This is a genomic window from Staphylococcus sp. 11007852 (genome assembly GCF_011394325.1).
Classification (GTDB): domain Bacteria; phylum Bacillota; class Bacilli; order Staphylococcales; family Staphylococcaceae; genus Staphylococcus; species Staphylococcus agnetis.
This window is the reverse complement of record NZ_JAANBJ010000012.1, coordinates 1-57,671: the sequence shown is the minus strand read 5'-3', so window position 1 is coordinate 57,671 and position 57,671 is coordinate 1. Positions and strand designations below refer to the sequence as shown.

Here is a 57,671-nt window from a genome sequence, read left to right as displayed (position 1 = left end):
CATTTCATCCATGTTGTGCTTTTCTTTTTTAATGAACTCATTATCGTATGGATCGCTATTACCTAAAATAACAGCTTTCATACCATGACGTTCATAGTTTGGATTTGAGATTTGTGGTTTACGTGCTGGCTTATTAGGTTCGCTTAGAACGCCTTCTTTATCATCATAGAAGTTTGGATCTTTAGGTGTGTAGTTAAAACGTTTGTAAGCATAAAAAATGTATTCAGGATCAGCTGCAGGATCCACGAATGCCATATGCGTTCCACTAAATGTTAATTCTTTGTTTGGTGTGATAGGTAAAAGTTGTTTATCAAAAGTATCTTGATCGATTTCTTTTTTAGATTTAGCTTCTTTTACCCATTTGTCATAATCGCTTTGACTAACTGCACGAACATTAAATGTGTGGCGAGAGAAGCCTTCACCATTAAAGTTCGAGTTACGGCCACGGTAAGTACCTTCTTCATTAGCTTGGTACGTCCATTGCATTGTCATACCAGTCATGGCATATTTTTGGCCCCCAAGTTGAGGTACCCAGAAACTTGTCATAGTATCCATAGCTTGAAGCTTGAATGTGACAGGACGGTTAGTTGGAATTGTAATGTGGTTAACCGTTTCAATTTTTTCTTCTGGATATGCGAAGAACCATTTGTAACCACCACTCACTGCATAAATGACCATTGGTTCATCTTTAGCTTTTGGTGGTTCTTCATATTCATAAAGTGACTTAACTGTTGGAATCATTAATGCAATTAAGATAACTACAGGAATGATAAACCAAATAGACTCAAGTAACACACTATGATGTACCTTGCCAGATTCACTCGTTTTGTTGTAACGATATTTAAATGTGAAAATAGCAAATAAAATAAGTACGACAGCAACAATGGCAACCATAAAGATAATTGAATAGATGATTAAAAATCTTTGGTCACTCGCCATTGGCCCTTTTGCGTTTAAAACTTCTACATCAGAACAGCCCGTAAGCAAAATCAGTGTTCCGAATGCAAGAAGCAAAGACTTTAATTTTGACACTTTTTTGACCTCCTAATACTACAATTGTAGGGCTTACATTAATTTTAAAATAATATGTGATATTTACAAGAGCCTTTTTAGAAATTTGTCTAAATTAATTTGTTGGAGGCCTTGCGACTCTAACACTGACAAGGGTTAGCGCCTTTATGAAAATAATGTGTACATTTTGTGAAATGTGTTATCTTTATAGGAATTCGCTTAAAAACCTACTATAATAGGCTTTTTTTAACGTTTTGAAATTATATTTTCATATTAAAGAAGGGGAAATTGAATGTTGATTGTAGGGAAAATACCGATTTATTTTTAGGAGTGTAAACGCGTACAATAAGAGGTAGATAAGGGCAAATGCTTCTCAATAGGAATGAGGGGTGTAGAAACATTACCCGAAATCGTATCAATATGAAAGAAGCGATGTTATGGATGAAATTATATTTGCATAACATCGCACAAACAAACTTTCATGAAAAAAATACGATTTAATCAGCAGCTGGTGCATCAATAACTTCTATGACACGGTGTGTTGTTTCGATTGCACCATCAGAATCTGCAACTTTATATTCTAATTGATATGTACCTGCTTTTGATGTATCAATATGACCGTTTACTTTAATTTGATCAGTGAGGTCGCCATCCTCGGCGTCATAAGCTTTAACACCTTCGAGGGGATTGTAGTGTGTACCAAGCGTGATTTTAGTATTTGACGTTCCTTTAATAGAAGGAACATGGTTTGTAGTCGCTTCAGCATTAAGATTAGGTGTAACGAGTGTAGCTGATACGCCTAACGCAGATAATGAATGTAGTAATTTTTGGTTCATTGGCTATAGCCTCCATAAGATTCAATACACGTTCATTATACCTGTTTCTTGAAGCCTAAAACATCAAACTTTAGAACTAAAATTTTTAAAATAATGTAAATGTCATAGATACGTCACTTAATGCGTGCTTATGCTACATATGAATAGGAAATATAATGTAAGTGGCGGTATCTTTATGAGTGAAATTTTTTTACAGGAGTGGTTGTAATGTTAACACAAGAAGAAAAAGGTATTATTTTAGAAACTGTACCTGTTTTACAAGAAAAAGGTACAGAAATTACATCAAAGTTTTATGGCAGAATGTTCAATCAACACCCTGAGTTGCGAAATATGTTCAACCAAACGAACCAAAAGAAAGGGTTTCAGTCTACAGCATTAGCGCAATCTGTTTTAGCTGCAGCAGTCAATATTGAAGATTTAACACCTATTTTACCTATTGTAAAAGAGATTGCGTATAAGCACTGTGCGTTAGATGTACGTCCAGAACATTATCCAATTGTAGGTGAAAATTTACTTGCAGCGATTCAAGAAGTAACAGGATTAGATGCAGATCACCCTATTATACAAACATGGGGGAAAGCATACGGTGATATTGCAGATGCATTTATTTCGGTTGAAAAAGATATTTATGCACATATGGCTTGGGAAGGTTTCAAACCTTTTAAAATTGAAAAGATTGAACAAATTACACATAATATTAAAGCATTTACAGTTGTTTCTGATGAAATAGATTTAAGTCAATTTATTCCTGGCCAATACATTACGGTCGATGTAGAAAGTGAAAAGCTTCCTTACCGTGCAAAACGTCATTACTCAATTATTGATGGCAATAAAAACTTCTTAACATTCGGTGTGCGTCGTGAAGTTGGAGATGGCCATGAAGGTGAAGTGTCAACTGTGCTCCATGATGAGTTTAATGAAGGTGATGACATTAACTTATCTGCGCCAGTAGGTGGCTTCCAATTACACAATACAGACAAACCACAATTATTCTTAGGTAGTGGCGTAGGGGTTACACCTCTAGTTTCTATGTATCGTCAAGCGGTTCAACAAGCACCTAAAGCACAATTCATTAACGTTGCAGCTTCTGAAGCGGATGTTGCATTTAAGGATGAGATTGATAACATTACAGCTCAAGGTACTGATGCTCACGTGCATAATCATTTACGTGATCAAGAAGGCTACTTACAAGCTGAAGAATTAAAGCAATATTTAACTGATGATACACAAGTGTACATTTGTGGTGGTACACCATTCTTGCAATCAATGATTAAAGAACTTAAAACGTTAAACTTCAACGAAGATAACATTTACTTTGAAACATTCGTTCCTCGATTAAGTGTAAATGTATAACAGATAAGATTAATTGAGAACCTAACCTAATTATGAACCTATTAAAAGGCCTTCAACATGCAATATGCATAAGTTGAAGGCCTTTATTTATGAGAGGTTGTCCCTAATCATTATTTATGTTAGTTATTCGTAAATACGTTTACTTATAAGTGTTTATTCTAAACCGCGACGCATTTTTTCAGCGATTAAGGTATTGTTGAGTACCATTGTAATCGTCATTGGACCAACACCACCAGGTACAGGTGTGATGGCACCAGCAACTTCTGATACTTCGTCGTATTCAACGTCACCTTTTAATTTGCCATTTTCATCAGGTGTGTTACCAACGTCGATTACGACAGCACCTTCTTTAACGTCTTCTTTTTTCACCATTCCAGGGCGTCCTACAGCGCTGACAATAACATCTGCATTTTTTAAATGTTCATGTATATTTTGGCTACGAGAATGAAGAATTGTCACTGTAGCATTTTGTTGAATTAATAATTTAGATACAGGTTGACCTACGATGTGACTACGTCCAATCACAACTGCATTTTTGCCTTCTAAATCAATATCAGCATGTTTTAATAATTCCATCACACCAAGTGGTGTACAAGGAATCAATTTTGCCTCGTCTAAGTATAAACGACCAATATTGATTGGGTGGAAACCGTCAACATCTTTATCAGGGTCAATCGCATCCAATACCTTTTGTTCATCTACTTGTTTAGGAAGGGGAACTTGCACTAAAATACCACTTACTGTGTCATCATTGTTTAAACGGTCAAGTTCTTTTAAAACGTCAGCTTCAGAAGTAGCTTCATCAAGATGAATCACTTCGGAAATCATGCCGATTTTCTCAGCAGCTTTCTTTTTTGAACGTACATAACTTTGACTCGCACCATCATTACCAACGAGAATCACTGACAACTTTGGTGTGTACCCTTTTTGTTTTAAAACTTCAACCTCATCTTGCAAACCTTGGCGGTAGTCCTTTGCGATTTGCTTACCATCTAAAATTTTTGCACTCATAATTCTAAATCCTCCCTTTGAATAGTTCGAACTTTTTACGTACATTCATTGATTTCATTAAGTTTTAACGGTTAAAAACCGAAATATTTAACGAAAATATGTAATAAAGTTCGATTTTTGCATTGAAAAAAGCATGTCACATTGTTATGCTATACCTGTAATATACAACTAATTGGTTTGGTATTTCAAATGATTGAAAGGGTGTTCATAGTGAAAATTGCGGTCATAATGGGAAGTTCATCAGACTGGCAAATTATGAAAGAAGCATGTGACATGCTGGAATATTTTAATATTCCGTACGATAAGAAAGTTGTTTCTGCACATCGTACGCCACACATGATGGTGGACTTTGCAACACATGCGTATGAAAACGGATATCGTGCGATTATTGCAGGAGCTGGAGGGGCGGCGCATTTACCAGGTATGGTTGCATCTATGACTACATTACCGGTCATCGGTGTACCGATTGAATCTAAAAGTTTGAAGGGTCTGGATTCATTATTATCTATCGTTCAAATGCCCGGAGGTATTCCAGTTGCTTCCACTGCAATTGGTAAAGCAGGTGCTAAAAATGCAGGCATACTTGCTGCGCGTATATTAGGAACAACAGATGAATCGATTCAACGTCAACTTTGCGCCTACGAACAATCACTCGTTGAAAAAGTGGAGGATATGCAAAATGACTTACAATAAACTCAAATTTGGAGCAACGATAGGCATTATTGGTGGAGGACAACTTGGAAAAATGATGGCACAATCTGCGCAAAAGATGGGCTATCGCGTTATTGTTCTGGATCCTGACAATGCATGCCCAACTAAGCACGTTGCACATCAATTTATTCATGCTGCATATGATGACGAAGCTGCATTAAACGAATTAGGTGAACAATCAGATGTAATCACGTACGAGTTTGAGAATATTAATGCTGAACAACTAAAAAAGTTAACGACACGTTTTAATGTTCCTCAAGGATATGAAGCAATTCAATTATTGCAAGATCGTCTTATTGAAAAACAATCTATCTCTAAAGCCGGGGCACATGTTGTACCGTTTTTACAAATTACTTCTGAAGATGATTTAAAAGAGGCTGGTCAACGACTCGGTTATCCATTCATCGTGAAAACACGCTTTGGTGGTTATGACGGTAAGGGTCAAGTATTAGTAAATTCTGATGTAGCCTTTGACGAAGCCAAAACATTAATTGCACAACAAGAATGTGTCGCTGAACAATATTTAAATTTAAAAAGGGAAGTCTCATTAACTGTTACAAGAGGAGTAGATGGTAGTGTCGTATTCTTCCCACTTCAAGAAAACGAACATCGCAATCAAATTTTGTTTAAAACCATCGTACCTGCGAGAGATGACCATGAAGTATTCGCACGTGAAGAAGTCAAAAAGATTATGAAGGCTATCCATTTTGTAGGTACGTTCACCGTAGAATTTTTTGTGGATGATAATCATCAACTATTTGTGAATGAAATAGCACCTAGACCACATAACTCAGGCCACTATTCTATTGAAGCGTGTGACTATTCACAATTTGATACGCATATTATGGCTGTAACGGGTCAAACGCTTCCAGAAAATATTGAACTCTTAAAACCTGCAGTGATGATGAATTTACTAGGCAAAGATTTAGATTTACTCGAAGATGAATTTAACTTACATCCAGAATGGCACGTGCATATTTATGGTAAAACGTCACGAAAACCTTTAAGAAAAATGGGCCATTTAACTCAATTAACAGAGCAAATTGAAGCTACTGAACAAAATCTTGTCGCATATTTTGAAGGGAGAAAATCATGAAACACGCATTATTATATGAAGGCAAAGCCAAACGTGTATATGAAACGGACGAACCACATGTATTACGTATCGAATATAAAGATGAAGTAACAGCTGGAAATGGTGCAAAGAAAGATGAAATGTCTGGTAAAGGTCGTTTAAATAACCGCATTACAGCAGCTATTTTTGAATATATCGCACAGCATGGTGTGAAAAGTCATTTCATTCGTCGCATCTCAGAAACAGAGCAGCTTGTACAAGCTGTTGACATCGTACCTTTAGAAGTTGTTGTAAGAAACATTGCGGCGGGATCTATTACGAAACGTTTAGGTTTTGAAAATGGTCATCGTTTTGATGCGCCGTTAGTTGAATTCTTTTATAAAAAAGATGAATTGAACGATCCATTAATTACAGAGGATCATATTCAACTCCTGCATATTGCCAATGAAGAAGAAATACAAAGTTTAAAAGCACAAGCATTGCAAGTTAACCAAGCATTAATTCAACTTATGGATGAGCTTCAATTGGATTTAGTAGATTTTAAAATCGAATTTGGTAAAGATCGAGAAGGTCACTTACTCTTAGCAGATGAAATTTCACCAGACACATGTCGTATTTGGGATAAAGTGACAGGTGAGAACTTTGATAAGGATGTTTATCGCAACGACACTGGCTCATTGATTGAAACGTATGAATCATTTTTAAATAAACTGGAGGCACTTTAATCATGAAAAATATTGAATTACACATTACGTTACAACCGCAAGTTTTAGATACGCAAGGTCAAGCATTGACACGTGCGGTACACGACTTAGGCTACAAGCAAGTCAATGATATTCGTGTTGGTAAAGTACTGTATTTAACGGTTGATGAAGCGACTGACGAAGCCATTCATAATGTGGTCACTACATTAAGCGAAAAATTATTCGCTAATACAGTCATTGAAGAGTATAACTATACGATTTTAGGTGAAGCTTCAGAAAAGGAGAATGACTAATGAAATTTGCGGTACTTAAATTTCCAGGTTCTAACTGTGACCGCGATATGTTTAATGCAGCGATTAAATCTGGTGTAGAGGCTGAGTATGTAGACTATCGCGAAACATCTTTAGCTGGATTTGACGGGGTGCTCATTCCAGGAGGGTTCTCATTTGGAGATTATTTACGTTCAGGTGCTGTAGCAAGTGTGGCACCTATTATAAATGAAGTGAAACGTTTAGCGGATGAAGGCAAACCTGTACTCGGTGTTTGTAACGGATTCCAAATTTTAACTGAAATTGGCTTACTTCCAGGTGCTTTACTACATAATGATAGCCATTTATTTGTAAGTCGTAATGAACGTTTAATGATTACAAATGCAGCAACACCATTTACACATTTATATGAAGAAGGAGAGGAAGTAGTTTATCCAGTCGCTCACGGTGAAGGTCATTACTATTGTACTGAAGCTATGTATCACGATTTGGTTCAGAATAATCAAATTATTTTGAAGTATACTGATAATCCTAATGGTTCATATGAAGATATTGCAGGCATCGTATCTAAGGAAGGCAATGTGTGTGGAATGATGCCACATCCTGAACGAGCATTGGAAAAAATACTCGGTACGGATAGTGGCGTGAAATTATTTGAATCAATGGTGAAAAGTTGGAGGGAACAACATGCCTAAATTTTTAGAACCTACTGCAGAAGAGGTTAAAGTTGAGAAGTTATATCAAGATATGGGATTAAGCGATGCAGAATATGAGAAAGTTCAACGTATTTTAGGTCGTGATCCTAACTTTACAGAAATAGGCATTTTTTCGGTAATGTGGAGTGAACATTGCTCATATAAGCATTCTAAACCATTCTTAAAACAATTTCCGACAACAGGCGAACACGTGTTAATGGGACCTGGTGAAGGTGCTGGTGTTGTGGATATCGGTGATCAACAAGCTGTCGTTTTTAAAGTGGAATCACATAACCATCCGTCAGCGATTGAACCATACCAAGGTGCTGCGACAGGTGTTGGAGGTATCATTCGTGACATCGTTTCAATAGGTGCGCGTCCAATTAATCTTCTTAATAGTTTACGTTTTGGTGAACTTAGTGAGAAAACAAATCGTCGTTTATGTCGTGGTGTCGTTGCAGGTATTGGTGGTTATGGGAACTGTATCGGTATCCCAACGACAGCTGGTGAAATTGAATTTGATGAACGTTACGACGGTAATCCACTTGTCAATGCAATGTGCGTAGGTGTAATTGATCATGACATGATTCAAAAAGGGACTGCCAAAGGGGAAGGCAACTCCGTTATTTACGTAGGGCTTAAAACAGGTCGTGATGGTATTCATGGAGCGACGTTTGCATCGGAAGAATTGACAGAAGAAAGCGAAAGTAAACGTCCATCTGTTCAAATTGGTGACCCATTCGTTGGTAAGAAATTAATGGAAGCAACATTAGAAGCAATCCAATATAAGGAACTTGTAGGCATCCAAGATATGGGAGCAGCAGGTTTAACATCATCATCTTCTGAAATGGCTGCAAAAGGTGGAAGCGGTATTCATTTAGAACTTGAGAAAGTGCCAGTTCGTGAACATGGTATTTCTCCTTATGAAATGATGCTTTCAGAAACACAAGAGCGTATGTTACTTGTAGTAGAAAAAGGAACAGAACAAAAATTCTTAGATTTATTCGATTACTATGAACTAGACAGCGCGGTTATCGGTAAAGTGACAAATACAAATCGTTTCGTCCTCACTTATGAAGGTGAAGTTTATGCAGATATTCCTGTTGAACCATTAGCAGACGAAGCGCCAGTTTACATTTTAGAGGGAGAAAAACCTGAATACACGCCAGAAACACGTGACTATGCAAACATTGATGCAGACGATGTGTTCACAAAATTATTAACACATCCAACCATCGCGTCTAAACAATACTTGTATTCGCAATATGATCAACAAGTGGGTGCAAATACAATCGTAAAACCAGGTTTACAAGCATCTGTTGTACGTGTTGAAGGGACGAATAAAGCAGTAGCCTCTACTATCGATGGTGAAGCACGCTATGTTTTTAATGATCCATATGAAGGTGGCAAAATGGTGGTTGCTGAGGCATATCGTAATCTTATTGCTGTGGGTGCTAAACCTTTAGCGATGACTGATTGCCTAAATTATGGTTCACCTGAGAAAAAAGAAATTTATCAGCAATTAATTGATTCTACACGCGGAATGGCAGAAGCATGTGATGTATTACAAACACCAGTGGTTTCAGGGAACGTTTCATTATATAACGAAACCCGTACGTCTTCCATTTTCCCAACGCCAGTAGTTGGTATGGTGGGATTAATTGAGGATATTGATTATTTGAATAATTTCCAGCCAGAAGCAGGCGATACGTTGTATTTAGTAGGGGATACGAAGGCGCATTTTGGTGGTAGCCAAATTGAAAAACTATTATATCAACGCGTGAATCATGAATCAGAACATGTGGATTTAACAGAAGAAGCAGCACGTGGTGAAGCCATTCGTGAAGCCGTTCGAAGTGGTCAATTGTCACACGTTCAAACAGTAGGTAAAGGTGGCGTATTAATTACGCTAGCTCGAATGAGTGCATATTTTGATTTAGGAATTGATGCTGTATTACCGTTTTCACGAGAACTGTTCTTTAGTGAAACACCAGGTCGCTATATTGTAAGTGTAAAAGCAGGACAAGAATTTAATATGAAAGATGCAATCAAAATTGGTACATTTACGGATCAAGATGCATTTAAAGTTCAAGGTTCTGATACAACTATTGAACGTCGAACATCTGACATTAAGCGTGAATGGGAAGGAGCAATTGAGGCATGTATGACATCCGCGGATTAAATGAAGAATGCGGTATTTTCGGAATATGGAATCATCCTCATGCAGCACACTTAACTTACCTTGCACTACACAGTTTACAACATCGCGGTCAAGAAGGTGCTGGAATTGTATGTTCTAATGGTGAACAACTCTTTGGTGCAAGAGGAATGGGATTATTAACTGAAGCGATTTCGGATGCACAATTAAAATCTCTTGAAGGCTATAAACACGCGATTGGACACGTACGTTATGCGACGACTGGTGCTAGCGAAGTGTCTAATGTGCAACCGTTTTTATTTAAACATTCCAAAGGTGATCTAGGATTAGCCCATAACGGGAACCTTACGAATGCACTTCAATTACGAAGAGCGATTGAATCTACAGGCGGTATTTTTCAAACGACAAGTGATTCAGAAGTGCTGGCACATCTTTTGATTAAGGGGACTTCAAAATCAATTAAAACAAATCAAAAATCAGCACTAAAACAAATGAAAGGGGCTTTCAGTTGTGTCATTTTAAATGAACAACAATTGACCGCAACACGAGATCACCGTGGTGTGCGCCCATTAATGCTAGGTAAAGTTGATGGTGCCTATTGTGTTGCGAGCGAAACATGCGCATTTACGGCGATTGGTGCGGAATATATACGTGATATTGAGCCAGGGGAACTGATTACTTTTTCAAATGAAGATGATATTGACTACGATCATTACACGTCTGATATCGATCATCGCATGTGTTCAATGGAATATGTTTACTTCGCACGTCCAGATTCAGAATTTCGTAAGCACTCTATCTATCAAGTGAGAAAAGCTTTAGGTAGACAATTAGCGAACGAAATGGATGTTGAAGCAGATATCGTAATTGGCGTTCCTGATTCATCGTTACAAGCAGCTAAAGGCTTTTCGGAAGCTTCTGGTGTGCCAAACGAACAAGGATTACTTAAAAATCGTTATATCGGGCGCACATTTATAACACCTGATCAAGCAGTACGCGAACGTCAAGTTCGAATGAAACATGCGCCAATTCGTGATGTCATTGAAGGTAAACGTGTCGTGGTGATTGATGATTCTATTGTCCGTGGCACGACAAGCAAACATATTGTAAAGACGTTAAAATCCGCTGGAGCAAAAGAGGTGCATATGGGCATTTCATCTCCACCTCTTAAAAATCCATGTTATTACGGTATTGATGTATCAACACATGCTGAATTAATGGCGGCGCAATATGATCTTGATGAAATTAGAGACATGATTGGTGCAGACTCACTGACGTATTTATCTGTAGAGGGTATGCATGATGTCTTTAAACAATATGGTTCTAAAGGCGAATGTAATGCATGCTTTACTGGAGCATATCCAATTGAAATTGTAGATCATGAATTACCGGTAGCAAAAGAATTAAAGCGTAGAGGAGTGTAAAGTCATGGCTGAATCATATAAGCAAGCTGGTGTAGATATTGAAGCGGGATATCAAGCGGTAAAACGCATGTCACGCCATGTTGAACGTACTATGCGTAAAGAGGTACTAGGCGGTCTAGGTGGTTTTGGTGCGACATTTGACTTGTCACAACTGAATATGAAAGCGCCTGTATTAGTCTCTGGAACGGATGGTGTGGGTACGAAATTAAAATTAGCAATTGATTACGATCGACATGACACGATAGGTATAGATGCCGTAGCGATGTGTGCGAATGATATTTTGACAACTGGAGCAGAACCACTTTACTTTTTAGATTACATTGCAACAAATAAAGTGATTCCAGAGGTTATTGAACACATTGTTAAAGGAATTAGTGATGGCTGTGAGGAAACAGGTATGGCCCTTATAGGTGGCGAAACTGCAGAAATGGGTGACATGTATCATGAAGGGGAATACGATGTTGCTGGTTTTGCAGTTGGTGCTGTTGAAAAAGAAGACTATATTGATGGCAGTCAGGTCGCTAAAGGTGACATCATTATAGGTTTGGCCTCACATGGTATCCATTCAAATGGATACAGCTTAGTGCGTAAATTGGTTGCAGAATCAGGTGTCAATGTTCATGATACGTTTTCAAATGAATCCTCATACTTAGACGTTTTGTTAAAACCAACAGCTTTATATGTACGTCCAGTATTAGCTGTAAAAAAAGAAGTGAAAATTAAAGCGATGACACATATTACAGGTGGAGGTTTCTTTGAGAATATTCCACGTGCTTTACCTGAGGGGAAAACAGCGGTCATTGATACAACATCATTCCCGACGCCACGTATTTTCGATTGGTTACAACAACAAGGACAAATTGAAACTGCAGAAATGTATAACATTTTCAACATGGGAATTGGGTATACGATGGTGGTATCAGCTGAAGATGAGCAACGCGTCCATGAATTATTAAAACAAGAAAACTGTGAAGCCTATACGATTGGTTATATAGATGAAACATCTGAACCGATTCGTTTGTCGGGGGTGTAAAAATGGTTAAAATAGCCATTTTCGCGTCAGGATCAGGTACCAATTTTGATAATATTATGCAGCATATTGAGAGAGGGAAACTTGAAAATATCGAGATGACTGGTTTATATACGGATCAACCAGGCGCACCTTGTGTTTCACTTGCCCAAAAGTATCATGTCAATATTTATGCATATGATCCGAAGCAGTTTTCTTCAAAACAGCACTTCGAAGAAACATTATGTGACTCACTTCAAAAAGACGGTGTTGAATGGATTGTGTTAGCAGGCTATATGCGATTAATAGGGGAAACACTGCTCCATGCTTATGAAGGACGGATTTTAAACATACATCCGTCACTTCTTCCTAAATATAAAGGCAAGCATGCGGTAGAACAGGCGTTAAACAACAGGGAAACAACAACAGGAACAACGGTACATTATGTAGATGCTGGCATGGACACTGGGGAAGTCATTGCGCAGCGAGAATGTCCAATATATCCTGATGATGCAGTGACAGATCTTGAGCAACGCATTAAAGCATTGGAATATGAATTGTATCCTGAAGTCATTCAAAAGATTATTCGATAAGGAGATTTCTAAATGAAAAAAGCGATTTTAAGTGTGTCAGATAAAACAGGAATAGAAGATTTTGCTAAAGGACTTGTTGATCAAGGCTTTGCATTATTTTCAACAGGTGGAACATTACGCGCTATTGAATCTGCAGGCATACCTGTTGCTTCCGTTTCAGATTTAACGCATTTTGATGAAATAATGGATGGACGTGTGAAAACATTACACCCTGCTGTTCACGGCGGGATTTTAGCTGATCGTGACAAACAAGAACATTTAGAGCAATTAAAAGCACAAGATATCGACCTTATTGACATGGTTGTCGTCAATTTATATCCTTTCCAAAAGACAGTGGAAAATCCAGATGTATCAGAAGCAGATGCCATTGAAAACATTGATATTGGCGGGCCAACGATGCTCCGTGCAGCGGCAAAAAACTTTAAGCACGTGACAACAGTGGTGCATAGTGAAGATTACGATGAAGTGTTACAGCGTTTAAAATCGAATACTTTAGATGAAGCATTTCGTAAATCATTAATGTTAAAAGTATATCAACATACTGCAGAATATGACCAAGCCATTGTTAATCACTTTAGTCAGAATAAAGAAGCATTACGTTACGGTGAAAACCCACAACAAAACGCATATTTTGTACGTACCTCTGAAGCATCTAATACTTTAGCAGGTGCTGTGCAACATCATGGCAAACCTCTAAGTTACAACAACATTAAAGATGCAGATGCGGCGTTAACACTTGTAAAACGATTTGACGAGCCAGCAGCTGTTGCGGTGAAACATATGAATCCATGTGGAGTAGGGCTTGGTGCAACAATCGAAAAAGCTTTCGAACATGCATTTCAAGCAGATTCGACATCTATTTTCGGGGGTATCGTTGCACTTAATAGAACAGTAACTAAAGCATTGGCTCAACAATTACATGAGATTTTCTTAGAAGTAATCATTGCGCCATCATACGATGAAGAAGCACTAGAGATCTTGTCTCAAAAGAAAAATATTCGTTTACTTCAAATTGATATGGCGCCTATCTTTGGTGAACAAGAGTTTGTTTCTGTATCTGGTGGTTATTTAGTCCAAGATAAAGATGATGTACAAACGGCGCGCAAAGAGATGAAAGTTGTTACGGATGTACAACCTACAGAAGCACAATGGGACGCATTGTTGCTAGGATGGGAAGTGGCAAAAGCGGTTAAAAGTAACGCGATTGTCCTTGCGAATGACCATCAAACTGTAGGTGTGGGTGCGGGTCAGATGAACCGCGTCGGTGCAGCAGACATTGCCATTCGTCAAGCCATTGAAATGAATGACCAAGTTGCTTTAGCTTCAGATGGCTTTTTCCCAATGGACGATACAGTCGAACTTGCCGCCAAAGCAGGCATCAAAGCAATTATTCAACCTGGTGGCTCCATCAAAGATCAAGATTCTATAGATATGGCAAACCGTTATGGCATCACTATGGTGACAACAGGTGTACGTCATTTTAAACATTAATGGAGGAACTAAAAATGAAAATACTCGTTATTGGTAGTGGCGGTCGTGAACATGCGCTTGTGCATAAATTAAATCAATCGAAACTTGTTACACATATTGATGTCATTCCGGGTAATGATGCGATGACTTCTATAGCAAACATTCATTCAGAAATTGCTGAAACAAACCATGATGCCATTCTTGATTTTGCTAAGAATCATGCGATTGAGTGGGTGATTATTGGTCCTGAGCAACCTCTTACAGATGGGTTAGCAGATTTATTAATTGAGGCAGGCATCTCAGTGTTTGGGCCAAATCAAGCAGCAGCCCAAATAGAAGGATCTAAAACGTTTGCCAAAAATTTAATGAAAAAATACGATATTCCAACGGCAGACTATCGTGAAATTAATGACAAAAATGAAGCGTTAAACTATGTTGATACGTGCGCATTACCTGTGGTATTAAAAAAGGATGGTTTAGCAGCGGGGAAAGGCGTTATCATTGCACATACACGTGAAGAGGCCGTCGATGCCGTGCATACGTTATATCCAAATGACAATGATAAAGTGGTATTTGAAGCCTTTTTGGAAGGCGAAGAATTTTCAGTCATGACATTTGTGAATGGGGACTATGCTGTTCCATTTGAAACGATTGCACAAGACCATAAGCGTGCTTATGATGGTGATCAAGGACCTAACACAGGTGGTATGGGTGCGTATTGTCCCGTTCCGCATATTAGTGATGACGTTTTACGTCAAACGAATGATCGTATTGCTCAACCCATTGCTAAAGCGTTAAAAGCAGAAGGTTACCATTATTTTGGTATTCTATATATTGGTGCTATTTTAACGAAAGAAGGACCTAAAGTGATAGAGTTCAATGCACGTTTTGGTGACCCTGAGGCACAAGTGTTATTAACGCGTCTTGAAAGTGATTTGATGGCACATATTTTAGAGTTAAAAGACAAAAAGCCTATTTCACAAAAATGGAAGTCTGAATCGGTTGTGGGTGTGATGTTAGCATCTAAAGGCTATCCTGCTTCTTATGAAAAAGGTCATCACGTGACTGGTTTTGAAGAAGATTTAGAGCATTATTTTGTAAGTGGGTTGAAAAAGGATGAGGCACAAAATTTTGTGACAAGTGGCGGGCGTGTCATTCTTGCTTTAGGTGAAGGTGATACGATCCAAAAAGCCCAAGAATTAGCATATCAACGTGTTTCTAAAATTGAAAACGACGCATTATTTTATCGTAAAGATATTGCCAATAAAGCATTAAAATAAGACTTATTTGTTGCATCATTTGTCACCACATAATTGGAAGTATAAGTTATACCATTTAGCGATATATATCATGAGAGCCCTTCAAACACAATAAGTGTGAGAAGGGCTCTTTAAACGGGTTATTTCCTTTGCAGATGGAAAGGTAGGAAAGGAAATGGTGTGCCTTTTCACATCATCGAGATCGTGAAAACGCAAAGCACCTATCGTACATCCGTAATGCCAGTAATCGGTATATAATGACTCAACATTAAAGCACAGAGTACGATACCAATGATAGAAACGATAAGTAATATATCGCGGTAACTAAAAGGCGCATCATAATAATACGTTCGCGGTCCATCTTTGAATCCTTTCATTTCCATTGCGACAGAAAGACGATGCGCTTTACGCATGTTCTGACTTAATAAAGGTATTAAAATATGATAAAACCGTTTTGTACCACGATAATGAGATTTTTGAATCATTTGATAACGCATTTTAAGGGCATGTCTCAATTGGATAAAAGATTCCATAATTAACGGTAACATCCGAAAAGCAGCCATAAATGCATATGCGATTTTAGGTTTGACGCGTAGATGTTGCATAAAGCTATAAAAAATCATAATAACTTGCGACGTAAACGCGATAGCTAAACCAAAAAAGCTAATGACCAACGTTCTTAGAGATAAGTGCAACCCACGAACGAGACTTTCTTCCGTAATGCGAATAAATCCAATTTTGAAGAGCTCATGATGTCCATTACCGTAAAAAATCATAAAAAGTGATGAACTGATGGCAAACAATGTACTCAGTGTGATGAAAATAAATAAAACTCGGAATTTAGCACCACTGAGTATCAAAGTCAAAAGAAACATGAGTGAGACAAGGTATAGCATCGTATCAAAATTATGTACGAAAATCACAAATACGAATAATGCGATACCTAGAAACAACTTCGTTATTATATTGACTTTATCCATAAATGTTCGATATGACTTCCAAGATTCAATCATGTTGTCACCTTACTTTCAAACATTTTTCCATTTTCTATGATGTAATGATGTGTGGGATAACGTTGAATGATTTCTGGATCGTGCGTATTCATTATAATGGCCTGGCCTTGTTGAATACGTTGTTGAAATAAATCAATAAGTTTAAATGTATTATGACTATCTAACCCAAATGTAGGTTCATCTAACAAGATGATATCTGCGGATGTACTTAACGCAATCGCAACACTTAAACGGCGTTTTTGACCCATTGAAAGTTCAAAGGGATGTTGAGATTTAACATGAATTAAATCCAGTAATGTTAACATTTCTACAGTTGCTTCATGGGCATCTTCGGCATTTTGATGCTTGAAATTAATGAAAATTTCATCATAAACTGAATTTTGTAAACATTGAAGCTCAGGATTTTGATAAACCAAAAACATATGACATGAAGCGGTTTTAAGTTTACGAATGGGAGTGTCATTGAATGTAAGGCTACCTTCATACGGGATGAGTTGCATCAGTGATTCAAAAAAAGTAGTCTTGCCTGCTCCGTTTTTTCCAGTAATTACAATCCAATCACCTGATTGCACTTGAAAAGTGTCTACTGAATATAAGTGCTTTTTGCCTCGTTTGATGATGCCATTTTTAAAAGTAAGACGAAAATTAGAATGTGTATTGTGTTGGACAACCGGTGGAGCGACTTGCCATGCTCTAGGGTGCCACACGCCGTAATCTGTTAAGGTCTCTTCAAAATGGGTGAGGATGTCAGAAGGTGTTCCATCCTGAATTATTTGTCCGTCATGATTCATTAAAATAACACGATCGACAACATCCCATATATGTTCTACTTTATGTTCAACAATTAATACTGTTTGATCTTCCCATAACGTTTTTAACAATGTCCATAAATTTTCAGTTGCTTCAGTATCTAACATGGCTGTAGGCTCATCTAAAAACAACGTATCCGCTTTTTGTAAAAGGGTGCCTGCAACCGCTAGTTTTTGCTTCATTCCTCCACTTAATCGATGTATCGCATGCTTAGGATGAACATCTAATTGTACTTGCTCCAAAACTTTTGAAATTTTTTGATCCATTTCATTTTGGGGGACTTGAAGGTTCTCTAACACAAACGCAAGTTCTTCATTCACCTGTGGCATACAAAATTGAGAATCAGGATCCTGAAAAATAACTCCAGCATTTTTGGCAACCTTTAAGTCATCATATTTCATAGGTAAATCGATTAAGTTGGGTACGATGCCACTTAAGACATTCAACAACGTACTCTTACCAGAACCTGAGGGACCGAGTAAAAGTACTTTTTCTTTTTCTTTAATTTCGATGTTCAGCCCATCAAAAATTTTTTTAGGACCATTAGGGTATTTTAAACGTAAATTTGTAGCTTTTAACACGATGAATGCTCCTTATAATGCATCATAATCTTCTTTAGATGCAGGGCGGAATAGTTTGGTAACACCTGTTTTGTCTAATGCTTTCACAAGATAATAAGGAAATACCCCTGCTAAAACAGCACCACTGAGTAAACGGAATATAATAAGTAAAATTAAATTCCAAGCGGCAACTTCATTTAAATAGCCATAATACCAATCAACTGGAAAACTAATAATGGCTGCTGCCATCCCTGCTAAAACACTTACCATAAATGCACGTGATTGATATTTAAAAATCGCAAAAACAATTTCACATGCTAAACCTTGGAGTAGGGCATAAATAATCGTAGGAATATCAAAGCGGCCCATAATAATTGTTTCTCCTGCACCTGCTGCAAATTCAGCGATTAAAGCAATCCCCATTTTCGGAATGATAAGGTAGGCCACAACAGCAGCTGCAAACCACATGCCATACATCAATTGATCAAGATGTAAGCCGAGAGGTTGAACGGTATAGTATGCCACCCACCAAAGATTATAAATAACAGCAAAAATGACAGAGATTAACACTGTAACTAATATGTCAGATAATGTTAAACCTTTTCGTTTTGAACGCATAAACATCCTCCTATATATACAAAAACACAGCACCTAAACAAGGTACTGTGCGTGGGCGTGTAAATAGAACACCAAATGAAAGGTCACAAATAACAGACGTATTGTGAATCATTTAGAGTTTATCTTCACACTTCCCTACGCTAGTATCATCTAGTTCAGGTTCAAAGGGTTTGAGGTGATGACCTCATCTCAGTTTGCACACCCCTAGTGTGTGTTTATTGAATTGATTAACGTCACTATACACCCGACGTCACTAAATGTCAATGCGTGGAATCGAATGGTGGATTAAACGTTGACGAAAAGTGCTGGTTATAAGGTTTGAATGGTAATTGAATGTATTTTGAGACACGCTAATTTAATCAATGATATGCGAATAAGTGTAAGAATCTAAATAAACTACAGTTAATAAAAAAGGAGTCAGAACATAAACCGTTCTGACCCCGTGAATAGATACAGCTATTGAATGGATGCGTTATTCAAAAGAGCTTTGGATATCATCTTTCGTTTTTTCAGCACCATCTTTAGCACCATCTTTAGCATCATCTTTTTTATCTTTTAATTCTTGTTCTTTATCTTTAGCATTTTCTGCTGCTTTTTTGATTTCTTCTTTAGACATATAACATCTCTCCTTTTATGTTATCTACTTCTAAGAGTTCCCACATATTTATTTATTAAACATTTAAAGAAGGGTAACAAACAAATGTAACTTTTGGTATAATAAATAAATGCGTTAATCTTATGAATAAAGTATGTTTTAATCGTGTTTAAAAAGATAATATAAATAAATATAGTGAAAGCAGTATGATAAACATTGTTTTATAAAAACTGAAAAATACGTGTATTTACAACGTTTTACGTCTCTCCATCTTAAGAATGAGATTTGTTTTTTATAAAGACATGTACTGCGTCTTCGTATATAATAATTGTGAGGTGAAGCGGATGTCTTTGTTTAATAAATACACCGAAGTGATCTACAGTTACATCATCGGTGCAGTTTCTATTTTATTAAGTGTTATTATTTTCCTTAATATTCCACTTATTCACCAATTCAGTGCACATAAAAAGCCAGCGATTCACATTGAGAACTTGTGGGACTTTATTATGGCCTTTTTTAATGAAATTATTCGCGTTATGAGTAATTATATTGGTGAAATACCTTTAGTGAGTGGCATTATCATCTTATTATTTGGTCTTTTTATGATTTTTATTGGGAGAACGCTAACGAACACAACACGTTTTGATTATGATATTTCAATACTGTTTTTATTAATTGGTATTATTTATTTTGTCTTAACGTTAATATTCATGTCACAAGTTTACGGTATTGTAGCTTTTGTTTTTGTTTTTCCATTCTTAATACATATTGGATATATCACGTACAAAGATGAACTTAATCCGTTTAATCGTAAAAAACATTATCTATGGATTATCATAAGTTATGGTCTTTGTTATATCATTGGGCAACTGGCACTTTATAGTCGGATAGAGGAACGACAAGTTGCGCCTATAGATGTATTAAGTATTAACACGTTTTTCGTAATATTATGGTTGCTTGGCCAAATGGCGATTTGGAACTTTTTATTTTTACGTCGAGCATTACCTATGACGCAAGAAGAAATCACAGGAGAAGAAAATCCTTATTCTCGTAGTAAAAAATATAGTTTTGCGGGTCAATCAAAATACCACTTCAAAGATATCCAAGATCGCACAAATGAACTTACGCAAGACTTTTCATATCGTACACGTCGTAGCATTGATATCGAAAAACTAAGACGTAAACGTGAAGCCTTTAAAGACAAATGGTTGAGTTGGGCAACGTTAGAAGAAGATGACATTCCATCGTTCTTACATCGACCTAAATGGTTAAAAAGAGAATACGTATCCATTGCGTGCGGGGTTGTGTTATTTTTCTTCATTTTAGTAGAATTTAAAAACCGCAATGGATTATTTTTATCAGGTGATTGGCAACTATCACAAACACAATATGTTTATGAATGGGTAAGCTTATTCTTATTACTATTAATTGTGACGATATTTATATGGACATCCGTTACAAATATGATGAAAGGTAGTCATTATTACTTAAAATTGTTTATGATAAGCATTCTGTTCTTCAAGTTATTAACAGAATATATCGTAATTTTGATTCACGGATTGATGTTATCTATTTTTATTACACCAATTTTAGTTTTAATGTTAATACCAGCAATTGTGGCTTTTGTATTCCAATTACGCCAACCGTCACCTGAAAAAATTGAAAATCATGAAAATCACGTTTAATGAGGGTGTTGAAACAGGATGAGACTGAAATGTCTCATCCTGTTTATTTGATTTAATTTGCTTTGATTATAGATTTTGATGTTTTCATTTCTGATAATTTGAAATGAACACCAATAAAAAGACTTTCATTGATTCCTTTGATTCATGTTAAACTAAAATAAATGCTATAAAAGAAAGGCTGACATTATGAAAACAGCAATTTTAAATAAAGGGAAAGAAGAAAAATATTTCAATCAGTATCCTTTAATAGTGGAAACAGATATTTTTAAAAGTGACCGTTTGAATGAAGGAGACCTTTTCCAATTAAAATCATCAAAAGGTGAATTTATCGCAACATGTTATGTGGGGCGCCAACATAAAGGATTAGGTTGGATTTTATCTTATGATAGTGAAACAGCGATTAATACGTTATTCTTCAAAACATTATTTCAACAAGCACATGATGTGCGTGCGTATTATTATCACATCGAAGGAACGAATGCCTTTAGACTGTTTAATGGCGAAGGTGATGGTGTAGGGGGACTTACAATTGATTATTATGATGGCCATCTTTTAGTTCAATGGTATTCTGAAGGCATTTATCAATTTAGAGCCGATATTTTAGAAGCAATACAAGCCATCTTTCCATTTAAATCTATTTATGAAAAAACACGTTTTAAAAATGATGAAATTAAAAGTGGTTGGGTGTTAGGTAAAAAAACACAATTTCCAATTATTATTGAAGAAAATTTTACTTTTTATAATGTGCACTTAGTTGATGGCCCAATGACTGGAATATTTTTAGACCAAAAAGAAGTAAGAAAAAAATTACGAGATTATTATAGTCATGGTAAACGGGTCTTGAATTTATTTAGTTATACGGGTGCATTTTCTGTCATCGCCGCTACGAATGGGGCACAAACGACAAGTGTAGACCTAGCAAATCGTTCACGACAACTTACGGAAGAAAATTTCGGTATTAATGGCATTGACCCTAGTTCACAATCTATTTATGTCATGGACACGTTTGATTATTATAAATATGCGGAACGACATGGTTATACGTACGATACAATTGTCATTGATCCACCAAGCTTCGCTAGAAACAAAAAGAAGACCTTTTCTGTTACGAAAGATTATGGCTTATTAATTCAAAACGCCTTAAAGATACTCAATCCAGGCGGTACATTGATATTAAGCACCAATCATAGTATGTATACGCTTAATGCATTTAAAAATACGATTAAAACAACTTTGAATCAAGCGAATGTTTCCTATCAATTAGACGAAGTGATGGGATTACCTAAAGATTTTAAAACACACCCACATTATAAACCTTCTAAATATTTAAAAGTTGTATTTGTTACATTACAGCATAACGCATGATAAAAAAGGGTATATATAGTTATTATATCGTTGAAAGGTGGCCTAGTTATGGGTTTAAAAGATAAAATGACGCGAAAAATGAGTAATAAAGTGATGCATATTGATGAAATTAAAGTGAAGGATGCATTACCGAAAACAGAAGCTGAAATCGAAAAAAGACGTCAATACGCAGAATCAGTCATTAAGAAAAAAGCATTGGTGTCTTCAGGTGCTACGGTAATACCTATTCCGGGATTCGATGTAGGGGTAGATATGAAGCTAATGAAAGATATTATAGAAGATGTCAATAAAATTTATGGCTTGGATCATAAACAAGTGAATAAAATGACAGATGATATGAAAAACCGCATCAAGATAGCTGCAGGCTTGCAAGGTAGCCAATTAATAGGTAAAAAAGTATCTAAAGGCATCCTGCGCATTGTTATACGCGACGTAGCTAAACGTACAGCTGCGAAACAAACGCGTTGGTTTCCATTAGTAGGTCAAGCTGTATCAGCATCAATTAGTTACTATTTTATGATGAAAGTTGGTAAAGAACATATTCAAAAATGCGAAAATGTTGTAAAGTCTCTTATCTGAATTGACGAAAAATTGTTGAAAAGCAAGAGAAAACGTATCATGACAACTATTTTCGAATTGAAAATAAATGTACTTTTTGGTAATGTAATGCTAAGTAGCTAATTTAAAAATAAATTTATGCTAATGAATTTATGGAATAGAAGGAGTAAGATAAAAGATGGAACAACAATCATATGTAATTATTGACGAAACAGGAATTCACGCACGCCCGGCGACAATGTTAGTTCAAACTGCTTCAAAGTTTGATTCTGATATTCAATTAGAATACAATGCGAAAAAAGTTAACTTAAAATCAATCATGGGTGTTATGAGCTTAGGTGTGGGTAAAGACGCTGAAATTACAATCTACGCAGATGGTAGCGACGAAAAAGAAGCAATTCAAGCTATTTCTGAAGTCTTATCAAAAGAAGGTTTAACAAAATAATGTCTGAAATCATGAAAGGTATTGCTGCATCTGACGGTGTCGCAATTGCTAAAGCCTATATGCTCATCGAACCAGATTTGAGTTTCTCTGAAACAACGACGAACGATACTGAAGCAGAAGTGCTTAAATTTAATGAAGCATTAAAAAACTCTAAAATCGAACTAACTAAAATTAGAAATAACGCTGAGGAACAATTAGGACCAGATAAAGCGGCTATTTTTGATGCACATTTACTTGTTTTAGACGATCCAGAATTAATTCAACCGATCGAAGCTAAAATTCGTGATGAAAAAGCTAGCGCACCACACGCGTTAACGGAAGTCACTCAAAACTTCATTATGATTTTTGAGTCGATGGATAATGAGTACATGAAAGAACGTGCTGCTGATATCCGTGACGTTTCTAAACGTGTCTTAGCGCACATTTTAGGTGTGGAACTTCCAAATCCAAGTATTATTGATGAAAGTGTAGTGATTGTAGGTCACGATTTAACGCCTTCTGACACTGCACAACTAAACAAACAATATGTACAAGGGTTTGTAACAAATATTGGTGGACGTACTTCTCATTCTGCAATTATGAGTCGTTCACTTGAAATTCCAGCAGTTGTTGGGACAAAAACGATAACTTCAAACGTTAAACAAGGTGACATGATGATTGTTGACGGTTTAACTGGTGATGTCATTGTAAATCCAACAGATGATGAACTTAAAGCATATCAACATAAGCGTCAATCATTCTTTGCAGACCGTGAAGAATTAAAAAAATTACGTGATGAAGCGTCTAAAACGCTTGATGGTCAACATGTTGAGCTAGCTGCAAACATTGGAACACCAAATGATTTAGAAGGTGTTAAAGATAACGGTGCTGAAGGTATCGGTTTATATCGTACTGAGTTCTTATACATGGGACGCGATAATATGCCAACTGAAGACGAACAATTCGAAGCTTATAAAAAAGTGCTCGAAGAAATGAATGGCAAACGCGTTGTTGTTCGTACGTTAGATATTGGCGGTGACAAAGAGTTACCTTATCTAAACTTACCAGAAGAAATGAATCCATTCCTTGGATATCGTGCAATCCGTTTATGTTTAGATCAACCTGATATTTTCCGTCCGCAATTACGTGCGTTATTACGCGCCTCTACGTATGGAAAATTAAATATCATGTTCCCAATGGTTGCGACAGTCCAAGAGTTCCGTGATGCGAAAGCGTTATTATTAGAAGAAAAAGCAAATCTTGAAAATGAAGGTGTTACCGTAAGCGATGATATCGAACTTGGTATTATGGTGGAAATTCCTTCTACTGCAGCACTTGCAGATGTATTTGCGAAAGAAGTAGACTTCTTTAGTATCGGAACGAACGACTTAATTCAATATACTATGGCAGCTGACCGTATGTCAGAACGCGTGTCGTATTTATATCAACCTTATAATCCTGCGATTTTAAGACTTGTTAAGCAAGTCATCGAAGCTTCTCATAAAGAAGGTAAATGGACAGGTATGTGTGGTGAAATGGCAGGAGATGAAACTGCGATTCCATTACTATTAGGTTTAGGATTAGATGAATTCTCAATGAGTGCGACTTCAATTCTAAAAGCGCGTCGCCAAATTAAACAATTAAGTCAAACTGAGATGCAACAGCTTGCAGACAAAGCGATTCAGTGTGCAACGGTGGATGAAGTGGTGTCACTTGTTCATGCGTATACAACAAAAGCATAAAGATAGAATATACTACAAGGGTGTATGACAACGTTGTCATACACCCTTGTGTTGTTATAATCCTAGTTTTTGATTAAGTTTATCCATATCTACTTGATACATAGGTTCATCGTCAATAAGAATCAAAGGTGTTGCAAAAGCATCCAAGTCAATCATTTCTTGACGGTAGGTTGCGTTTGAAATATTACGTTCTTCGAATTCAACTTGTTTTTCAGTTAAGTAATTTTTAACAAATGTGCAAGGTGGACAATCATTTTGCGTATAAATAACGATATTTGGCATCTTCAGACCTTCCTTTACGCGCATATTTTTCACTCAATTATTACAGTATACATGACGTAGCTATATTTTTGAATTTAAAATTATAAATCTAATTTTTAGAAAGTCAAATTGTAAATTATGGCAATTTTGCGTCATGTCATTAAATTGTCACTCATTAAATAAGCATACACATTCTGTTTCAATTGTTGTGTCAGTATAATGTAAGTTGCTTTGGAAAAAGATAAAAGGAGTGATGAAATGGATGCAGTTGAATTAAGTCGATTTTTAACTGGAATGACACTTGCCGTCCATATCATATTTGCAACGATTGGCGTGGGGATGCCAGTATTTTTTGCAATCGCTGAATTTTTAGCGATTAAGAAAAAAAGTGAACGCTATTTGGCGTTAGCTAAAAGATGGGCGAAAGGTTATACGATTACAGTAGCTGTTGGGGTAGTTACTGGAACAATCATTGGGCTTCAGTTGTCCTTGTTATGGCCTACATTTATGCGTATTGGCGGACATGTCATTGCACTACCATTATTTATGGAGACATTTGCGTTTTTCTTTGAAGCGATATTTTTAAGTATTTATCTTTATACATGGAATCGATTTAAAAATCAATTGACACATTTTATTATTAGTATACCTGTCATAATCGGTGGCACATTTTCAGCATTTTTTATAACATCTGTGAATTCGTTTATGAATACACCAGCAGGTATGGAGATTTCAAATGGGAGAATGGTCAACGTCGATCCGATTGCCGCAATGTTTAATGCGTCATTTTTTGTGCGCTCATTTCACGTTGTTGCAACAGCACTCATGACAATGGCTTTTATTTTAGCAACAATAGCGGCATTTAAATTGATAAAAAACAAAGTGAAAGAAGATACGATTTACCATCAAAAAGCACTTAAATTGACGATGATTGCAGGATTAATATTTTCAATGTTATCAATGCTTGCAGGTGATTTATCGGCTAAATTTTTACATCAAGAACAGCCTGAAAAATTGGCCGCCTACGAATGGCATTTCAATACAGAATCTAAAGCAGATTTAGTGTTGTTTGGTGTCTTAGATGAATCTACCCAAGAAGTCAAGGGTGCTATACGTATACCAGGTGCGTTAAGCTTTTTATCAGACTCAAGTTTTGATACAAAAGTGAAAGGGCTTAACGAATTTTCAAAAGATGAATTACCACCACTCATTGTGCATTATTTCTTTGATTTAATGGTTATATTTGGAATTTTTTGTTTTGTAGTTTCAGCACTTTACGTCGTGGCGTTATGGGTGAAAAAGTGGAATCCACATCAGAAATGGTTGTTGTATGCCATTCTTCTAACTGGACCAGCGAGTATGCTTGCGATTGAGTTTGGTTGGTTTTTAACAGAATTAGGACGTCAACCATGGATGGTTAGAGGGATACTTAAAGTTCAAGATGCGGCTACAACAGCAGGCGGACTACCTTTTATAACACTTTTATTTGCCTTATTATATTTCGTTTTATTATTCTCAACGACCTTTGTCCTCGTCAGAATGTTTAAAAATCAATCGATTTCAGATGACATCGCTAAGTTACAAGCAGAAAGAAGAGGTGAATTTCAATGAGCTATGAATTGATAGGTATTACAGTATTATGGTTATTCCTCTTCGGCTATATTATTGTCGCGTCCATCGATTTTGGGGCAGGATTCTTTTCCATGCATGCCAAATTGTTTGGTGAATCTAAGAAAATTAATGGACTGATTCAACGCTATTTAAACCCTGTTTGGGAAGTGACGAACGTATTTTTTGTATTTTTCTTCGTAGGTATTGTTGGATTTTTTCCAGATACAGCTTATTACTATGGAACTGCATTACTTGTTCCAGGCTCACTTGCTTTAATCTTGTTAGCGGCACGTGGTGCGTTTTATGCTTTTGAGAATTACGGACAAGATTCAAAATTATCTTGGTTGATGATTTATGCGATTTCAGGTTTGTTAATTCCAGCATCTTTATCAACGGTTTTAACAATATCTGAAGGAGGCTATTTAATTCGTACATCGAATGACCTTGTTGACTTGGATTGGATTGCATTACTTTTAAGCCCATATGGCTGGGCGGTTGTTTTATTATCAATCGTAACCGTCCTTTATGTATCATCAGGATTTTTAACATTTTATGCGCATAGAGCCAAAGATGAAGAAGCTTATTTATTATTACGTAAATGGTTTCTCATGTGGGGCGCACCTATGATTATGATTTCATTATTTGTCTTTTTATCATTACGTGTGCAAAATAAAACGCATTTTGATACTGCGGTATTTACGTATGGTTGGTTATTTATCATTAGCTTTATCGCGTTTCTAATTGCGGGAATCCTAACGTATTTGAAAAAAGCCCATGGAATGGCGTTTATATTTGTCATTATTCAAATAGGAACAGCATTCTTTGGTTATGGTATAAGTAAATTGCCGTATTTATTATATCCATATGTGCGCATTGATCATGCGGTGACGAATGATTCAATGGCAATTGCACTTATTATTGTATTCATTTTAGGACTCGTTTTATTATTGCCATCATTAGCGTTATTGCTTAAACTATTTGTATTTGACAAAGACTATGTAAGAGGTAGAAAATAGGAGTATTCATTAATATCGCATGTTAATGAGAACGGGAAAGTTACCCGTTCAAACTGTTATAATGATCATGAATACATGTGGAAGTATAATACTAACTTCGACATCTAAAGTATGAATACAAAGATTAACTTTACCATTTTCATGCTTGATCTTTTCTTATTACGGAGGTAAATCATGGATAAAGAGTATGTTGTAATTGGTTTAGGGCGTTTCGGCGGAAGTATTGTACGTGAGCTGAATGCGCTTGATATGGATGTGATGGCTATTGATAGTGATGAACATCGTGTAGATGAATATAGTGATATCGCAACACATGCAGTTGTAGCGGATACAACAGATGAAGCTGTTATGAAAAGTTTAGGAATTAGAAACTTTGATCATGTCATCGTTGCGATTGGTGAAAATATCCAAGCAAGTACACTGACGACGTTAATTTTAAAGGAATTAGGCGTCAAAAAAGTTACTGCCAAAGCACAAAATGATTATCACGCTAAAATATTGAACAAAATAGGGGCGGACACGGTTGTCCATCCTGAGCGTGACATGGGTCGCCGAATTGCACATAATGTAGCGAGCGGCACAGTTCTTGATTACCTAGAACTTTCAGATGAACACTCTATTATTGAAATGAAAGTAAATGAAAAATTAGCAGGACAAAGTTTAGTAGATTTAGATATTCGTGCCAACTACGGTATTAATATTATCGCTATTAAACGTGGTAAAGAAATTATTGTCGCGCCAGACCCTGAAATGGTATTAGAATTTGATGATATTTTAATTATGATTGGTCACGATAATGATTTAACACGCTATGAGAAAAAGATGGCACATTAAGAGAACATGGATTGTAGTTGGCCAATCATGAGATGCTTTTTTAATGGTAAGAGTGCTTGTCCCTCAGAGTATGTTACTCTAATCACGAGTGGTAAGGATGAGCTCATAGTTTATGATGATTTAAACCGTTGCGATTGTTTGTCGCAACGGTTTTTTATATGAAGTCATATATTGATTAACGATGAATATAATGTTGCTTTAGCTGCAACTTCAGATGCAAACAATCTATTATAAGTGGAGTTGTGATGGAACTTGAGTGCTTGAATTGACGAGGATTAAGATTTAATTAAGATTCTTTAATATTCTGTATATTTTATTTTTAATTTTTAGTTATATAATAAACATACATCATGATGTGCAGTTTAAAAAACTGGATTCAACTAAGATAGGAGAGAGATAATGATGCCTTTAAAATGCTTAACAAAACTTACGATGGCAGGAATTATTTTAACTGGATTTACAGGAACAGCTGCTTTAGGCAGTATTTCAAATACAACTCACGCAGCGACGCCTGAAGTGCAAGGAGTACATTCGCAAAATGAAGCGGCAGCGGTTAAATCGTTATATGATAGATATAGTAAATCTCAAATAGGTGATAAAAAAGGGAACTTAAAAATTTGGGCATACTCAAATGCACCTTTGAAATCAAATGAAGTGCGTTTAAATATTAACGGCACTTACCTTTTTAATGGTACAACATACACGCCTAAGCGTAATGTCACATTAAATAAAGGGAAAATTACACTTAAAGAGTTGGATCATATTGTAAGGTATGCGCATGTGTCTTACGGTTTGTATTTAGGTGATAAACTTCCGAAAGGTGATATTGTCATCCATACAAAATCTGGCGATAGATATACCCTTGAAACACATAAAGCGTTACAAAGTGGTAGAGAAAATGTGGAAATTAATACCGAAGATCTCAAAAATATCACTTTCGATATTAAAGTTTTATGATGTTTAGCATATTTTTATCAAACTAATTTTGAACAAGCAATGATTGAAATACACGTTATAACAGAAAAATGATTAAACTGATGATAGATGAAGTTGAGAGAGAAAAATAAAGTATGAATGGCAGAGATTGATCACCCGATAAATCAAAGTGATTTACAGGTAATCAATCTCTATATTTATGAACGATTAGTTTAAAGGTATGCCCGAAAAGGTTTATTAAAAAATGTAAAAAAACGCAGTTCATTTTACTGATGATAGTTTGTATGAGTCGTATACTAACTTGATCAATCCGCTTGTGATAAAACCGCTTGATTAAACGTCAAATTTTTTAGTCTGAGAATGAGAAAAATTAGCGCTTGTATTAAGTGAGTCTGAGAAAGTCGTACAGTCTCACTACTTTTATAAGGGGTAGCCAGTCAGAGGATTTCAGTCGCAAAAAACCACCCGTGAAAGCGGGTGGTTTTGATTTGAACCTATTTATTTGTCTTCATTGACTTTCATAATGACTGGTAAAATCATCGGTTTACGTGCTGTTTTCTCATATAAATACGGTTGTAATGTTTCGATGATGGATGATTTGATTTGATGCCATTGGATATTGTCGTTGTTATTTAATTTATAAATGACATCTTTTTTAATTTTACGTTGCGCATCGTAAATCAATTGACCAGATTCACGCATATAAACGAAACCACGAGAAATAATATCTGGGCCTGAAAGCAATTGATTCGTTTTGAAGTCAATACTCACAACGACAATGACTAAACCTTCTTCTGATAATAATTTACGATCTCGAATCACGACATTTCCGATATCACCAATACCGCTACCATCTACTAATATATTACCAGATGGAATACGTCCAGCAGTACGTGCAGAATCGCGCGTTAAAGCTAATACATCTCCGATATCATGAATGAAGACGTTATCTTCAGCTACACCACAATCAACACCTGTTTGTCCATGCGCTTTTAACATACGATACTCCCCGTGAATAGGTAGGAAGTATTTAGGACGAATTAAACGTAACATTAATTGTTGATCACCTTGAGAGCCGTGACCTGACGTATGAATGTTTGAAATCTTATTGTGAATCACTTCAGCACCAGCTTGATACAATGCATTAATTGTACGGTTAATGCTTTTTGTATTACCAGGAATCGGTGAAGAACTAAAAACAACAGTGTCTTCAGGAATGATTTTAATTTGCTTATGTGTTCCATTGGCAATACGTGAAAGTGCAGCCATCGGTTCACCTTGAGAGCCTGTACATAAAATTAATAATTCATGTTTAGGGATGCTATTAATTTTATTTGGTTCTACAAAAGTTTCAGGCGGAGCTTTAATGTAACCAAGCTCTGTCCCGATTTTAATATTGTTTTCCATTGAACGTCCAAAAGTAACGATTTTGCGATTATATTTAACGGCAGCTTCAACAGCTTGTTGAACACGGTAAATATTTGAAGCAAAAGTTGCGAAGATAATACGTCCAGTACAACCCCTGAAAATTTTATCGACATTTTGACCTACTTCACGTTCACTTAATGTAAAGTCTGGAACAAGTGAATTTGTAGAATCTGACAACAAACATAGTACGCCTTCATCTCCAAGACGTGCCATTTTTGCAATGTTTGCTGGAGCGCCTACAGGTGTAAAGTCGAATTTAAAATCTCCTGTATGAACAATTTTACCTTCTGGTGTATCTACAATTACACCGTACGTTTCAGGTATGCTGTGAGTTGTGAGGTAAAAGCTGATTTCAAAATGCTTTGATGTGATGACTGAATCTTCATCAATTTCATTTAAAGATGCTGTGCGCAGTAGATGATGTTCTTCAAGCTTATTACGGATTAAACCGAGTGCAAGTGGGCCGCCATAAATAGGAACATTGATTTTTTTAAGCAGGTAGGGCACACCACCAATGTGATCTTCATGACCATGTGTAATAAACAAACCAACAATTTTATCTTGGTTTTGTTCAAGGTAAGAATAATCAGGAATGACATAGTCAATACCTAATAGGTTATCATCGGGGAACTTAATTCCTGCATCAATGATGACGATTTCATCTTTGTACTCAACAGCATAAGTGTTTTTACCAATCTCACCTAAACCACCAAGTGCATATACTCCCACTTCGTTTTTATGAAGTTGCTTCATTACTCAGCGCGCTCCACGTTGAAATGCTCTGACTTTTCTTCATATTCTAAATGTGCGCCCTCTAATTTAGTTATGAATTCGATATTGTAATGACGTTCTTTTAAATAACGTCTTACTTGTTCTTCTGTTTCTGCTTCAACATAAATCGTTTGTGTATTTTCGCGAACAATCACTTCGTCACGATTATGTTGATAAAATACTTTAAAAATTGCCATATAATATTTCCTCCTAGAATTTGCAAATATATATTTATGATGCATGAATCTAAGTGTTTTAATGTAAAAATAAAAAACATGAACTGAATAAGTAAAATCGTAAAGATAGACTTCATTCAATCCATACATTCATAGACTTAGTTACTTGCATATGTATTATTTAAATCCGATCGATGCGTGGGATAAATCATATTAGGGTATAGGATTGTATCTACGCAGAAAAGGTAACTTTGACATAGAATTACATTAACGTATGCACCATACGTTTTCAATTCGAATGATAACAACTCTAAAATATTGAAGCATACGTTCTATATTTTAAATGTATAATGTCAACGTTCAATGACCTAGTTAGTATTTATTTTACCTTATGTAATCAGATAAATAAAGCAGTTTGTGATAAACTACATTTATAGTAAGCATCTTTCCATGAATTGCTTGTACTTAAATGAAAATAGGTGAGCGTAATGAAAAATGATACCCGCATAATTGAAGAACTTAAAAAAGAGTTAAAGCGTGAAGATAAAACATTAAAGAGTATTAATTTTGAAGTTAGAGAAAATGAAGTAACAATGTTTTTTGAATATAACGAACCGAGTCCTTTAACGCACAATCATCATTATATTAAACATGACCATGATCCTGAAATATTAGATGTTGAAACGTTTGAGCACATAAAAGCGGAGCTTAAATCATTAAATGTGAGCTATACTGAACGTAGAGATGAATTTATGTAAAAAGTAAAACACCTAAGAAGGTACATCACGTACAACTTCTTAGGTGTTTCATTATACTTCGACCGCATTTGCATGAGGTTGAAGTGGATTTTGATCATCAATGTGATCGAAAAACATCACCCCATTTAAATGATCGAGTTCATGTTGAAAGACAATTGCTGGATAGCCTTTTAAACGTAAACTAAATTCATTGCCATCCATATCGAATGCCTTAATTTTAATTCTATAATGACGATGAACAAGTCCAGGTACATCTTCGTCAACGCTTAAACAACCTTCACCAGTAGGTAAATAACCTTCTTGGACACTGTGACTAACGATTTTAGGGTTAATCACTATCATGTCATAAGATTTACCGTTACCATCATCAGGTAGATATATCGCAAATGCACGTTTCGGCACATTGATTTGTGGTGCAGCTAAGCCAACCCCACTGCGTAATTGATATTTTTCTGAGATTTCCGGGTCTTGGCTATTGCGTAAAAATGTTTGCATAGCTAAAAAGGTTTCTTTGTCTTCAGCAGATAAAGGGAATGTAACTTCTTCTGCTCTTTGACGAAGCGTTGGATGTCCATCGCGGATAATATCTTTCATTGTTAGCATATTTGACACCTTCCTTAAACAATAATATATCAGATAAGTATATGCTAGTCATAATAATAATGTTTGATTTATCCAAATGATTTCATTACCATTACCATTGAATAGAAGGAGGACGTTTAGATTATGAAGATAAAGAAAACGATAAGTGTTGTTTTAGCAACAACTGTATTATTGGCTGCTTGTAATAATGACAAAGAACATATAAAAAATGTTAATGACGGTCTTGAAAAAATGCAAAAAGCTGAGCAACCCCTTGAAAAAATTAATCAAAACAGAAATAAACTAGAACAAGAAAAAGAAAAAATCACAAAAGGGTTTACTGGGAAAAATCCTGCTGCGCTTCAAGACGATCTTAAAAAAGTATTGAAAAATACAGAAGAAAGAAATAAAACTATTAAACAAGAAGAAAATGCAGTAAAAAATTCTAAAAAAGAATTCGAAAAAGTTAAAAGTGAAGTTAATAAAATAGAAGACAAAGATAAGAAAAAGCAATACGACGAATTCGTTAAAGCACTCGACACGAAATATCAAAATCACGCTGACTTCACAAAAGGTTATCAAGATTTAGTAAATAAAGAAAAAGACTTGTTCACGTATTTTTCAGGTCAGTCTGGTACGCAAGATGAAGTTGATAAAAAATCAAAATCAATTGTAGAAGCACAAAAACAATTAAAAAATAAAGTTGACAAATATGCGAAGTCACTCAGAAATGTACAAAAAGAAAAACGTGATATTGACGAGATTTCCAACTCTTAAGAGTATAACAGTTTTATAATTTTAGTATAACAGTTGCGCTCGCTGTAATGCTATCAACTGTTACAGAACTTGTGTAAAACTGTTTAACAGCTCTTATGAAATGTGTTAAACTATGTAAAGATGAAATATATAAAAACGGGAAAGGTATGGTGAATTGAATGGCTAAGTTAAAAGCCCAATTCGATGCTGAACAAGTATTGAAAGATACTGAATCAAAATTTGAAATGGTTCAAATCTTAGATGCAGATGGAAATGTAACTAATGAAGATTTGTTGCCAGATTTATCAGATGAGCAATTAGTTGAATTAATGAGAAGAATGGTATGGACGCGTATCCTTGACCAACGTTCTATTTCTTTAAATAGACAAGGACGTTTAGGTTTCTATGCGCCTACTGCTGGTCAAGAAGCATCTCAACTTGCTTCTCAATATGCATTAGAAAAAGAAGACTTCATTCTTCCAGGTTACCGTGATGTGCCACAATTAATTTGGCATGGTTTACCATTAACTAAAGCATTTTTATTCTCACGTGGACACTTTGTTGGGAACCAATTCCCTGAAGGCGTGAATGCATTGAGCCCACAAATCATCATCGGTGCACAATACATTCAAACTGCTGGTGTGGCATTAGGTCTTAAAAAACGTGGTAAAGATGCAGTTGCGATTACGTATACAGGTGATGGTGGTTCTTCACAAGGTGACTTCTATGAAGGTATCAACTTTGCATCAGCATACAAAGTACCTGCAATCTTCGTTATTCAAAATAATAACTATGCGATTTCTACACCACGTGATAAACAAACAGCAGCGCAAACATTAGCACAAAAAGCTGTTGCTGCAGGTATCCCTGGTATTCAAGTAGATGGTATGGACGCATTAGCGGTATACCAAGCTACTAAAGAAGCACGTGATCGTGCAGTTAGAGGCGAAGGTCCAACTCTAATTGAAACAATGACTTATCGTTATGGTCCACATACAATGGCTGGTGACGATCCAACGAAATATAGAACTTCTGATGAAGACTCTGAATGGGAGAAAAAAGACCCACTCGTACGTTTCAGAAAGTTCTTAGAAAATAAAGGTTTATGGTCAGAAGACAAAGAAAACGAAGTTATCGAGCAAGCTAAAGATGAAATCAAAGCAGCTATTAAAGAAGCAGATGGTATTGAAAAACAATCTGTAACTTCATTAATGGAAATCATGTATGAAGACATGCCATATAACCTTAAAGAACAATATGAAATTTACAAAGAGAAGGAGTCGAAGTAAGCCATGGCACAAATGACAATGGTTCAAGCGATTAACAATGCGCTAGCAACTGAACTTAAAAATGACGAAAACACTTTGATTTTTGGTGAGGACGTAGGTGTTAATGGTGGTGTATTCCGTGTAACTGAAGGATTACAAAAAGAATTCGGTGAAGACCGTGTATTCGACACACCTTTAGCAGAATCAGGTATCGGTGGTCTAGCATTAGGTTTATCAACACAAGGTTACCGTCCAATTATGGAAGTACAATTCTTAGGTTTCGTATTTGAAGTATTTGACTCAATCGCTGGTCAAATCGCACGTCATCGTTTCCGTTCAGGTAACTCTAAAATTGCGCCTGTGACAGTTCGTGCACCATTTGGTGGTGGTGTTCATACACCAGAATTACACGCTGATAACTTAGAAGGTCTTTTAGCGCAATCACCAGGTTTAAAAGTCGTTATTCCTTCTGGTCCATATGATGCTAAAGGTTTATTAATCGAAAGTATTCGTAGCAACGACCCAGTTGTGTACTTAGAGCATATGAAATTATATCGTTCATTCCGTGAAGAAGTACCTGAAGAAGAGTACACAATTGAAATTGGTAAAGCGAACGTTAAACGTGAAGGTTCAGATTTAACAATCATCACTTACGGTGCAATGGTTCAAGAATCATTAAAAGCAGCTGAAGAACTTGAAAAAGAAGGTCACTCAGTTGAAGTAATCGACTTACGCACGGTTCAACCACTTGACATTGATACAATTGTTAAATCAACTGAAAAAACAGGCCGTGTGGTAGTCGTTCAAGAAGCTCAAAAACAAGCGGGTGTGGGTGCAAACGTAGTATCTGAATTATCAGAGCGCGCTGTACTTTCATTAGAAGCACCAATCGGACGTGTTTCAGCACCGGATACGATCTATCCATTTACACAAGCTGAAAACGTTTGGTTACCAAACAAAAACGACATCATCGAAAAAGCAAAAGAAACTCTTGAATTTTAATTAACTTAAACGAGTCATCAAAAGGGTATATAGGAATGGTTAGAGGCGAAAAGTTATATTTTAGGTAACTTTATTATAGATGATAAACACAGATTGAATGTAGAGCATAACAGTGCAGAACACGATTTCTATGACATCTTCCGTCACTAACATTCCTTTATTCCGTTATAACTTATCAATCTAAAACGATTAATTAGGAGGAAACAACGTGGCATTTGAATTTAAATTACCAGATATTGGTGAAGGTATCCACGAAGGTGAAATTGTAAAGTGGTTTGTAAAAGCTGGAGATCAAATCGAAGAAGACGATGTACTATGTGAAGTTCAAAACGATAAATCTGTCGTTGAAATCCCTTCACCTGTTTCAGGGAAAGTTGAAGAAGTTCTTGTTGAAGAAGGTACAGTGGCAGTTGTAGGTGATACAATTGTTAAAATTGATGCACCAGATGCTGAAGAAATGCAATTTAAAGGCGGTCATGATGACGATAGCTCAAGTGACAGCAAAGAAGAAGTAAAAGAGGAAGCTAAAGAAGAAACGCCTCAACAACCAGCAGCTAATGAAGAAGTTGACGAAAACAGACATGTTAAAGCAATGCCTTCAGTGCGCAAGTATGCACGTGACAACAATGTAAACATTAAAGCTGTTAATGGCACAGGTAAAAATGGTAGAATTACAAAAGAAGATGTGGATGCATACTTAAATGGTGGCGGACAAGCTGCACCAGCTCAAGAAGAAGCGTCAGCACCAGCTGAAACTACTCAAGAAGCAACTGCAGCACCTACAGCAGCGCTAGCAGGTGACTTCCCAGAAACAACTGAAAAAATTCCTGCAATGCGTAAGGCAATTGCTAAAGCTATGGTTAACTCTAAACATACAGCACCTCACGTAACATTAATGGATGAAATCGATGTTCAACAATTATGGGATCACCGTAAGAAGTTTAAAGAAATCGCAGCTGAACAAGGTACGAAATTAACATTCTTACCATATGTTGTTAAAGCATTAGTGTCAGCACTTAAAAAATACCCAGCGCTTAACACTTCATTCAATGAAGAAGCAGGCGAAGTTGTACACAAACACTATTGGAATATTGGTATCGCTGCAGATACAGACAGAGGCTTATTAGTACCTGTGGTAAAACATGCAGATCGTAAATCTATCTTCCAAATTTCTGATGAAATTAATGAACTTGCGGTTAAAGCACGTGACGGTAAATTAACTTCTGATGAAATGAAAGGTGCAACATGTACAATCAGTAATATCGGTTCTGCAGGTGGTCAATGGTTCACACCAGTTATTAACCATCCTGAAGTTGCGATTTTAGGTATTGGCCGTATTGCTCAAAAACCAATCGTAAAAGATGGTGAAATTGTAGCAGCACCAGTATTAGCATTATCGTTAAGCTTTGACCATAGACAAATTGACGGTGCAACTGGTCAAAACGCAATGAACCACATCAAGCGTTTACTTAACAATCCAGAATTATTATTAATGGAGGGGTAAAATATGGTAGTCGGAGATTTTCCAATTGAAACAGATACTATTGTTATCGGGGCAGGTCCAGGTGGATATGTAGCAGCAATTCGTGCAGCACAACTTGGTCAAAAAGTTACAATCGTTGAAAAAGGTAATTTAGGTGGCGTTTGCTTAAACGTAGGTTGTATTCCTTCAAAAGCATTATTAAACGTATCACACCGTTTTGAACAAGCACAACATGGTGCTGACCTTGGTGTCACTGCTGAAAACGTATCTTTAGATTTCGATAAAGTACAATCTTTTAAAGGTTCTGTCGTTAATAAATTAACGAGCGGTGTTGAAGCTTTATTAAAAGGTAACAAAGTAGAAATCGTTAAAGGTGAAGCTTATTTCGTAGACAAAAATAGCTTACGTGTGATGGATGATAAAAGTGCGCAAACGTACAACTTCAAAAATGCAATTATTGCTACAGGTTCTCGCCCAATTGAAATCCCTAATTTCAAATTTGGTGGTCGCATCTTAGATTCTACAGGTGCATTAAACCTTAAAGAAGTACCTAAAAAATTAGTTGTCGTTGGTGGCGGTTATATTGGTTCAGAACTTGGTACTGCGTATGCTAACTTTGGTACAGAAGTTACTATCCTTGAAGGTGCGAAAGACATCTTAGGCGGTTTCGAAAAACAAATGACACAACCTGTTAAAAAAGGTATGAAAGCTAAAGGTATGACGATTGAAACGGAAGCTTTAGCAAAATCTGCTGAAGAAACAGACAATGGTGTTAAAGTAACGTATGAAGTTAAAGGTGAAGAAAAAACAATCGAAGCGGATTACGTATTAGTAACAGTAGGTCGTCGTCCTAACACTGATGAATTAGGTTTAGAAGAAGTTGGCGTTAAATTAACTGATCGTGGTTTAATTGATGTTGACAAACAAAGCCGTACATCAGTAGATAGTATCTATGCAATTGGTGATATCGTACCAGGTTTACCTCTTGCACATAAAGCAAGCTATGAAGCTAAAATTGCTGCAGAAGCAATTGCTGGACACAATTCTGAAGTAGATTATATCGGTATGCCAGCTGTATGTTTCACTGAACCAGAACTTGCACAAGTGGGTTACACTGAAGCTCAAGCTAAAGAAGAAGGCATTGAATACAAAGCTTCTAAATTCCCATACCAAGCAAACGGCCGTGCATTATCATTAGATGATACAACTGGTTTCGTTAAGTTAATTACACTTAAAGAAGATGACACTCTAATTGGTGCTCAAGTTGTTGGTACAAGTGCATCTGATGTCATTGCTGAATTAGGTTTAGCGATTGAAGCTGGTATGAACGCTGAAGATATCGCTTTAACAGTGCATGCGCACCCAACTTTAGGTGAAATGAGCATGGAAGCTGCTGAAAAAGCAATTGGATTACCAATTCATACAATGTAATAATAAATAATACATTTAAGGGTAAGGACATGTTGCGTGTCCTTGCTCTTTTTCTTATATTTTGATGAAGGAGGGATGTATATGGATTACCAATATCCAATAGATGTGGATTGGTCTCAAGAAGAAATGGTACAAGTGATATCATTCTTTAATGCGATTGAAGCATATTATGAGTCCTCTATTAATCGAGAGGTCTTGATGACGCGATACCAAGCCTTTAAAAAGGTAGTACCTGGTAAAGCGGACGAAAAAAATATATTTAACACATTTAAATCTGAGAGTGGTTACGATAGCTATAGAGTGATGAAAGAAGCTAAAAATCATCCAGAAAAAAGCAAATTATATGACAATTAAAAAACCTATTGTAATTTGAGCTGTAGTTTGGTATTTTTATTAGGCATTAAACTTTATGTTTAGTAAAAGTAAACAAATTACAGCTTTTTTTAGGAGTTAATGATGGATATAGGTCAAAAACTTAAAACGTTAAGGCTACTCAAAAATTTAACGCAAGAAGAATTAGGAGAACGTACAGATTTATCTAAAGGATATATCTCACAAATAGAAAGTGACAAAACATCGCCGAGTATGGAGACATTTTTAAATTTATTAGAAGTGTTAGGCACGACACCAGCTGAATTTTTCGACAAAAAACAAGTTGATAAAATTCACTATCCTAAATCTGAACAACTCACTTATGATGAGTATGATAAAGGGTATTTTTTACAATGGCCTGTTAAAACATCAAATGATTTTGAAATGGAACCGTTAATTTTAACACTTCAACCACATGCGTCATACAAATTATTTGAGCCTTCATATTCAGATACTTTTGTTTATTGTATGCGTGGGAGTGTCACGCTCAAATTAGGGAATGAAAAGTATAAAGCGTCAAAAGGGGATGCCTTATATTTTAAAGCAACTAAACAACATCAACTCATCAATGAACATCATAGTGAGGGACGCGTCATGATTGTTGCAACGTCATCGTATTTATAGGAGGGAAGACTTTGACTGCCTTATTAACATTTCAAAATGTAACAAAAAAATATCAAGATAAAACGATTATTAATGATATTAATTTAGAGATTGAATCTGGTCATTTCTATACGATTTTAGGACCATCTGGTTGTGGTAAGACGACAATTTTAAAATTGATTGCAGGTTTTGAACATGCAGATGCTGGTCAAATTGTATACCAAGGGAAAACGATTAATGAACTTCCACCAAATAAGCGCCAAGTGAATACCGTGTTTCAAGATTATGCACTTTTTCCGCATTTAAATGTATATGAAAATGTCGCATTTGGATTAAAAATGAAGAAAATGAACAAATCAAAGATAAAAGAAAAGGTACTTGAAGCATTGAAATTAGTGAAGTTAGATCAATTTGTAGATCGTGATATTCATGAGTTGAGTGGAGGACAAAAACAACGTATTGCGATTGCACGCGCTATTGTCAATGAACCTGAAATTCTTTTACTTGATGAATCGTTATCTGCATTAGATTTAAAATTACGTACAGAAATGCAATATGAATTAAGAGACTTACAATCAAGATTAGGCATTACATTTGTCTTTGTGACGCATGACCAAGAAGAAGCACTCGCTTTAAGTGATTACATTTTTGTGATGCGAGAGGGCAATATTGAACAGTTCGGTACACCTTTAGACATTTATGATGAGCCTGTGAATCGATATGTGGCTGACTTTATTGGAGAATCAAATATCGTAGAGGGACACATGGTTCAAGACTATGTGGTTAATATTTATGGGCAAAATTTTGATTGTGTCGATAAAGATATTCCCCAGGGTAAAAAAGTAGATGTGATCATTAGACCTGAAGACATTTCTTTAGTAGACGCATCTGAAGGGTTATTTAAAGCAACAGTTCATTCAACGCTATTTAGAGGTGTTCATTATGAAATTACGTGCATCGATGAGCAAGGGTATCAGTGGACGATTCAATCCACTAAAAATGCAGAAGTTGATGATAAAGTAGGATTATATTTTGATCCTGTAGCCATCCATATTATGGTTCCTGGTGAAACTGAAGAAGAATTTGACAAACGAATTGAAGGTTATGGAGAAGTAGATTATGAGACATATTAGTCGTTGGTTGGCTATCCCCTATATTTTATGGATGCTAATCTTTATCATTATTCCTGTCCTATTACTTTGTTATTTTTCGTTTGTCGATCGTAACGGTCACTTTTCTTTAGAAAACTATCAACAATTTTTTACAATGCGCTACATGTATATGTTAGGAGAATCTATTTTATACGCAGCAATTATAACGGCAGTGTGTTTAATGATCAGTTATCCTGCAGCCTATTTTATTCGACAGTCTAAGCATGCTGCAACGTGGTTATTAGTTATGATTATACCAACTTGGATGAATTTACTACTTAAGACATATGCATTTATAGGGATTTTCAGTCAAGATGGACTTATCAATCGTTTCATGACTGCCTTACATCTACCTAGTCAGTCTTTATTGTTTACAGCACCTGCTTTCATAATGGTATCGGCATATATTTATATCCCATTTATGCTGTTACCGATTTACAATAGTATGAAAGACATTAATAACCAATTATTCTATGCTGCGCAGGATTTAGGAGCGAACACATTTACAACGATGCAAAAAGTTTTGCTACCTTTGTCTAAAGAAGGGATTAAAACGGGTATACAAGTTACATTTATCCCAGCACTGTCTTTATTTATGATTACGCGTTTAATTGCCGGTAATAAAGTAGTCAATATCGGTACTGCGATTGAAGAGCAATTTTTAGTGATTCAAAATTATGGTATGGGTTCTACCATCGCATTATTTTTAGTCCTATTTATGGCACTTCTATTGATTATGACGCGTACGAAAAGTAAAGGAGGTGCGTCACGATGAAATGGATAGGTAAAAGTTATTTAATTGGTTTACTTATCGTATTGTATTTACCTATTTTTTATCTGATGTTTTATTCCTTTAATAGCGAAGGCAACATGGTCCATTTTGGTGGATTTACTTTAGAACATTATGTCACATTATTTAATAATAAACGCTTGCTTGAAGTGGTCTTCAATACGATAGCAGTGGCGTTAATTGCAGCAGCCATTTCAACAATTATTGGTGTTTTTGGCGCATTAATGTTATACCAAATCCGTAATCAATCATTGAAGATTTCATTTTTAACATTGAATAATGTATTGATGGTTTCATCAGACGTGGTGATTGGTGCATCATTTTTAATTATGTTTACAGCAATCGGACATGTGACAGGATTTGGATTAGGATTTACCTCTGTCCTTGTTTCTCATATTGCGTTTTGTATTCCGATTGTGGTCATTATTGTATTGCCTAAATTATATGAAATGAATGAATCTATATTAGATGCCGGGCGTGATTTAGGTGCATCAGACTTTCAAGTTTTAAGTCGTATCGTCATCCCGCAATTGATGCCTGGGATTATCGGAGGCTTTTTTATGGCCTTAACGTATTCATTAGATGATTTCACTGTGAGTTTTTTTGTCACAGGTAATGGTTTTAGTGTACTGTCAGTCGAAGTCTATTCTATGGCACGACGCGGTATTAGCATGGAAATTAACGCAATATCCACCATTTTATTCCTCATCATTATGCTTGGATTAGTCATTTATCAATGGTTAAAAAAACATAATCAACGCACAATGAATCATAAAAGGGAGATGACGTTATGAAGCAATTGATGCAACTTGTGGTAGGGGCACTTTTACTGGGAATCCTTTGTTTAGGCGTTGGTTATTGGATTAATCATGATGTCGGTCAAAAAAATCAACAAAAATTGTATGTATATAATTGGGGAGAATATATTGATCCTGAGCTCATTAAACAATTTGAAAAAGAATCCGGTATTAAAGTTATTTATGAAACATTTGATTCTAATGAGGCAATGGAAGCTAAAATTCGTAATGGTGGGACGAGCTACGATGTGGCTTTTCCAAGTGATTATACGATTCAAAAAATGCGCAAAGCCCATTTGTTAAAGGAATTAGATAAAAGTAAAATTCCTAATGCAAAACACCTTGATTCCTATTATATGAATCAACCTTTTGATCCTCACAATAAATATTCAATGCCTTATTTCTTTGGCACAGTGGGTATCATTTATGACAAAACAAAATATCCAGACATAAAGTTTGATAGTTGGAAAGATTTAAAAAATCCAAAACTTAAAAATGATGTTATTTTTGTTGATGGTGCCCGTGAAATTATGGGACTATCATTAAATAGTTTAGGGTATAGTTTGAATGATAAGAATACTAAACATCTACAGGAAGCTGAAACTGAACTGAAATCCTATGCACCTTCAGTTAAAGGTGTTGTCGGTGACGAAGTTTCAATGATGCTAGAACAACATGAGGCTGGCGCAGCAGTATTATGGAGTGGTTCTGCGGCACCGATATTTACTAGTGATGATCGGTATGATTATGTCGTGCCTAAGGAAGGTTCTAACTTATGGTTCGATAATATGGTGATACCTAAAACAGCTCAAAATGTTGAAGGTGCGCATAAATTTATTAACTTTTTATTAGACCCTCAAGTGAGTAAACAAAATACTGAATGGGTAGAATATGGTACACCGAATAAAACAGCTAAATCTTTATTACCTAAAGAAACGCGTGAAGATACGCGAATTTACCCTACCAAAGAAGAACAAAAACGACTTGAAGTGTATAAAGATTTAGGTCCGGATGTATTAAATGAGTACAATGAGCGATTTCTAAACTTTAAAATGGGATTATGATTCTAGTTATTTTGATTAAGTTTAGATATAATTAAGTAACTAAGTACATTAAGGAGTGAAATTATGGCTTATGAGGCTTACCAACAGGTGGCAAGACCTGTGAGTCGTATCGCTGAAAAGATTCTAGGATGGCTAAGTTGGGTGTTGTTATTATTAACAACAATTGTCGCAATGTTTTTTGGATTAGTGTTATTTAGCAATGAGAGCTCAATCCAAAATATTGAGAATGGCATCGCTAATAATCCAACGATGCAAACTTTTTTAGCTAATAATAATTTAACAGCGACACAGTTTGTCATCTCAATGCAAAATGGCGTTTGGGCGTTTATCGTTTATCTAATAGTATGTCTTCTGATTTCATTCCTAGCATTGATTTCAATGAAGCATCGAATCGTATCAGGCTTACTATTCTTACTTGTGGCTATTTTGTCGATTCCATTGTTTTTTATACTTGTACCACTTTTTTTTGTTATCGTTGCATTTATGATGTTTATTCGTAAAGACAAAATGGTGTCAGTTCCTGGTTACTATTATGAAGGGAATCAAGTGGGTTATGAACGAAATTATGGTCAATCACAACCGTACAATACATCAGATGAAAAAGTGTATCGTAGACCTTCTGAACAAGAGCCACGTTATAATGACAATCATGAATCTAAGGTCAATCAACCAACAGCAACATCACACAATGATGAAGCAAAAGCATCTGAGTCACCTCAAGTACTTTCACGAACTGCAAAGTATCATCATAAATCCGTACGAAATCAAGAAGATGTACCTTCGAATGATTTAACAGAAGAAGATGATACAGTTGTATATCAACCCCGTTCTGAAGCACAAAAAGAGGATAATCATGTCTTTGATTCCAGAACGCATGTTTCAGCTAAAGATGTGAATGGTGAAGATGAGCCTATTGATCAAGAAACATTAAAACAACAGCGTAAAGATGAACGCGCTCAAATTAAAGCCCAGAAGAAAGAAGACCGTAAAGCACGTAAAGCTCAGGTAAAAGAACAGCGTAAAGCACGTCCTAGTGCGGCAACGCAACGTAGACAAAATTATGATTATCGTAAACAAGTTCAAAAAGAACGGTCAACAGATACGCAAGATACAGAAAAATAATCTACTAATGAATAAAACAGTGAATCTACTTTTTATTGAGTCAGATTCACTGTTTTTTTGCGTTATTTAAATATTATTAAATTATACATCAAAGTTTGTAAAAATTTTTTAAATTATGCGTTTATGGATAGGATATAGGGTAATTAAGTGACTAAGGAGGTAATGCATTATGTCAGACAAATATACTTATGGAAAACATGACGATAATCATTTAAATCACGATCGTCATCAGTACGATAGTTATCAACATCAAAAACCTTTCAAACGTACGGCAGAAAAAGTACTCACTTGGATTGGTATTGTTTTACATGCTTTATATGCGCTGTTAATTTTAGGAGCAGGGTCATTTATACCACAATTACTAAAAAATAAAGAGTTTCAACAAGAATTCCAGAAACAAGGGATAGATTCCAATCAAGTTGCGCAACAAAGTCAGGATTATTTTCCTGTACTACTTTATGTCGGTGTGCCGTTGTTATTAGCACTTATTGCTGCATTTTTATTTAAAAAGCGCATTCTTGCAGGCGTGATTTTAATTATTGCAAGTATTTTAGCGTTATTCTCAGCAAGCTTAATAGCTGCTTTATTATGGTTTATTGCTGCAATTATGTTATTTGTTCGCAAGCCTAAACCATATCACCATGTAATGGCAAATGATAGCCATGATCGTGATCATGTTAATCACAATCATAATCATTCTCATCATCATGACCGTCACGATGTGAAGCATAGTGATGATAAACGAGTTGAACATGAAGCGCATCACCAGCATGATGTGAATCGTACAAATCATGTTGACAGTCGTCGTGACAATGTAGGTGCGCAACCTTATTCAGATAATAATCATCATACTCATGAATCATCTCGTCATGAGGATGGACATGGAGATGCGCATCATCATGAATCGAATCATCATGACCTTAAAGATAAAGGTTTAAATGCTAAAGAGCGTTTAAACGATTTAAAAGATGATCATCGTCGATAAACTAAAACCAAACGCCACATCCTAAAATCAATGGGATGTGGCGTTTGCCATTGTTATTTATAAAATTTTAAAAGGTGGTCAAATGTATCTTCCAAATATGCAAGAAATGCTTTATCAGACTTTAATTCTTTCGCATTTGGTTTTAACGCACGTGCAATGAAAAACTCACCTTTTTTAACATTTTTCGCACGATGAATGCCTTTTTCAACTTCCTCTTGAGACATATGACTAATTTTAGATTTATCAGGTTTTGTATGATCGAGTGAAATTTGGAAATCGTCTGGAAGGGCAATTAAAGTATCAATGTTGTCTTCGAATACTTTTACATCTTCAGCTTTATTTTTATCTTCATGCATGACACCATACATGACAAATAAATGATCTTCAAATAACCCGATTTGAAAATGAGGTTGCATTTTATAGCCACGTTGATTTGTAGCAAAAGCGACCCAAGTATCTTTTGGCGGGTTTACTGTGCGTCTTGCATGCTTAGCAACATGTGCGTAAAAGTCTTCGCCCGTCACTGTTTTTAAATAATCAGTAAAGTATGCACCTAATTGATGAAATTGAGGACGAATTTTTTCATCGAGTGCCGCCATTCTATCCTCTAAACCTTCTACTTGAAAAACTTTAAAATCACTTGGTTTAAAAGTATATTTCGTCATGATTGTTCCTCCTAAATGACAGTGGATTTCATTAATAATAGAATACCTTAGTTTGTAAAACATTCATAATATAATGATTTGTTGTATAATGTTAAACAACTAGGAGTGATGCCGATGCATTTATATGATTTTGCTAAAAATTTAGTTTTAGAAGCGGGGAACAATATACGCAAATGGATGCATGAAGACATTGAGATTGAATCCAAGTCTAATCCCAATGACTTGGTTACAAATGTTGATAAAGCCGTTGAAACTTTTATTGTGAGTCAAATCGAAGCGCAATATCCACATCATAAGATGATTGGTGAGGAAGGCCATGGGCATGACATAGATTCGACGCAAGGGACGATTTGGGTGATAGATCCTATTGATGGCACACTTAATTTTGTTCATCAAAAACAAAATTTCGCCATTTCAGTTGGAATTTATAAAGATGGAAAACCTTATGCAGGGTTTGTATATGATGTGATGCGTGACATTTTATACCATGCCAAAGCATCTCATGGCGCATTTAAAAATGAAATGCCATTACCTCAACTACAAAACACATTATTGAAAGAAAGCATTGTAGGGTTAAATCCAAATTGGCTAACGAAACCGAAGATGGGATCTATACTACAACCTATTATTCGTGATTCTCGGACGGCCCGTGCCTATGGTTCAGCTGCACTTGAAATAGTATATGTTGCCACAGGTCTATTATCAGCGTATATGACACCGCGTTTACATCCATGGGATTATGCTGGGGGATTGATTATACTTCAAGAAGTAGGCGGCAGCGGGACAAATTTCCTTGGTGAGCCGTTGTCGATTACAACACATAGTACAGTATTGTTTGGAAATAAAGCGATTCACGAAGAGATTTTGAACCACTATTTGAATCCTTACCGAAATGAACTTATAGCTATGCAACAACGTTATCAATAAAAAGGGTGAGCATATTGACATGCTCACCCTTGTATATATTCTAATAGCTTAAAGATTAAAACCAATCATTTTCTCGATACTTCTTTTTCAATGAAAAGCCATAACCTAACGTCGCCATTAATAAAATAAATGTAATCAACATCCAGAACATATTTGTTGCTGCGATTGCAAAGCTAAATGTTGTTAAAAAGAAAACAGCAAGTAGTGCAAGTATGAAAAAAATAGTTTTAGACTTTTGCATCTTTATTCCACCTAACTGTGTCGTCATTTCATTTATATGATATAATAAACGAGTTGCAAAAGAAAGTGGTAATTTACTCAAGAAAGGAAATTAATGTATGACTAAATTTAGAGAAGATGTTCGTAATATTGCGATTATCGCTCACGTTGACCATGGGAAAACGACTTTGGTTGATGAATTATTAAAACAATCTGGAATTTTCCGTGAGAATGAGCACGTAGCTGAACGTGCAATGGATTCAAACGATCTTGAAAGAGAACGTGGGATTACCATCTTAGCGAAAAATACTGCAGTTGATTATAAAGGGACACGTATTAACATTCTAGACACACCTGGACACGCTGACTTTGGGGGAGAAGTAGAACGTATCATGAAAATGGTAGACGGTGTTGTCCTTGTAGTGGATGCTTATGAAGGCACGATGCCTCAAACACGCTTTGTATTAAAGAAAGCATTAGAACAAAATTTAAAACCAGTAGTTGTAGTGAACAAAATTGATAAGCCATCTGCACGTCCTGAAGGTGTAGTGGATGAGGTTTTAGATTTATTTATTGAATTAGATGCTAATGATGAGCAGCTTGAGTTCCCAGTTGTATATGCATCAGCAATTAGTGGTACAGCAAGTTTAGATGCGGATAAACAAGATGAAAACATGCAATGCTTATATGAAACAATCATTGAGTATGTACCTGCACCAGTTGATAATCGTGATGAGCCATTACAATTCCAACCAGCATTGTTAGACTATAACGATTATGTTGGCCGAATTGGCATTGGACGTATCTTCCGTGGAACGATGCGTGTTGGGGAGAATGTATCATTATTAAAGTTAGATGGAAGTGTTAAAAATTTCCGTGTAACTAAAATATTTGGTTATTTTGGTTTAAAACGTGAGGAAATTCAAGAAGCATATGCTGGAGATTTAATTGCTGTATCAGGAATGGAAGATATCAACGTGGGTGAAACGATTACACCTCAAGACCATCAAGATAAACTCCCAGTATTACGTATTGATGAACCTACATTAGAAATGACTTTCCGAGTAAATAATTCACCATTTGCTGGACGAGAAGGACAATTTGTTACGGCACGTCAAATTCAAGAACGTTTAGACAATCAATTAGAAACAGACGTATCTTTAAAGGTCACACCAACAGATTCACCGGATGCGTGGACTGTAGCGGGTCGTGGAGAATTACATTTATCGATTCTAATTGAAAACATGCGTCGTGAAGGTTTTGAACTTCAAGTATCGAAACCTCAAGTTATTTTAAAAGATATAGATGGAGAACTTCATGAACCATTCGAACGTGTACAAGCTGAAGTACCAGAAGAATACGCAGGTTCTGTCATTGAATCGTTAGGTCAACGTAAAGGTGAAATGGTAGACATGACAACGACAGATAATGGCTTAACACGCTTAATCTTTAATGTACCGGCAAGAGGTTTAATTGGATATACGACTGAGTTCATGTCTATGACACGTGGTTACGGTATCATTAACCATACGTTCGATGAATTTAGACCACGCATTAAAGGACGTATTGGTGGTCGTCGTAATGGTGTATTAGTTTCTATGGATCAAGGTAGTGCAAGTGAATATGCAATTTTAGGTTTAGAAGACCGTGGTATCAACTTTATGGAACCAGGTACGGAAGTCTATGAAGGTATGATTGTTGGTCAAAATAACCGTGAAAATGATTTAACTGTTAATATTACAAAAGTTAAACATCAAACAAATGTACGTTCAGCTACTAAAGACCAAACAGAAACTATGAAAAAGCCACGTATCTTAACGTTAGAAGAAGCATTAGAGTTTATCAATGATGATGAACTGGTGGAAGTAACACCTGAAAATGTACGTTTGAGAAAACGTATTTTAAATAAAGGTCAACGTGAAAAAGAAGCGAAACGTTTGAAACAAATGATGGAAGATAATGAATAATTATAAAAAGCAATGTCACTATCATATAGTGATGTTGCTTTTTTATGTATAATGGAATGCCAAAAATGTCATCGTTGCGGGGGCGATACAACGAAATCAAAGATTTCTGTATCGCTCTCAAGTCGAGTTGTTTTGTCGGTTTTTGTTCTTGTATTACACTGTAAGTAGTTGATTAAGGAGGTTTTTTTATGGAGGAACGTTTTAAACCTTTATTTGAAAGTGTGGTTTTACCTAATGGCAAACGGATTAAAAATAAGTTTGTTTTAGCTCCTTTGACGCATACGCTTTCGAATGATGACGGTACGGCATCTGATCGTGAAATAGCGTTTATGAAATCAAGAACGCATGATGTAGGGATGGCCATTACGGCTGCAAGTTATATTAATATTGAAGGTAAAGCTTTCCCAGGCCATCCTTCCATTTCTAAAGAAGCGGATTTAGAAGGATTAACTGAACTCGCACGTACGATTAAACAAAATGGAGCTGTCGCTATTATGCAAATTCATCATGGTGGCGCACGAGCGCTTCCTGAATATGTTCCAAATGGCGATGTTAAGGCGCCAAGTCAAATTGAAGATTATGGATATGGTAAACAACAACCCCATGCTTCTAGGGCAATGACAGCTGAAGAAGTTGAGGCAGCGATTAAAGATTACGGGCGTGCGACAGCACTCGCAATTCAAGCAGGATTCGATGGCATTGAAATACACGGTGCGAATCACTATTTAATACATCAATTTGTTTCACCATATTATAATCATAGAGAAGATAAATGGAAAGATCCTTTTGCATTTTCTAAAGCCGTTATTGAAGAAGTATTGGAAGTGAAAACGGCGTTAGCACCACGTGATTTTGTGATAGGTTACCGGTTTTCACCGGAAGAAGCTGAGAAACCCGGTATTACGATGGAGCATACACAACGATTAATTCAGGAACTTATAACCTATCCACTTGATTATTTACACGCGTCACTCATGGATATTCAATCTGTTACGAGAGATGGAAAGTATGCTGGGGCAACACGGATAACGTTACTAAAACAATGGATAAATCAAAAAATGCCACTCATTGGTATTGGTTCTATTTATTCAGGTAATGATGCTTTGAAAGGGTTAGCGCTTGGGGCTGATTTTGTAGCGTTAGGTCGAGGGTTATTACTCGATCCCCACCTTATTGAAAAAATTGAACATGGTAAAGAAGACGAGATTGTCAATGTATTTGATGCTAAACGAGAAGACCATCATCAATTGCCGGACGAATTGTGGCAATTATTTAATAAGGGTCGATATCCAGTTCCTAAAAAAGAAATATAGAATGAATCAATGTGGTAGTATGAGTTGAAATGATAAAGCCTTTAAAGTTCATTGTCTTATGAATTTTAAAGGCTATTTTTCGCTTTGTATAGAAAGAGACATCTTATACGATTTGAAATCAATCATTGTCAATCGTGAAGTTAAAGTGGTGAAAGTGGATCATTGTAAAATGCATCAAAGCAGTAGTGTTGTTACTACTTTGATGCATAAAATAGGTGTGGAACATTACATATTATTAGGATCGAGACGATTCATTTTTTTCTGAGCTATTATGAATGCTTGTTTCTTTAGGTAATCGTTGTTTCGGTGTATCTAAACGACTTTTACATTCATCGCACATAAATGTTTGAATAGGATTATGCTTTAAGCGTTTGGCAATGAGCGTATTCTCATCTAAAAGAACCTCTGTATCGCATATTATACATGTTACTTTCCGCATTTATAACACCTCAATATGAGTAACATAATCAAATTGATAACGCATTCCTTCCTCTTGTTGATATACAAAGCTGTCTACGGCATTATCTTTATAGAGTCTTTTGCCATCTTTTGAGAATTGAAAAAATAAATAAGGTAACAGCTGAAATGGTATATCGATATGCTCCGTATCATTTGATAGACGAATAATAGAAGCACTGTCCAATGGTTCCGCATTCTTGAAAAATGGTGTCATGTTAATCACAAACGATCCTTCAAGTACAGCGCGTTTTTTATAATCGATTTCAGAATTTAAAGTTGGTGGGTTAGTTTGTCCTTCTAATATCGCCCGATTCCATTCGCGATTATCTTCAAATTTTATAGGTTTTTCACCATCAAAGACACCATTTTTTAAATCGTCGATACGTATTTTGCGGTCATCGAAAATCCATGTAGAACTATCTAACGTAATAGGAAATTTTACCGCACCTTTAATTTGAATCATGAACATGCACTCCCTCAAGTAAACTAAATTTATTTTATCATACTTGAGACGGAGGCGTATGAAATACACTTGCTTTTTAAAATGGGTTAAGATAAACTTTTAACATGAAGATAAAATTATGGGGGGACTATGTCATGAGCAAGCAAAAAAATATTAGCAATGCGGCATACGACCAGTTAAATGCAGACGCAGACAGAATTTTACAGCTCATTAAAGTTCAAATTGATAACTTAACATTGCCACAATGTCCTTTATATGAGGAAGTTTTAGATACGCAAATGTATGGGTTACAAAAAGAAGTTGATTTTGCTGTGAAACTCGGTTTGGTTGATAAAGAAGACGGTAAAGCATTAATGCTTCGCCTTGAAAAAGAGTTATCAAAACTACACGAAGCGTTTACAAGAGTTTAATTGCGATTGAAAATCCATGCTGAGATTTTGGCGCAATGACGCTTTGTATCTGCGATGAATTGGATGATCATATCATATGAATAATATAAAAAGTTTATTTCGATATATTTTGAGATCCTCTAAATATATCGATTTTCCATTATTAATCACTTATCTTGCACTATGTTTTATTGGTTTAACAATGGTGTATAGTGCAAGTATGGTAGCAGCTACGAGAGGAACACTCACCGGTGGTGTATCTGTTCCGGGTACATATTTTTACTCTAGACAACTTATTTATATCGGTATCGGTTTTGGTATCGTATTTTTTATCGCTTATTTGTTAAATGTCAGACTTCTGAAATCGCCTAAATTTCAAGTTGGAATGATGGGATTTATCGTAATGTTACTATTGGCGACTTTAGTTATAGGATCTGAAATTAATGGGTCACGAAGTTGGCTAAATTTAGGTTTTATGAATTTACAAGCTTCTGAGCTTTTAAAAATTGCTATTATACTTTATGTGCCATATATCATTGAACGAAAAAGACCACAAATTCAACGAGATCCAACAGCGATTCTGTGGCCTATTATCTTTGTAGGCCTTATTATTGGGCTGGTTTTATTACAAAAAGACGTGGGTCAAACGATGCTGATTTCAGCAATTTTCTTCTCAATCATTTTATACGCTGGTATTGGAATTAAAAACTTTTTGAAAATTGGTTTCTTCAGTTTGTTAGGTCTTTTTGTTGTTGTTATCATCATCGTTGTTTTTAGAATTAATATTTTACCGTCATACCTTACAGCGCGCTTTAGTGCTCTCGAAAATCCTTTTAACTTTGAAGATGGCATAGGCTATCACCTTGCTAACTCACTTCTAGCTATCGGTAATGGAGGGATTTTTGGAAGAGGTCTAGGTAATAGTATTATGAAACTCGGGTATTTACCTGAACCCCATACCGATTTTATATTTGCAATTATTGCGGAAGAATTAGGTTTAGTGGGTGTACTCATTGTTTTAAGTTTATTGTTCTTTATCGTATATCGTTCGTTTGAACTTGCTTCTCGCACAACGTCCTATTTTTATAAATTGGTTTGTGTTGGTATAGCAAGTTATATCGGTATTCAAACGTTTATCAATTTAGGAGGGATTTCAGGATTAATTCCTTTAACAGGGGTTCCACTACCTTTTATTAGTTTTGGAGGATCCTCAATGATTAGTTTGAGTATTGCGATGGGATTATTGCTAATTGTGTCTAAACAAATTAGATATGAGCAAGCGCGCAAACGATATATAAAGAAAAATAATATGACTTAAAACAGTAACGAGAGCTTTGAATCTAAAAGTTTGATATGATTCTAAGTTCTCGTTTTTTATTTTGACTTTTGAGTGACGACAACTTAAAATAAATGTGGTAATAACAAAAATCTATCAAGAGTAATAAGTAATATTTATAACCTTGAGAATTTATTATAGGTCATTTGAATCATGAAAAATGACTTTGACTTTTAACTTCTTTACAGATTTTGATATACTAGTAATTATATTTTTAGAATTTTCGAACTTTTTAGGAGGTTGGCTTCATGAAACGCATTCGTAAATTATTAGTCGCAAACCGTGGGGAAATTGCCATTCGTATCTTTAGAGCAGCAACTGAGCTAAATATAAAAACTGTTGCTATTTATTCAAAAGAAGATATGGGGTCATTACATAGATATAAAGCTGACGAATCATACCTCGTTGGTGAAGATTTAGGTCCAGCTGAAAGTTATTTAAATATTGAACGCATAATTAAAGTAGCCAAAGAAGCTGATGTTGATGCCATTCATCCGGGTTATGGTTTTTTAAGTGAAAACATGCAATTTGCTAAACGTTGTGCTGAAGAAGGTATCATTTTTATCGGCCCTCATCTTGAACATTTGGATATGTTTGGTGATAAGGTAAAGGCGCGTACAACTGCGATTAAAGCAGATTTACCTGTTATTCCGGGAACTGATGGACCTGTTGAAGGTTTTGAAGCAGCAGAGGTTTTTGCAGAAGAGGCTGGATATCCATTAATGATTAAAGCGACCAGTGGTGGTGGCGGTAAAGGTATGCGTATCGTTCGAGAACCTTCTGAACTAAAAGAAGCATTCACTCGTGCGAAATCTGAGGCAGAAAAGTCATTTGGCAATAGTGAAGTGTACATTGAGAAGTTTATCGATAACCCTAAACATATAGAAGTACAAATTATTGGTGATGAAGAAGGGAATATCATTCATTTATATGAACGTGATTGTTCTGTCCAAAGACGTCATCAAAAAGTTGTAGAAGTTGCGCCGTCAGTCTCATTATCTGATGAATTAAGGGAACGTATTTGTGCATCTGCGGTTGATTTAATGAAAAAAATTAATTATGTAAACGCCGGTACAGTTGAATTTTTAGTATCGGGGAATGAATTTTATTTTATTGAAGTCAATCCTCGTGTCCAAGTAGAACATACTATCACTGAAATGATCACAGGTGTTGATATTGTTAAAACACAAATCTTAATCGCTGATCGAGAAAATTTACATGGTGAAGCAATCAGCATGCCTTCTCAAGATGAAATTAAAACTTTAGGATATGCCATTCAATGTCGTATTACAACAGAAGATCCGACACAAGATTTTATGCCAGATACGGGTCATATTGTTGCTTATCGTTCAAGTGGTGGTTTCGGCGTACGTCTTGATGCAGGTGATGCTTTCCAAGGTGCTGAAATTTCACCGTACTACGATTCTTTACTCGTGAAAGTATCGACACATGCGATTAGCTATAAAGAAGCGCGTGAAAAAATGGAACGTTCACTACAAGAAATGCGTATTCGAGGCGTGAAAACAAATATTCCATTTTTACGTAATGTGATTAATCATCACAAATTTGCCTCAGGAGATTATACAACAAAATTTTTAGAAAATGCGCCTGAATTATTTGTGATACAACCTTCACGCGATAGAGGAACAAAAACATTAGAATATATAGGTAATGTTTCAATTAATGGTTTTCCAAATGTTGATAAGCGACCGAAGCCAACGTTCGAACCAGCTGAATTACCTGAAGTAAGTTTCAATGAGATTAAAGCATTACGAGGTACGAAGCAATTATTAGATGAAAAAGGTCCGCAGGCCGTAGCAGATTGGGTTAAAGCGCAAAAAGATGTATTAATTACAGATACAACGTTCCGTGATGCACACCAATCGTTATTAGCAACGCGTGTGCGTTCTCATGATTTACTAAAAATTGCACCTGCAACAGCCAAAGTGATGCAAAATAACTTCTCATTAGAATTATGGGGCGGTGCGACTTTTGATGTGGCATTTAACTTCTTGAAAGAAAATCCATGGCAACGACTTCATGATTTAAGAAAAACAATTCCAAATGTGCTCTTCCAAATGCTATTACGTGCTTCGAATGCTGTGGGCTATAAAAACTATCCTGATAATGTCATTCAAAAATTTGTAAAACAGAGTGCAGAAGCAGGTATTGATGTTTTCCGTATTTTTGATTCATTGAACTGGGTTGAACAAATGAAAGTTGCTAACGAAGCCGTTCAAGAAGCGGGGAAAATATCTGAAGGTACGATTTGTTATACCGGTGACATTTTAAATCCAGAACGCTCTAATATTTACACATTAGACTATTATGTCAAACTTGCGAAAACGTTAGAGCGAGAAGGCTTTCATATGTTAGCGATTAAAGATATGGCTGGCTTATTAAAACCACGCGCAGCCTATGAACTTATTGGAGAGTTAAAAGCAGCAGTAGATTTACCAATTCACTTACACACGCATGACACTAGTGGTAATGGAATTATCATTTACAAACAAGCGATTGATGCTGGCGTAGATGTGGTTGATACGGCTGTAGCTGCTATGTCAGGGCTAACGAGTCAACCAAGTAGTAACTCACTGTATTACACGTTAGATGGATTCGAAAGAGATTTGCGTATGGATATTGATGGTCATGAAGCGTTATCTCATTATTGGGATGCGGCACGTGCATATTATAGTGACTTTGAAAGTGATATGAAATCACCGCATACTGAAATTTATCAACATGAGATGCCAGGTGGGCAATATTCAAATTTACGTCAACAAGCGAAAAGTCTAGGACTAGGCGAGCGCTTTGGTGAAGTGAAGAAAATGTATCGTCGTGTCAATTTCTTATTTGGTGATATTGTCAAAGTGACACCTTCGTCAAAAGTTGTAGGAGATATGGCATTATACATGGTTCAAAATGATTTGGATGAAGAAACAGTAGTTCGTGATGGTCATAAATTAGACTTCCCAGAATCTGTCGTTTCATTCTTCAAAGGCGAAATTGGACAACCTGTTAACGGCTTTAATCAAGCATTGCAACAAGCTGTATTAAAAGGGCAAAAACCACTCACAAAGCGCCCAGGTGAATATTTAGAACCTGTGGACTTTGATGCTTTAAAAGAGGAGTTGCAACAAAAGCAACAACATAAAGTCACTGAAGAAGATGTAATTAGTTATGCGTTATACCCTAAAGTTTATGAGCAATATATTCAAACGTTTGAAAAATTTGGGGATGTGTCTATTTTAGATACGCCGACTTTCTTCTTCGGTATGCGCGACAATGAAACAGTAGAAATTGAAATCGATAAAGGTAAGATATTAATTATCACACTTAAAACCATTACAAAACCTGATGAAAATGGTATGTGTACAGTATTTTTTGATATGAATGGTCAAGCGCGTCGTGTGCGCATTAAAGATGAAAATGTTCAGTCTTCAAAACGCGCAAAACCAAAAGCAGATAAGTCAAATCCGACTCATATTGGTGCACAAATGCCAGGGACTGTATTACAAGTAGATGTCAGTGAAGGCGACGAGGTTGAAGCAAATCAATCTCTAATTATTACTGAAGCTATGAAAATGGAAACAACGGTTCAAGCGCCATTTAAAGGTATAGTGAAAAAAATTCATGTATTTCCGAATGATGGCATTGAAACAGGAGACCTTCTGATTGAAGTTGAACAAGCAGAATAAGTAAGTAGTGTTTCATAATATAACACGTATAGAATCTATAAACCGATAGAGGCGACAATGTTCGTTTAAAGAACATTGTCGCCTCTTATT

The 57,671-nt window shown here is 35.9% G+C and carries 56 protein-coding genes and 1 riboswitch (1 of these 57 running past the window's edge); of the genes, 41 read left to right on the top strand and 15 right to left on the bottom strand.

Features of this window, described 5'->3' with window-relative positions:
• Both qoxA and G8Y85_RS03455 read right to left on the bottom strand, forming a co-directional pair.
• A protein-coding gene (qoxA, locus tag G8Y85_RS03460; protein ID WP_037565993.1) for a cytochrome aa3 quinol oxidase subunit II crosses the window boundary here: on the bottom strand, window positions 1-1,032 show its 5' portion. Its footprint begins 60 nt before the window's first position; the window shows 1,032 of its 1,092 coding nt (coding positions 1-1,032); the start codon lies at window positions 1,030-1,032; the stop codon falls past the left edge of the window.
• 476 nt (window positions 1,033-1,508) lie between these two features.
• Window positions 1,509-1,847, bottom strand: coding sequence for an immunoglobulin-like domain-containing protein (locus tag G8Y85_RS03455; RefSeq protein WP_037565995.1), 339 nt, complete (start codon window positions 1,845-1,847; stop codon window positions 1,509-1,511).
• Window positions 1,848-2,054: 207 nt separating this feature from the next.
• On the opposite strand from G8Y85_RS03455, the gene G8Y85_RS03450 reads away from it, so the two are divergent.
• On the top strand, window positions 2,055-3,200 hold the full coding sequence (locus G8Y85_RS03450; RefSeq protein ID WP_060550785.1) for a globin domain-containing protein: 1,146 nt from the start codon (window positions 2,055-2,057) through the stop codon (window positions 3,198-3,200).
• A gap of 153 nt (window positions 3,201-3,353) precedes the next feature.
• Here G8Y85_RS03450 and folD read toward each other — a convergent pair whose 3' ends face one another.
• Window positions 3,354-4,211 (bottom strand): bifunctional methylenetetrahydrofolate dehydrogenase/methenyltetrahydrofolate cyclohydrolase FolD, encoded by an 858-nt coding sequence (gene folD / locus G8Y85_RS03445; protein WP_037565998.1) that lies wholly within the window; start codon window positions 4,209-4,211, stop codon window positions 3,354-3,356.
• A 210-nt stretch (window positions 4,212-4,421) separates the two neighbouring features.
• Here folD and purE point away from each other — a divergent pair, with 210 nt between their 5' ends.
• From purE to purD, 11 genes are read left to right on the top strand one after another with little or no spacing between them, the layout of a single operon-like run.
• The gene (purE, locus tag G8Y85_RS03440; protein ID WP_165805422.1) at window positions 4,422-4,904 is read left to right on the top strand and encodes a 5-(carboxyamino)imidazole ribonucleotide mutase; all 483 of its coding nucleotides are present in this window, start codon (window positions 4,422-4,424) and stop codon (window positions 4,902-4,904) included.
• Window positions 4,891-6,018 (top strand): 5-(carboxyamino)imidazole ribonucleotide synthase, encoded by a 1,128-nt coding sequence (gene purK, locus G8Y85_RS03435; protein WP_103345488.1) that lies wholly within the window; start codon window positions 4,891-4,893, stop codon window positions 6,016-6,018. The genes purE and purK overlap by 14 nt, the downstream gene beginning before the upstream one ends.
• On the top strand, window positions 6,015-6,722 hold the full coding sequence (gene purC / locus G8Y85_RS03430) for a phosphoribosylaminoimidazolesuccinocarboxamide synthase (RefSeq protein ID WP_085622582.1): 708 nt from the start codon (window positions 6,015-6,017) through the stop codon (window positions 6,720-6,722). The genes purK and purC overlap by 4 nt, the downstream gene beginning before the upstream one ends.
• Before the next feature lie 2 nt (window positions 6,723-6,724).
• Window positions 6,725-6,994, top strand: coding sequence for a phosphoribosylformylglycinamidine synthase subunit PurS (gene purS, locus G8Y85_RS03425; protein ID WP_037566003.1), 270 nt, complete (start codon window positions 6,725-6,727; stop codon window positions 6,992-6,994).
• Complete coding sequence (purQ, locus tag G8Y85_RS03420) at window positions 6,994-7,665, top strand: phosphoribosylformylglycinamidine synthase subunit PurQ (protein ID WP_039646367.1); 672 nt, start codon at window positions 6,994-6,996, stop codon at window positions 7,663-7,665. The genes purS and purQ overlap by 1 nt, the downstream gene beginning before the upstream one ends.
• Window positions 7,658-9,847: a phosphoribosylformylglycinamidine synthase subunit PurL gene (gene purL / locus G8Y85_RS03415; RefSeq protein WP_107401194.1), complete on the top strand. Its 2,190-nt coding sequence runs from the start codon at window positions 7,658-7,660 to the stop codon at window positions 9,845-9,847. The genes purQ and purL overlap by 8 nt, the downstream gene beginning before the upstream one ends.
• The gene (purF, locus tag G8Y85_RS03410) at window positions 9,826-11,247 is read left to right on the top strand and encodes an amidophosphoribosyltransferase (protein ID WP_107370561.1); all 1,422 of its coding nucleotides are present in this window, start codon (window positions 9,826-9,828) and stop codon (window positions 11,245-11,247) included. The genes purL and purF overlap by 22 nt, the downstream gene beginning before the upstream one ends.
• Window positions 11,248-11,251: 4 nt before the next feature.
• A complete protein-coding gene (gene purM / locus G8Y85_RS03405) occupies window positions 11,252-12,280 on the top strand; it encodes a phosphoribosylformylglycinamidine cyclo-ligase (protein WP_103345490.1) in 1,029 nt (342 codons plus the stop codon).
• 2 nt (window positions 12,281-12,282) lie between these two features.
• A complete protein-coding gene (gene purN / locus G8Y85_RS03400) occupies window positions 12,283-12,849 on the top strand; it encodes a phosphoribosylglycinamide formyltransferase (RefSeq protein WP_103345491.1) in 567 nt (188 codons plus the stop codon).
• A gap of 12 nt (window positions 12,850-12,861) precedes the next feature.
• Window positions 12,862-14,340 (top strand): bifunctional phosphoribosylaminoimidazolecarboxamide formyltransferase/IMP cyclohydrolase, encoded by a 1,479-nt coding sequence (gene purH / locus G8Y85_RS03395; protein ID WP_103345492.1) that lies wholly within the window; start codon window positions 12,862-12,864, stop codon window positions 14,338-14,340.
• A 14-nt stretch (window positions 14,341-14,354) separates the two neighbouring features.
• The gene (gene purD / locus G8Y85_RS03390; protein ID WP_060550793.1) at window positions 14,355-15,599 is read left to right on the top strand and encodes a phosphoribosylamine--glycine ligase; all 1,245 of its coding nucleotides are present in this window, start codon (window positions 14,355-14,357) and stop codon (window positions 15,597-15,599) included.
• A 200-nt stretch (window positions 15,600-15,799) separates the two neighbouring features.
• On the opposite strand, the gene G8Y85_RS03385 is transcribed toward purD, so the two are convergent.
• The 4 genes from G8Y85_RS03385 to graF all read right to left on the bottom strand — a co-directional run bounded on the left by G8Y85_RS03385 (window position 15,800) and on the right by graF (window position 19,195).
• Window positions 15,800-16,591: an energy-coupling factor transporter transmembrane component T family protein gene (locus tag G8Y85_RS03385; protein WP_103345493.1), complete on the bottom strand. Its 792-nt coding sequence runs from the start codon at window positions 16,589-16,591 to the stop codon at window positions 15,800-15,802.
• A complete protein-coding gene (locus G8Y85_RS03380) occupies window positions 16,588-17,982 on the bottom strand; it encodes an ATP-binding cassette domain-containing protein (protein ID WP_165805421.1) in 1,395 nt (464 codons plus the stop codon). Before G8Y85_RS03380 ends, G8Y85_RS03385 begins: the two co-directional genes overlap by 4 nt.
• Before the next feature lie 12 nt (window positions 17,983-17,994).
• On the bottom strand, window positions 17,995-18,579 hold the full coding sequence (locus tag G8Y85_RS03375) for an ECF transporter S component (RefSeq protein ID WP_037566014.1): 585 nt from the start codon (window positions 18,577-18,579) through the stop codon (window positions 17,995-17,997).
• A gap of 115 nt (window positions 18,580-18,694) precedes the next feature.
• Window positions 18,695-18,795, bottom strand: a riboswitch (TPP riboswitch).
• 256 nt (window positions 18,796-19,051) lie between these two features.
• Window positions 19,052-19,195 carry a glycopeptide resistance-associated protein GraF gene (gene graF / locus G8Y85_RS03370; RefSeq protein ID WP_165805420.1) on the bottom strand — a complete coding sequence of 48 codons (144 nt, stop codon included), beginning with the start codon at window positions 19,193-19,195 and terminating at the stop codon, window positions 19,052-19,054.
• A 323-nt stretch (window positions 19,196-19,518) separates the two neighbouring features.
• Between graF and auxA the strand changes: the two genes are divergently transcribed.
• The 5 genes from auxA to ptsP all read left to right on the top strand — a co-directional run bounded on the left by auxA (window position 19,519) and on the right by ptsP (window position 24,948).
• Window positions 19,519-20,859 (top strand): lipoteichoic acid stability factor AuxA, encoded by a 1,341-nt coding sequence (auxA, locus tag G8Y85_RS03365; RefSeq protein ID WP_103345495.1) that lies wholly within the window; start codon window positions 19,519-19,521, stop codon window positions 20,857-20,859.
• Between the two features lie 186 nt (window positions 20,860-21,045).
• Window positions 21,046-22,224, top strand: a complete 1,179-nt coding sequence (locus tag G8Y85_RS03360; RefSeq protein WP_165805419.1) for a class I SAM-dependent rRNA methyltransferase — start codon at window positions 21,046-21,048, stop codon at window positions 22,222-22,224.
• 48 nt (window positions 22,225-22,272) lie between these two features.
• Entirely contained in the window at window positions 22,273-22,803 is a 531-nt protein-coding gene (locus tag G8Y85_RS03355) for a hypothetical protein (protein ID WP_037566018.1), read from the top strand.
• 157 nt (window positions 22,804-22,960) lie between these two features.
• The gene (locus G8Y85_RS03350; RefSeq protein ID WP_037566021.1) at window positions 22,961-23,227 is read left to right on the top strand and encodes a phosphocarrier protein HPr; all 267 of its coding nucleotides are present in this window, start codon (window positions 22,961-22,963) and stop codon (window positions 23,225-23,227) included.
• Window positions 23,227-24,948, top strand: a complete 1,722-nt coding sequence (gene ptsP, locus G8Y85_RS03345; RefSeq protein WP_037566023.1) for a phosphoenolpyruvate--protein phosphotransferase — start codon at window positions 23,227-23,229, stop codon at window positions 24,946-24,948. Before G8Y85_RS03350 ends, ptsP begins: the two co-directional genes overlap by 1 nt.
• Window positions 24,949-25,002: 54 nt before the next feature.
• Here the strand turns inward: ptsP and G8Y85_RS03340 are convergent, their stop codons facing one another.
• A complete protein-coding gene (locus tag G8Y85_RS03340; protein ID WP_060550800.1) occupies window positions 25,003-25,230 on the bottom strand; it encodes a glutaredoxin family protein in 228 nt (75 codons plus the stop codon).
• A 237-nt stretch (window positions 25,231-25,467) separates the two neighbouring features.
• Between G8Y85_RS03340 and G8Y85_RS03335 the strand changes: the two genes are divergently transcribed.
• From G8Y85_RS03335 to selX, 4 genes are all read left to right on the top strand, one after another.
• On the top strand, window positions 25,468-26,820 hold the full coding sequence (locus G8Y85_RS03335; RefSeq protein ID WP_107370556.1) for a cytochrome ubiquinol oxidase subunit I: 1,353 nt from the start codon (window positions 25,468-25,470) through the stop codon (window positions 26,818-26,820).
• Entirely contained in the window at window positions 26,817-27,836 is a 1,020-nt protein-coding gene (locus G8Y85_RS03330) for a cytochrome d ubiquinol oxidase subunit II (RefSeq protein WP_103345657.1), read from the top strand. Before G8Y85_RS03335 ends, G8Y85_RS03330 begins: the two co-directional genes overlap by 4 nt.
• 174 nt (window positions 27,837-28,010) lie before the next feature.
• Entirely contained in the window at window positions 28,011-28,670 is a 660-nt protein-coding gene (locus tag G8Y85_RS03325; RefSeq protein ID WP_037566031.1) for a potassium channel family protein, read from the top strand.
• 399 nt (window positions 28,671-29,069) lie between these two features.
• Window positions 29,070-29,627: an enterotoxin-like toxin X gene (gene selX / locus G8Y85_RS03320; protein WP_245203102.1), complete on the top strand. Its 558-nt coding sequence runs from the start codon at window positions 29,070-29,072 to the stop codon at window positions 29,625-29,627.
• Between the two features lie 477 nt (window positions 29,628-30,104).
• On the opposite strand, the gene rnjA is transcribed toward selX, so the two are convergent.
• Window positions 30,105-31,787, bottom strand: coding sequence for a ribonuclease J1 (rnjA, locus tag G8Y85_RS03315; RefSeq protein WP_037566035.1), 1,683 nt, complete (start codon window positions 31,785-31,787; stop codon window positions 30,105-30,107).
• Entirely contained in the window at window positions 31,787-32,002 is a 216-nt protein-coding gene (locus G8Y85_RS03310; protein ID WP_037566038.1) for a DNA-dependent RNA polymerase subunit epsilon, read from the bottom strand. The genes rnjA and G8Y85_RS03310 overlap by 1 nt, the downstream gene beginning before the upstream one ends.
• Window positions 32,003-32,469: 467 nt before the next feature.
• On the opposite strand from G8Y85_RS03310, the gene G8Y85_RS03305 reads away from it, so the two are divergent.
• Window positions 32,470-32,739, top strand: a complete 270-nt coding sequence (locus G8Y85_RS03305) for a hypothetical protein (RefSeq protein ID WP_037566041.1) — start codon at window positions 32,470-32,472, stop codon at window positions 32,737-32,739.
• A 51-nt stretch (window positions 32,740-32,790) separates the two neighbouring features.
• Here G8Y85_RS03305 and def read toward each other — a convergent pair whose 3' ends face one another.
• Complete coding sequence (def, locus tag G8Y85_RS03300) at window positions 32,791-33,342, bottom strand: peptide deformylase (protein WP_060550805.1); 552 nt, start codon at window positions 33,340-33,342, stop codon at window positions 32,791-32,793.
• A gap of 123 nt (window positions 33,343-33,465) precedes the next feature.
• Here def and G8Y85_RS03295 point away from each other — a divergent pair, with 123 nt between their 5' ends.
• The 13 genes from G8Y85_RS03295 to G8Y85_RS03235 all read left to right on the top strand — a co-directional run bounded on the left by G8Y85_RS03295 (window position 33,466) and on the right by G8Y85_RS03235 (window position 46,145).
• Complete coding sequence (locus G8Y85_RS03295) at window positions 33,466-34,098, top strand: YkyA family protein (RefSeq protein WP_103346288.1); 633 nt, start codon at window positions 33,466-33,468, stop codon at window positions 34,096-34,098.
• A 158-nt stretch (window positions 34,099-34,256) separates the two neighbouring features.
• Window positions 34,257-35,366 (top strand): pyruvate dehydrogenase (acetyl-transferring) E1 component subunit alpha, encoded by a 1,110-nt coding sequence (gene pdhA / locus G8Y85_RS03290; protein ID WP_037566047.1) that lies wholly within the window; start codon window positions 34,257-34,259, stop codon window positions 35,364-35,366.
• A 3-nt stretch (window positions 35,367-35,369) separates the two neighbouring features.
• A complete protein-coding gene (locus G8Y85_RS03285) occupies window positions 35,370-36,347 on the top strand; it encodes an alpha-ketoacid dehydrogenase subunit beta (RefSeq protein ID WP_037566049.1) in 978 nt (325 codons plus the stop codon).
• Between the two features lie 208 nt (window positions 36,348-36,555).
• Entirely contained in the window at window positions 36,556-37,851 is a 1,296-nt protein-coding gene (locus G8Y85_RS03280) for a 2-oxo acid dehydrogenase subunit E2 (RefSeq protein ID WP_165805418.1), read from the top strand.
• 3 nt (window positions 37,852-37,854) lie between these two features.
• Window positions 37,855-39,261: a dihydrolipoyl dehydrogenase gene (lpdA, locus tag G8Y85_RS03275; protein ID WP_037566053.1), complete on the top strand. Its 1,407-nt coding sequence runs from the start codon at window positions 37,855-37,857 to the stop codon at window positions 39,259-39,261.
• A gap of 81 nt (window positions 39,262-39,342) precedes the next feature.
• Window positions 39,343-39,615: a UPF0223 family protein gene (locus G8Y85_RS03270; RefSeq protein ID WP_037566055.1), complete on the top strand. Its 273-nt coding sequence runs from the start codon at window positions 39,343-39,345 to the stop codon at window positions 39,613-39,615.
• A 102-nt stretch (window positions 39,616-39,717) separates the two neighbouring features.
• Window positions 39,718-40,257, top strand: coding sequence for a helix-turn-helix domain-containing protein (locus G8Y85_RS03265; RefSeq protein WP_037566057.1), 540 nt, complete (start codon window positions 39,718-39,720; stop codon window positions 40,255-40,257).
• Window positions 40,258-40,268: 11 nt separating this feature from the next.
• Window positions 40,269-41,369, top strand: coding sequence for an ABC transporter ATP-binding protein (locus tag G8Y85_RS03260; protein WP_103346286.1), 1,101 nt, complete (start codon window positions 40,269-40,271; stop codon window positions 41,367-41,369).
• Window positions 41,356-42,162, top strand: a complete 807-nt coding sequence (locus tag G8Y85_RS03255) for an ABC transporter permease (protein ID WP_103346285.1) — start codon at window positions 41,356-41,358, stop codon at window positions 42,160-42,162. Before G8Y85_RS03260 ends, G8Y85_RS03255 begins: the two co-directional genes overlap by 14 nt.
• Window positions 42,159-42,971: an ABC transporter permease gene (locus tag G8Y85_RS03250; RefSeq protein ID WP_037566063.1), complete on the top strand. Its 813-nt coding sequence runs from the start codon at window positions 42,159-42,161 to the stop codon at window positions 42,969-42,971. The genes G8Y85_RS03255 and G8Y85_RS03250 overlap by 4 nt, the downstream gene beginning before the upstream one ends.
• On the top strand, window positions 42,968-44,038 hold the full coding sequence (locus G8Y85_RS03245; RefSeq protein WP_103346283.1) for an ABC transporter substrate-binding protein: 1,071 nt from the start codon (window positions 42,968-42,970) through the stop codon (window positions 44,036-44,038). Before G8Y85_RS03250 ends, G8Y85_RS03245 begins: the two co-directional genes overlap by 4 nt.
• A gap of 63 nt (window positions 44,039-44,101) precedes the next feature.
• Window positions 44,102-45,160: a lipoteichoic acid stability factor AuxB gene (auxB, locus tag G8Y85_RS03240; RefSeq protein WP_103346282.1), complete on the top strand. Its 1,059-nt coding sequence runs from the start codon at window positions 44,102-44,104 to the stop codon at window positions 45,158-45,160.
• A gap of 169 nt (window positions 45,161-45,329) precedes the next feature.
• Complete coding sequence (locus tag G8Y85_RS03235; protein ID WP_103346281.1) at window positions 45,330-46,145, top strand: DUF4064 domain-containing protein; 816 nt, start codon at window positions 45,330-45,332, stop codon at window positions 46,143-46,145.
• 53 nt (window positions 46,146-46,198) lie between these two features.
• On the opposite strand, the gene G8Y85_RS03230 is transcribed toward G8Y85_RS03235, so the two are convergent.
• Entirely contained in the window at window positions 46,199-46,810 is a 612-nt protein-coding gene (locus G8Y85_RS03230) for a YktB family protein (RefSeq protein ID WP_060550813.1), read from the bottom strand.
• Window positions 46,811-46,924: 114 nt separating this feature from the next.
• Here G8Y85_RS03230 and G8Y85_RS03225 point away from each other — a divergent pair, with 114 nt between their 5' ends.
• On the top strand, window positions 46,925-47,737 hold the full coding sequence (locus G8Y85_RS03225) for an inositol monophosphatase family protein (RefSeq protein ID WP_103346280.1): 813 nt from the start codon (window positions 46,925-46,927) through the stop codon (window positions 47,735-47,737).
• Between the two features lie 55 nt (window positions 47,738-47,792).
• Here the strand turns inward: G8Y85_RS03225 and G8Y85_RS03220 are convergent, their stop codons facing one another.
• Window positions 47,793-47,984 (bottom strand): DUF5325 family protein, encoded by a 192-nt coding sequence (locus G8Y85_RS03220; RefSeq protein WP_234022053.1) that lies wholly within the window; start codon window positions 47,982-47,984, stop codon window positions 47,793-47,795.
• Between the two features lie 91 nt (window positions 47,985-48,075).
• Here G8Y85_RS03220 and typA point away from each other — a divergent pair, with 91 nt between their 5' ends.
• Window positions 48,076-49,923, top strand: coding sequence for a translational GTPase TypA (gene typA / locus G8Y85_RS03215; protein ID WP_037566076.1), 1,848 nt, complete (start codon window positions 48,076-48,078; stop codon window positions 49,921-49,923).
• A gap of 188 nt (window positions 49,924-50,111) precedes the next feature.
• Window positions 50,112-51,236, top strand: coding sequence for an NADH-dependent flavin oxidoreductase (locus G8Y85_RS03210; protein WP_107370674.1), 1,125 nt, complete (start codon window positions 50,112-50,114; stop codon window positions 51,234-51,236).
• Between the two features lie 235 nt (window positions 51,237-51,471).
• On the opposite strand, the gene G8Y85_RS03205 is transcribed toward G8Y85_RS03210, so the two are convergent.
• Both G8Y85_RS03205 and G8Y85_RS03200 read right to left on the bottom strand, forming a co-directional pair.
• A complete protein-coding gene (locus tag G8Y85_RS03205; protein WP_060550816.1) occupies window positions 51,472-51,675 on the bottom strand; it encodes a DUF2197 domain-containing protein in 204 nt (67 codons plus the stop codon).
• Window positions 51,676-52,158: a hypothetical protein gene (locus G8Y85_RS03200; protein WP_060550817.1), complete on the bottom strand. Its 483-nt coding sequence runs from the start codon at window positions 52,156-52,158 to the stop codon at window positions 51,676-51,678.
• 134 nt (window positions 52,159-52,292) lie between these two features.
• Between G8Y85_RS03200 and G8Y85_RS03195 the strand changes: the two genes are divergently transcribed.
• From G8Y85_RS03195 to G8Y85_RS03185, 3 genes are all read left to right on the top strand, one after another.
• A complete protein-coding gene (locus G8Y85_RS03195; RefSeq protein ID WP_037566083.1) occupies window positions 52,293-52,568 on the top strand; it encodes an Fpa/YlaN family protein in 276 nt (91 codons plus the stop codon).
• Window positions 52,569-52,644: 76 nt separating this feature from the next.
• On the top strand, window positions 52,645-53,865 hold the full coding sequence (gene ftsW / locus G8Y85_RS03190; RefSeq protein WP_060550818.1) for a cell division peptidoglycan polymerase FtsW: 1,221 nt from the start codon (window positions 52,645-52,647) through the stop codon (window positions 53,863-53,865).
• 266 nt (window positions 53,866-54,131) lie between these two features.
• Window positions 54,132-57,581, top strand: a complete 3,450-nt coding sequence (locus tag G8Y85_RS03185) for a pyruvate carboxylase (RefSeq protein ID WP_165805417.1) — start codon at window positions 54,132-54,134, stop codon at window positions 57,579-57,581.
• Window positions 57,582-57,671 lie beyond the last annotated feature (90 nt).

Excerpts from the sequence above, each read along its gene's own strand:
- G8Y85_RS03455 (WP_037565995.1), bottom strand. The coding sequence starts at position 1,847 with ATGAACCAAAAATTACTACATTCATTATCTGCGTTAGGCGTATCAGCT.
- G8Y85_RS03450 (WP_060550785.1), top strand. The coding sequence starts at position 2,055 with ATGTTAACACAAGAAGAAAAAGGTATTATTTTAGAAACTGTACCTGTT.
- folD (WP_037565998.1), bottom strand. The coding sequence starts at position 4,211 with ATGAGTGCAAAAATTTTAGATGGTAAGCAAATCGCAAAGGACTACCGC.
- purK (WP_103345488.1), top strand. The coding sequence starts at position 4,891 with ATGACTTACAATAAACTCAAATTTGGAGCAACGATAGGCATTATTGGT.
- purC (WP_085622582.1), top strand. The coding sequence starts at position 6,015 with ATGAAACACGCATTATTATATGAAGGCAAAGCCAAACGTGTATATGAA.
- purS (WP_037566003.1), top strand. The coding sequence starts at position 6,725 with ATGAAAAATATTGAATTACACATTACGTTACAACCGCAAGTTTTAGAT.
- purQ (WP_039646367.1), top strand. The coding sequence starts at position 6,994 with ATGAAATTTGCGGTACTTAAATTTCCAGGTTCTAACTGTGACCGCGAT.
- purL (WP_107401194.1), top strand. The coding sequence starts at position 7,658 with ATGCCTAAATTTTTAGAACCTACTGCAGAAGAGGTTAAAGTTGAGAAG.
- purF (WP_107370561.1), top strand. The coding sequence starts at position 9,826 with ATGTATGACATCCGCGGATTAAATGAAGAATGCGGTATTTTCGGAATA.
- purM (WP_103345490.1), top strand. The coding sequence starts at position 11,252 with ATGGCTGAATCATATAAGCAAGCTGGTGTAGATATTGAAGCGGGATAT.
- purN (WP_103345491.1), top strand. The coding sequence starts at position 12,283 with ATGGTTAAAATAGCCATTTTCGCGTCAGGATCAGGTACCAATTTTGAT.
- purH (WP_103345492.1), top strand. The coding sequence starts at position 12,862 with ATGAAAAAAGCGATTTTAAGTGTGTCAGATAAAACAGGAATAGAAGAT.
- purD (WP_060550793.1), top strand. The coding sequence starts at position 14,355 with ATGAAAATACTCGTTATTGGTAGTGGCGGTCGTGAACATGCGCTTGTG.
- G8Y85_RS03385 (WP_103345493.1), bottom strand. The coding sequence starts at position 16,591 with ATGATTGAATCTTGGAAGTCATATCGAACATTTATGGATAAAGTCAAT.
- G8Y85_RS03375 (WP_037566014.1), bottom strand. The coding sequence starts at position 18,579 with ATGCGTTCAAAACGAAAAGGTTTAACATTATCTGACATATTAGTTACA.
- graF (WP_165805420.1), bottom strand. The coding sequence starts at position 19,195 with ATGTCTAAAGAAGAAATCAAAAAAGCAGCAGAAAATGCTAAAGATAAA.
- auxA (WP_103345495.1), top strand. The coding sequence starts at position 19,519 with ATGTCTTTGTTTAATAAATACACCGAAGTGATCTACAGTTACATCATC.
- G8Y85_RS03360 (WP_165805419.1), top strand. The coding sequence starts at position 21,046 with ATGAAAACAGCAATTTTAAATAAAGGGAAAGAAGAAAAATATTTCAAT.
- G8Y85_RS03355 (WP_037566018.1), top strand. The coding sequence starts at position 22,273 with ATGGGTTTAAAAGATAAAATGACGCGAAAAATGAGTAATAAAGTGATG.
- G8Y85_RS03350 (WP_037566021.1), top strand. The coding sequence starts at position 22,961 with ATGGAACAACAATCATATGTAATTATTGACGAAACAGGAATTCACGCA.
- ptsP (WP_037566023.1), top strand. The coding sequence starts at position 23,227 with ATGTCTGAAATCATGAAAGGTATTGCTGCATCTGACGGTGTCGCAATT.
- G8Y85_RS03340 (WP_060550800.1), bottom strand. The coding sequence starts at position 25,230 with ATGCCAAATATCGTTATTTATACGCAAAATGATTGTCCACCTTGCACA.
- G8Y85_RS03335 (WP_107370556.1), top strand. The coding sequence starts at position 25,468 with ATGGATGCAGTTGAATTAAGTCGATTTTTAACTGGAATGACACTTGCC.
- G8Y85_RS03330 (WP_103345657.1), top strand. The coding sequence starts at position 26,817 with ATGAGCTATGAATTGATAGGTATTACAGTATTATGGTTATTCCTCTTC.
- G8Y85_RS03325 (WP_037566031.1), top strand. The coding sequence starts at position 28,011 with ATGGATAAAGAGTATGTTGTAATTGGTTTAGGGCGTTTCGGCGGAAGT.
- selX (WP_245203102.1), top strand. The coding sequence starts at position 29,070 with ATGATGCCTTTAAAATGCTTAACAAAACTTACGATGGCAGGAATTATT.
- rnjA (WP_037566035.1), bottom strand. The coding sequence starts at position 31,787 with ATGAAGCAACTTCATAAAAACGAAGTGGGAGTATATGCACTTGGTGGT.
- G8Y85_RS03310 (WP_037566038.1), bottom strand. The coding sequence starts at position 32,002 with ATGGCAATTTTTAAAGTATTTTATCAACATAATCGTGACGAAGTGATT.
- G8Y85_RS03305 (WP_037566041.1), top strand. The coding sequence starts at position 32,470 with ATGAAAAATGATACCCGCATAATTGAAGAACTTAAAAAAGAGTTAAAG.
- def (WP_060550805.1), bottom strand. The coding sequence starts at position 33,342 with ATGCTAACAATGAAAGATATTATCCGCGATGGACATCCAACGCTTCGT.
- G8Y85_RS03295 (WP_103346288.1), top strand. The coding sequence starts at position 33,466 with ATGAAGATAAAGAAAACGATAAGTGTTGTTTTAGCAACAACTGTATTA.
- pdhA (WP_037566047.1), top strand. The coding sequence starts at position 34,257 with ATGGCTAAGTTAAAAGCCCAATTCGATGCTGAACAAGTATTGAAAGAT.
- G8Y85_RS03285 (WP_037566049.1), top strand. The coding sequence starts at position 35,370 with ATGGCACAAATGACAATGGTTCAAGCGATTAACAATGCGCTAGCAACT.
- lpdA (WP_037566053.1), top strand. The coding sequence starts at position 37,855 with ATGGTAGTCGGAGATTTTCCAATTGAAACAGATACTATTGTTATCGGG.
- G8Y85_RS03270 (WP_037566055.1), top strand. The coding sequence starts at position 39,343 with ATGGATTACCAATATCCAATAGATGTGGATTGGTCTCAAGAAGAAATG.
- G8Y85_RS03265 (WP_037566057.1), top strand. The coding sequence starts at position 39,718 with ATGGATATAGGTCAAAAACTTAAAACGTTAAGGCTACTCAAAAATTTA.
- G8Y85_RS03255 (WP_103346285.1), top strand. The coding sequence starts at position 41,356 with ATGAGACATATTAGTCGTTGGTTGGCTATCCCCTATATTTTATGGATG.
- G8Y85_RS03250 (WP_037566063.1), top strand. The coding sequence starts at position 42,159 with ATGAAATGGATAGGTAAAAGTTATTTAATTGGTTTACTTATCGTATTG.
- G8Y85_RS03245 (WP_103346283.1), top strand. The coding sequence starts at position 42,968 with ATGAAGCAATTGATGCAACTTGTGGTAGGGGCACTTTTACTGGGAATC.
- auxB (WP_103346282.1), top strand. The coding sequence starts at position 44,102 with ATGGCTTATGAGGCTTACCAACAGGTGGCAAGACCTGTGAGTCGTATC.
- G8Y85_RS03235 (WP_103346281.1), top strand. The coding sequence starts at position 45,330 with ATGTCAGACAAATATACTTATGGAAAACATGACGATAATCATTTAAAT.
- G8Y85_RS03230 (WP_060550813.1), bottom strand. The coding sequence starts at position 46,810 with ATGACGAAATATACTTTTAAACCAAGTGATTTTAAAGTTTTTCAAGTA.
- G8Y85_RS03225 (WP_103346280.1), top strand. The coding sequence starts at position 46,925 with ATGCATTTATATGATTTTGCTAAAAATTTAGTTTTAGAAGCGGGGAAC.
- typA (WP_037566076.1), top strand. The coding sequence starts at position 48,076 with ATGACTAAATTTAGAGAAGATGTTCGTAATATTGCGATTATCGCTCAC.
- G8Y85_RS03210 (WP_107370674.1), top strand. The coding sequence starts at position 50,112 with ATGGAGGAACGTTTTAAACCTTTATTTGAAAGTGTGGTTTTACCTAAT.
- G8Y85_RS03205 (WP_060550816.1), bottom strand. The coding sequence starts at position 51,675 with ATGCGGAAAGTAACATGTATAATATGCGATACAGAGGTTCTTTTAGAT.
- G8Y85_RS03200 (WP_060550817.1), bottom strand. The coding sequence starts at position 52,158 with ATGATTCAAATTAAAGGTGCGGTAAAATTTCCTATTACGTTAGATAGT.
- G8Y85_RS03195 (WP_037566083.1), top strand. The coding sequence starts at position 52,293 with ATGAGCAAGCAAAAAAATATTAGCAATGCGGCATACGACCAGTTAAAT.
- ftsW (WP_060550818.1), top strand. The coding sequence starts at position 52,645 with ATGAATAATATAAAAAGTTTATTTCGATATATTTTGAGATCCTCTAAA.
- G8Y85_RS03185 (WP_165805417.1), top strand. The coding sequence starts at position 54,132 with ATGAAACGCATTCGTAAATTATTAGTCGCAAACCGTGGGGAAATTGCC.